At 45.4% G+C, this 57,671-nt stretch carries 50 protein-coding genes and 1 tRNA gene (1 of these 51 running past the window's edge); 12 read left to right on the top strand and 39 right to left on the bottom strand.

The features are described from left to right. Positions 1 to 419: 419 nt before the first annotated feature. The 8 genes from FC61_RS03300 to FC61_RS03335 all read right to left on the bottom strand — a co-directional run bounded on the left by FC61_RS03300 (position 420) and on the right by FC61_RS03335 (position 8,735). Entirely contained in the window at positions 420 to 2,477 is a 2,058-nt protein-coding gene (locus FC61_RS03300) for an LTA synthase family protein (protein WP_021742776.1), read from the bottom strand. Between the two features lie 136 nt (positions 2,478 to 2,613). Continuing rightward, complete coding sequence (locus FC61_RS03305) at positions 2,614 to 2,850, bottom strand: YkuJ family protein (protein WP_011668252.1); 237 nt, start codon at positions 2,848 to 2,850, stop codon at positions 2,614 to 2,616. 77 nt (positions 2,851 to 2,927) lie between these two features. After that, entirely contained in the window at positions 2,928 to 3,962 is a 1,035-nt protein-coding gene (locus FC61_RS03310; protein WP_024526641.1) for a lysylphosphatidylglycerol synthase transmembrane domain-containing protein, read from the bottom strand. Between the two features lie 4 nt (positions 3,963 to 3,966). Beyond that, positions 3,967 to 4,989 carry a glycosyltransferase family 4 protein gene (locus tag FC61_RS03315; RefSeq protein ID WP_021742774.1) on the bottom strand — a complete coding sequence of 341 codons (1,023 nt, stop codon included), beginning with the start codon at positions 4,987 to 4,989 and terminating at the stop codon, positions 3,967 to 3,969. Between the two features lie 12 nt (positions 4,990 to 5,001). Beyond that, positions 5,002 to 6,180 carry a glycosyltransferase family 4 protein gene (locus FC61_RS03320; RefSeq protein ID WP_011668255.1) on the bottom strand — a complete coding sequence of 393 codons (1,179 nt, stop codon included), beginning with the start codon at positions 6,178 to 6,180 and terminating at the stop codon, positions 5,002 to 5,004. Positions 6,181 to 6,364: 184 nt separating this feature from the next. Next, positions 6,365 to 8,101 carry a phosphoenolpyruvate--protein phosphotransferase gene (ptsP, locus tag FC61_RS03325; protein ID WP_021742773.1) on the bottom strand — a complete coding sequence of 579 codons (1,737 nt, stop codon included), beginning with the start codon at positions 8,099 to 8,101 and terminating at the stop codon, positions 6,365 to 6,367. After that, the gene (locus tag FC61_RS03330; RefSeq protein WP_011668257.1) at positions 8,101 to 8,367 is read right to left on the bottom strand and encodes a phosphocarrier protein HPr; all 267 of its coding nucleotides are present in this window, start codon (positions 8,365 to 8,367) and stop codon (positions 8,101 to 8,103) included. Before FC61_RS03330 ends, ptsP begins: the two co-directional genes overlap by 1 nt. A gap of 167 nt (positions 8,368 to 8,534) precedes the next feature. After that, positions 8,535 to 8,735: a hypothetical protein gene (locus FC61_RS03335; RefSeq protein WP_011668258.1), complete on the bottom strand. Its 201-nt coding sequence runs from the start codon at positions 8,733 to 8,735 to the stop codon at positions 8,535 to 8,537. 299 nt (positions 8,736 to 9,034) lie between these two features. Here FC61_RS03335 and FC61_RS03340 point away from each other — a divergent pair, with 299 nt between their 5' ends. Further along, positions 9,035 to 11,272, top strand: a complete 2,238-nt coding sequence (locus FC61_RS03340; protein ID WP_035465044.1) for an ATP-dependent Clp protease ATP-binding subunit — start codon at positions 9,035 to 9,037, stop codon at positions 11,270 to 11,272. Positions 11,273 to 11,416: 144 nt separating this feature from the next. Beyond that, on the top strand, positions 11,417 to 12,508 hold the full coding sequence (locus FC61_RS03345; RefSeq protein ID WP_021742771.1) for a MucBP domain-containing protein: 1,092 nt from the start codon (positions 11,417 to 11,419) through the stop codon (positions 12,506 to 12,508). A 49-nt stretch (positions 12,509 to 12,557) separates the two neighbouring features. Here FC61_RS03345 and FC61_RS03350 read toward each other — a convergent pair whose 3' ends face one another. Continuing rightward, positions 12,558 to 15,164: a cation-translocating P-type ATPase gene (locus tag FC61_RS03350; protein ID WP_021742770.1), complete on the bottom strand. Its 2,607-nt coding sequence runs from the start codon at positions 15,162 to 15,164 to the stop codon at positions 12,558 to 12,560. A 283-nt stretch (positions 15,165 to 15,447) separates the two neighbouring features. Beyond that, positions 15,448 to 16,881 (bottom strand): C69 family dipeptidase, encoded by a 1,434-nt coding sequence (locus FC61_RS03355; RefSeq protein WP_021742769.1) that lies wholly within the window; start codon positions 16,879 to 16,881, stop codon positions 15,448 to 15,450. 227 nt (positions 16,882 to 17,108) lie between these two features. On the opposite strand from FC61_RS03355, the gene FC61_RS03360 reads away from it, so the two are divergent. Then, positions 17,109 to 18,461 carry an FAD-dependent oxidoreductase gene (locus FC61_RS03360; RefSeq protein WP_035465043.1) on the top strand — a complete coding sequence of 451 codons (1,353 nt, stop codon included), beginning with the start codon at positions 17,109 to 17,111 and terminating at the stop codon, positions 18,459 to 18,461. Positions 18,462 to 18,590: 129 nt separating this feature from the next. On the opposite strand, the gene FC61_RS03365 is transcribed toward FC61_RS03360, so the two are convergent. Together FC61_RS03365 and FC61_RS03370 are read right to left on the bottom strand one after the other, a co-directional pair. Beyond that, positions 18,591 to 20,708, bottom strand: coding sequence for an L-type lectin family protein (locus FC61_RS03365; protein ID WP_021742767.1), 2,118 nt, complete (start codon positions 20,706 to 20,708; stop codon positions 18,591 to 18,593). Between the two features lie 231 nt (positions 20,709 to 20,939). Next, positions 20,940 to 22,517: a peptide chain release factor 3 gene (locus FC61_RS03370; protein ID WP_011668265.1), complete on the bottom strand. Its 1,578-nt coding sequence runs from the start codon at positions 22,515 to 22,517 to the stop codon at positions 20,940 to 20,942. A 180-nt stretch (positions 22,518 to 22,697) separates the two neighbouring features. Between FC61_RS03370 and FC61_RS03375 the strand changes: the two genes are divergently transcribed. Next, positions 22,698 to 23,246 carry a hypothetical protein gene (locus FC61_RS03375; protein WP_021742765.1) on the top strand — a complete coding sequence of 183 codons (549 nt, stop codon included), beginning with the start codon at positions 22,698 to 22,700 and terminating at the stop codon, positions 23,244 to 23,246. 52 nt (positions 23,247 to 23,298) lie between these two features. Here FC61_RS03375 and FC61_RS03380 read toward each other — a convergent pair whose 3' ends face one another. The 5 genes from FC61_RS03380 to ntdP form a co-directional block, all read right to left on the bottom strand. Further along, a complete protein-coding gene (locus tag FC61_RS03380; protein WP_021742764.1) occupies positions 23,299 to 25,323 on the bottom strand; it encodes a CDP-glycerol glycerophosphotransferase family protein in 2,025 nt (674 codons plus the stop codon). Positions 25,324 to 25,337: 14 nt separating this feature from the next. Beyond that, positions 25,338 to 26,222, bottom strand: coding sequence for a hypothetical protein (locus FC61_RS03385; protein WP_021742763.1), 885 nt, complete (start codon positions 26,220 to 26,222; stop codon positions 25,338 to 25,340). A 65-nt stretch (positions 26,223 to 26,287) separates the two neighbouring features. Next, complete coding sequence (gene tagD, locus FC61_RS03390; protein WP_011668269.1) at positions 26,288 to 26,704, bottom strand: glycerol-3-phosphate cytidylyltransferase; 417 nt, start codon at positions 26,702 to 26,704, stop codon at positions 26,288 to 26,290. Between the two features lie 117 nt (positions 26,705 to 26,821). Continuing rightward, a complete protein-coding gene (locus FC61_RS03395) occupies positions 26,822 to 27,964 on the bottom strand; it encodes an AI-2E family transporter (RefSeq protein WP_011668270.1) in 1,143 nt (380 codons plus the stop codon). 73 nt (positions 27,965 to 28,037) lie between these two features. Then, complete coding sequence (gene ntdP / locus FC61_RS03400; protein WP_011668271.1) at positions 28,038 to 28,595, bottom strand: nucleoside tri-diphosphate phosphatase; 558 nt, start codon at positions 28,593 to 28,595, stop codon at positions 28,038 to 28,040. A 163-nt stretch (positions 28,596 to 28,758) separates the two neighbouring features. Between ntdP and FC61_RS03405 the strand changes: the two genes are divergently transcribed. Next, complete coding sequence (locus FC61_RS03405) at positions 28,759 to 29,004, top strand: YdeI/OmpD-associated family protein (RefSeq protein ID WP_011668272.1); 246 nt, start codon at positions 28,759 to 28,761, stop codon at positions 29,002 to 29,004. A gap of 103 nt (positions 29,005 to 29,107) precedes the next feature. Here the strand turns inward: FC61_RS03405 and FC61_RS03410 are convergent, their stop codons facing one another. Then, on the bottom strand, positions 29,108 to 30,286 hold the full coding sequence (locus tag FC61_RS03410; protein WP_021742762.1) for a serine hydrolase domain-containing protein: 1,179 nt from the start codon (positions 30,284 to 30,286) through the stop codon (positions 29,108 to 29,110). 30 nt (positions 30,287 to 30,316) lie between these two features. Continuing rightward, on the bottom strand, positions 30,317 to 31,102 hold the full coding sequence (gene recX / locus FC61_RS03415) for a recombination regulator RecX (protein ID WP_021742761.1): 786 nt from the start codon (positions 31,100 to 31,102) through the stop codon (positions 30,317 to 30,319). A 229-nt stretch (positions 31,103 to 31,331) separates the two neighbouring features. On the opposite strand from recX, the gene FC61_RS03420 reads away from it, so the two are divergent. Next, positions 31,332 to 31,781, top strand: coding sequence for a flavodoxin (locus FC61_RS03420; RefSeq protein WP_011668275.1), 450 nt, complete (start codon positions 31,332 to 31,334; stop codon positions 31,779 to 31,781). 44 nt (positions 31,782 to 31,825) lie between these two features. Here the strand turns inward: FC61_RS03420 and FC61_RS03425 are convergent, their stop codons facing one another. Genes FC61_RS03425 through wecB form a run of 3 tightly spaced genes read right to left on the bottom strand, consistent with a single transcriptional unit; the run spans position 31,826 to position 34,727 of the window. After that, positions 31,826 to 32,737 (bottom strand): YihY/virulence factor BrkB family protein, encoded by a 912-nt coding sequence (locus tag FC61_RS03425; protein ID WP_011668276.1) that lies wholly within the window; start codon positions 32,735 to 32,737, stop codon positions 31,826 to 31,828. A gap of 15 nt (positions 32,738 to 32,752) precedes the next feature. Then, entirely contained in the window at positions 32,753 to 33,604 is an 852-nt protein-coding gene (locus FC61_RS03430; protein ID WP_021742760.1) for a nuclease-related domain-containing protein, read from the bottom strand. Next, complete coding sequence (gene wecB, locus FC61_RS03435; RefSeq protein WP_011668278.1) at positions 33,597 to 34,727, bottom strand: non-hydrolyzing UDP-N-acetylglucosamine 2-epimerase; 1,131 nt, start codon at positions 34,725 to 34,727, stop codon at positions 33,597 to 33,599. The genes FC61_RS03430 and wecB overlap by 8 nt, the downstream gene beginning before the upstream one ends. Positions 34,728 to 34,921: 194 nt before the next feature. On the opposite strand from wecB, the gene FC61_RS03440 reads away from it, so the two are divergent. Further along, a complete protein-coding gene (locus FC61_RS03440; protein WP_035465038.1) occupies positions 34,922 to 35,863 on the top strand; it encodes a glycosyltransferase family 2 protein in 942 nt (313 codons plus the stop codon). Positions 35,864 to 35,948: 85 nt separating this feature from the next. On the opposite strand, the gene FC61_RS03445 is transcribed toward FC61_RS03440, so the two are convergent. The 6 genes from FC61_RS03445 to FC61_RS03470 form a co-directional block, all read right to left on the bottom strand. Continuing rightward, positions 35,949 to 37,304, bottom strand: coding sequence for a gluconate:H+ symporter (locus FC61_RS03445; RefSeq protein WP_011668280.1), 1,356 nt, complete (start codon positions 37,302 to 37,304; stop codon positions 35,949 to 35,951). Between the two features lie 159 nt (positions 37,305 to 37,463). After that, a complete protein-coding gene (locus FC61_RS03450; RefSeq protein WP_024526622.1) occupies positions 37,464 to 37,907 on the bottom strand; it encodes a universal stress protein in 444 nt (147 codons plus the stop codon). A gap of 85 nt (positions 37,908 to 37,992) precedes the next feature. Beyond that, positions 37,993 to 38,181 carry a hypothetical protein gene (locus FC61_RS03455; RefSeq protein WP_021742758.1) on the bottom strand — a complete coding sequence of 63 codons (189 nt, stop codon included), beginning with the start codon at positions 38,179 to 38,181 and terminating at the stop codon, positions 37,993 to 37,995. 70 nt (positions 38,182 to 38,251) lie between these two features. Further along, positions 38,252 to 38,324 (bottom strand) — tRNA-Arg (locus FC61_RS03460). Between the two features lie 49 nt (positions 38,325 to 38,373). Continuing rightward, complete coding sequence (locus FC61_RS03465; RefSeq protein WP_021742757.1) at positions 38,374 to 39,699, bottom strand: DEAD/DEAH box helicase; 1,326 nt, start codon at positions 39,697 to 39,699, stop codon at positions 38,374 to 38,376. Between the two features lie 12 nt (positions 39,700 to 39,711). Continuing rightward, a complete protein-coding gene (locus FC61_RS03470; RefSeq protein ID WP_021742756.1) occupies positions 39,712 to 40,716 on the bottom strand; it encodes a Gfo/Idh/MocA family protein in 1,005 nt (334 codons plus the stop codon). Between the two features lie 162 nt (positions 40,717 to 40,878). On the opposite strand from FC61_RS03470, the gene FC61_RS03475 reads away from it, so the two are divergent. Continuing rightward, positions 40,879 to 41,241 (top strand): DUF4828 domain-containing protein, encoded by a 363-nt coding sequence (locus tag FC61_RS03475; protein ID WP_011668285.1) that lies wholly within the window; start codon positions 40,879 to 40,881, stop codon positions 41,239 to 41,241. 72 nt (positions 41,242 to 41,313) lie between these two features. Here the strand turns inward: FC61_RS03475 and FC61_RS03480 are convergent, their stop codons facing one another. Further along, a complete protein-coding gene (locus FC61_RS03480; protein WP_021742755.1) occupies positions 41,314 to 42,075 on the bottom strand; it encodes a GH25 family lysozyme in 762 nt (253 codons plus the stop codon). Positions 42,076 to 42,130: 55 nt separating this feature from the next. After that, positions 42,131 to 42,991, bottom strand: coding sequence for a MurR/RpiR family transcriptional regulator (locus tag FC61_RS03485; protein WP_011668287.1), 861 nt, complete (start codon positions 42,989 to 42,991; stop codon positions 42,131 to 42,133). 219 nt (positions 42,992 to 43,210) lie between these two features. On the opposite strand from FC61_RS03485, the gene gntK reads away from it, so the two are divergent. The 3 genes from gntK to FC61_RS03500 all read left to right on the top strand — a co-directional run bounded on the left by gntK (position 43,211) and on the right by FC61_RS03500 (position 47,744). Further along, positions 43,211 to 44,758 (top strand): gluconokinase, encoded by a 1,548-nt coding sequence (gntK, locus tag FC61_RS03490; protein ID WP_021742754.1) that lies wholly within the window; start codon positions 43,211 to 43,213, stop codon positions 44,756 to 44,758. Between the two features lie 170 nt (positions 44,759 to 44,928). Beyond that, complete coding sequence (locus FC61_RS03495) at positions 44,929 to 46,287, top strand: gluconate:H+ symporter (RefSeq protein WP_015473960.1); 1,359 nt, start codon at positions 44,929 to 44,931, stop codon at positions 46,285 to 46,287. 191 nt (positions 46,288 to 46,478) lie between these two features. Further along, positions 46,479 to 47,744 carry an APC family permease gene (locus FC61_RS03500; protein WP_042254846.1) on the top strand — a complete coding sequence of 422 codons (1,266 nt, stop codon included), beginning with the start codon at positions 46,479 to 46,481 and terminating at the stop codon, positions 47,742 to 47,744. 48 nt (positions 47,745 to 47,792) lie between these two features. Here FC61_RS03500 and fucP read toward each other — a convergent pair whose 3' ends face one another. The 9 genes from fucP to FC61_RS03545 all read right to left on the bottom strand — a co-directional run bounded on the left by fucP (position 47,793) and on the right by FC61_RS03545 (position 57,163). Then, positions 47,793 to 49,142 carry an L-fucose:H+ symporter permease gene (gene fucP, locus FC61_RS03505; RefSeq protein WP_021742753.1) on the bottom strand — a complete coding sequence of 450 codons (1,350 nt, stop codon included), beginning with the start codon at positions 49,140 to 49,142 and terminating at the stop codon, positions 47,793 to 47,795. A gap of 51 nt (positions 49,143 to 49,193) precedes the next feature. Further along, complete coding sequence (gene rbsD / locus FC61_RS03510; RefSeq protein ID WP_011668292.1) at positions 49,194 to 49,589, bottom strand: D-ribose pyranase; 396 nt, start codon at positions 49,587 to 49,589, stop codon at positions 49,194 to 49,196. A gap of 334 nt (positions 49,590 to 49,923) precedes the next feature. Then, positions 49,924 to 51,441, bottom strand: coding sequence for a gamma-glutamylcysteine synthetase (locus FC61_RS03515; RefSeq protein WP_035465036.1), 1,518 nt, complete (start codon positions 51,439 to 51,441; stop codon positions 49,924 to 49,926). 160 nt (positions 51,442 to 51,601) lie between these two features. Continuing rightward, on the bottom strand, positions 51,602 to 52,900 hold the full coding sequence (locus FC61_RS03520) for a pyrimidine-nucleoside phosphorylase (RefSeq protein ID WP_011668294.1): 1,299 nt from the start codon (positions 52,898 to 52,900) through the stop codon (positions 51,602 to 51,604). A gap of 36 nt (positions 52,901 to 52,936) precedes the next feature. After that, the gene (locus FC61_RS03525; protein WP_035465035.1) at positions 52,937 to 53,896 is read right to left on the bottom strand and encodes a sugar-binding transcriptional regulator; all 960 of its coding nucleotides are present in this window, start codon (positions 53,894 to 53,896) and stop codon (positions 52,937 to 52,939) included. A 65-nt stretch (positions 53,897 to 53,961) separates the two neighbouring features. After that, positions 53,962 to 54,669 carry a purine-nucleoside phosphorylase gene (gene deoD / locus FC61_RS03530; RefSeq protein ID WP_021742749.1) on the bottom strand — a complete coding sequence of 236 codons (708 nt, stop codon included), beginning with the start codon at positions 54,667 to 54,669 and terminating at the stop codon, positions 53,962 to 53,964. Between the two features lie 30 nt (positions 54,670 to 54,699). Beyond that, a complete protein-coding gene (locus FC61_RS03535) occupies positions 54,700 to 55,887 on the bottom strand; it encodes a phosphopentomutase (protein WP_035465033.1) in 1,188 nt (395 codons plus the stop codon). Between the two features lie 31 nt (positions 55,888 to 55,918). After that, positions 55,919 to 56,608, bottom strand: a complete 690-nt coding sequence (gene deoC, locus FC61_RS03540) for a deoxyribose-phosphate aldolase (RefSeq protein WP_011668298.1) — start codon at positions 56,606 to 56,608, stop codon at positions 55,919 to 55,921. Positions 56,609 to 56,923: 315 nt separating this feature from the next. Beyond that, positions 56,924 to 57,163, bottom strand: coding sequence for a helix-turn-helix domain-containing protein (locus FC61_RS03545; protein ID WP_021742746.1), 240 nt, complete (start codon positions 57,161 to 57,163; stop codon positions 56,924 to 56,926). 155 nt (positions 57,164 to 57,318) lie between these two features. Between FC61_RS03545 and FC61_RS03550 the strand changes: the two genes are divergently transcribed. Continuing rightward, positions 57,319 to 57,671: the 5' portion of a helix-turn-helix domain-containing protein gene (locus FC61_RS03550; RefSeq protein WP_015473968.1), read on the top strand. It continues 4 nt past the right edge of the window; 353 of the gene's 357 nt are visible here — the first part of the coding sequence; its start codon is at positions 57,319 to 57,321; its stop codon lies off the right edge, out of view.

Below are 57,671 nucleotides of genomic sequence, written 5' to 3' on the forward strand. Positions count from 1 at the left end.
GGTTTGTCGAAACAATGTTCAGTTTTCAAAGGTCTACCAAGCTATCAGAAGCAAGTGCTCCGTGACAACTTTTAAAGTATATCATGCTGATAAAATCATGTCAACTTCTTTTTAAACATCTTTTTGAATAAATATAGATGTTTTGGTGAAGAAGTGAATAAATATTCTCAACAACGTTTACTACTATATCAAGAATCTCACAGACCGTCAAGCCTTTTTTTCAATTACTTGATTTGCAATCAATTGCCGGGCAAACCATGTTTGTTTCCGTTAATTGACAACAGAAAATAGTTTACCAATTTCTATTGTCAGGGTCAAGGGAAAAATGAATATTTACTGAAATTATTTGCGTACGCATCACCTTAACTACAAAAAAGGTAATGCAACAGCAAAGTTACCGCCATTACATTACCTTTTTCCTACTTTAATTCTGGTGCATCCGTCTTATATGTGGTTTCTTTCCCCTTGTTCTTCACTAAAGCACTCGTCTTTTCCTTCTTTTCCGCCTCAGCTAGTTTCTCCATAGCCGGCTTGTACTTGTAGGTAAAGGATGACTTATCAACTTTGGTAAAGTCCTTGGGCGTATAGAATCGTAACAAGTCTCCATAAATCACTCGATCAGAAAGTGACAATTCCGTTGTGACATGGTTTTGCATTTTATCCACTGTCTTCTTCTGTGCTGTCGTTAACGACAGTGCCTTGCCAGTCCTGGTATCATAAACTGTCCCCCCAATTTTCGCATAGGTTGGTGAGATAAAGTTCCCATTCCGGAACGCAACGGTTTGATTGCGGTTCTTCGCTAGCAAGTCCTGTCCGAACTGAATTGTGTCCGTATTCTTCACGCCCAACAGATCCAATAACGTTGGTAAGACATCAATTTCACCACCATACGTATGATTGATGCCCCCCTTGAGACCTGCCGCATGAATCATGAACGGAACCTTCTGGAATTGAGCCAAATCAAAGTTCGTGACTTTGCTCTTCCCCAACAGTTGGGCAATTGCTGGTCGGTGATTATTTGAAATACCATAATGGTCCCCATATGCAACAATCATACTATTCTTGTAGAGACCCGCTTTTTTGAGATACGTCATAAACTCCCCAAAAGCCTGATCCAAATAGTGTGCCGTCTGTACATAAGGATCAACGGTCTTATCACCAGTCTTAGTTGCCGGAAAGTCAGTATTCTTCTTATCTAATTCATAAGGATAGTGATTGGTTAACGTAATCAACTTAGCATAGAACGGTTGAGGTAACTGCTCAATATACTTGGCTGATTGTTTGAAGAAAATCTTATCTTTAAGGCCATAGCCAACTGAATAACCGGATTTTTCGGTGTAGTAACTGGAGCTAAAGAAGTATTGATAGCCCCATGACTTATACGTGTTATCACGGTTCCAGAAACTAGGCACATCCCCATGAAACGCCGCTGTTGTATAACCTGCTTGCTGACTCAAAATAGCTGGTGCCGCTTGGAACGTGTTTTGTGTCCCGTAAGTCGTCATTGCTGACCCTTGGGGTAACCCAAAGAGTGAGTTCTCTAACATCATTTCGGCATCTGACGTCTTCCCTTGGGCTACTTGATTATAAAAGTTATCAAATGACAAGGTATTCTGATTATGATAAAACTTATTCAGATTAGGGGTTACCTCTTTGCCATTAACCTTATAGTCAATTAGAAACTGCTGGAAGCTCTCCAAATGAATGACAAAGACGTTTTTTCCTTTTTCTTTTCCATAATAAGAAACATTTGGGCTAACACGGTTCTGTTTGAGGTACTTCAACACACTCTTCATATCACTAGCATTAGCACTTGCCCGTGTGGCGCTTTCCTTTTGCGTCTGATAAGCATTAAACGCGGCATACTCATTCAAGCCTAAGTATTTAACGATATAGTTATTATCAAACGTCCGGGTCAACAAGCCAGACCGATCGGCATTAGCCATCCCAAATTCGGCAAACATCAAGCCAAACGATAGTACCGTGATTGAAAAGGCGTACCGTCGCTTAAACGGCCGGGCATCAATCCGGATAACGTGTGTCACCAACAGAATAATTAAAACAATAATATCTACATACACAAAGAAATCATAAGCATGCGTAATCTGCGCTAAACTCTTACCTAAGTTATTCCCCACATCGCTGGAACCTTTCATAATCCCAAACGACAAGAAATCTGAAAATTCACGATAATATAGGACGTTGGCAAAGATCCAGGTTGATTCCAACACATTGATGATCATCATCAACCAATAGGCCAATCGACCACGGAAGTATAACGCAATCCCAAATACCAGTAACGCAGCCGGTAACGGATTTATCAGCAGCAAGAATTGCTGCACACTGCCCTTCGCTCCTAATGTAAATTCGGTTTGATAGGCAATATACGTTTTTACCCAGAATAAACCAATCGTTAACAGGAAAAAGCCCATTCGGGTATTTACCCAACTCATCCTTCGCTTAAAAAAGTTCGCCATGCGACTGCCTCCACAAAATAATTAACATCCCTAAAGTATAGCTGATATCAGCTGGTAATCAATCTGATTACTGAACCTTTGAAAAAATTCAATCTTTCGTCGAAAAAAAAACAAAACTATGTCACCCATAGTTTTGTTAGTTATCCGTCAGTAAATCAAACAATTCGATTGCCACTAAGTCGATGTTATCAAACTCAAATGTCGTTTCCGGATTATGTTCAGTTAGCGTGTACGTATGTGTTGCTTGGTTGAAGACAACCAATGCTTGTTCCACGCCTTCTTTTTCAAAACGACGGGGTTGTGGCTCGTCAGTTGCATCTTCTTGCATCGCCTTTAAGCGATTGATGATGCCAATCAATTGAGATTCTTCCATGGTTGGTCCCCTTTCTAGCTTTCAACTATGATTTTACCAAACTTGTGCGCTGTTGGCACGCCTTAATCCAGAAAATCTTATTCATTTCCTGAATTAGGCTCTTCAACTACCTTATCTGGACGAATGACCATCGCCACTAGGCCAGCCAACATCCCCAGGTAATACGTTAAGAGTCGCCAGAGTATCATGGCCAACACTAACTTACTGTTTGAGGAAATGTAGCTCTTAAAGATCATCTCAAAACTGTATTCTGCACCACCAGAGCCCCCCGGAATTGGGAACAGTGAGATGACCATCACAATCAGAATGTGTAAACAGGTGACCATCACAATGTTCGCTGTGGTGTACCCCAGTGCCAGCATAATAAAATACGGAATTAAGTAATAAAACATCAGCTGAAAAAACGTGATGACAAAAACCCGTAGCATTAGCTTCCACTGACCACTAATCCGGACACTCTCTGCATAAAACGAGTCAATTTTTTCGTTAATGTTGGCTTCCATTCGATCAAAGCGCTCAGCCTTTATGAACCACCGTACTGGCTTCAAAATAACGGCCACAGCTTTTTTGGTAAAGGCGTGCCAAAACATTACCATCAACAGGCCGACAATCACGGCCAAATGGATGCTAAATCCAAACACAACTAACCAGACTAATGCGTGTAATTTATCTTGAATCTGATTGAAACCAATCACTAACGCAAACAAAAAATTGATAACAATCATTGATTGATACACAACAAATTTCATCAGTAAGACCGAACTGGCTTTACCAGCATCAACCCCCGTTTGCATCAAGGCAATTAACTGTGCCGGTTGACCGCCAGAAGAAAACGGCGTAATACCATTGAACAATTGTTCTACCATTGGAATTCGGATAGCATCTTTAAATGTAAACCCCTGAATTCGATCTGAGATAAACACTTTAACAATCCACGCTTCTAATCCCAAATACATCACCATACATAAGATGGCAACGCCAAACCACCAAAAGTTAATGTGTACAAAATCACTGACCAAGACGGAAAACTTGATGTCTCGCAGCGAGTAGGTAAAAATCGCAATGCCTAAAAGAAACATTAACGCCAATACCCATTTATTTCGTCGTGACATGCAGTTACCCCTCTTTTGCCTGTTGCGTATAAAATTCTCGCCAAATCTGCGTCAGATGTTCCTCCGAGTACCGATCCGCCGCTGCCAAGCTTTGCTGCCGCCAGTGAGCCAGTGCCTGTGGATCCACCGCTAAATGATGCAGCTGTTCATCCATCTCAGCATAATCCTTAGCGGGTTGATAATCTCCCGCAATAATGGCTTGGTACAAGTCGAGATCCCGCAACAAAACGGGGGTCCCTGTACTAAAGGCCTCAAGCACTGACATCGGGAACAATTCGTTGAACGACGGCAATAGAAATAGATCAGCCAAATTATAGTAATCAACTAGCTTATCCCGATCAACGATCCCGGGAAAGCTCAAGTTAGCTGGCGGATCATCAACGACCTTCTTAAGTTCAGCATAGCCGTCCGTCATCCGGCCAAATGAAAAGCCACCAGCCCAAATGAATTGATAGCTGGGATTATTTCGGGCTAATTTAATGAAATCAAACAATCCCTTGCGCTCTTGAATCTGTCCGATACCTAGAATCGTAAATCGATCAGTCGCATACCCATATTGTTGCCGTAAGGCCTGCTTTTGCTCAGCAGTTACTGGATAAAATTCGTCTCGACTCACAAAATTAGGAATATACGTCACCCGTTCGGCCGGGATTCCTGCAGCAACAAGCTTCGGAATAAACGTCGGGTTCACCACAACAATGTGGTCCATCCGCCGATAGAAAGCCAACACATAGCCGTAAAAAATTGACCGGAATGGCTGAGGAATTTTAAGACTTCCCTCAAGGGTCTCCGGTAGAAAGTGAACATACCCAATCTTACGACCGCGGTGCGGCAGAAAAGTAGATAAGTAATAAGAAAAGTTAATCGTATGGTAGTGCGTGATGTCTACTCGCCGGTATCGATTGACCGACACATCAAACTCTTGGTTCAAGTGAGTCTTCAGCAAATTCATCAGTTCATTGTACGCACTCCCCACGCCCTGACCCTTAACAGAATCAGCTGCAGAAAACATGTTGATTTTTAACATTCAATAACTCCCTTAATCCGTAAAGTCTGGGGTGTCTTCGTGCGACTCTTCATAGCTGACCTGCGCATCTTGATAGAATTCAATAATGTGCTGACCAAATGTATCCGCGGAAATTTCCGCCAATTTCTGTGCTAAAAGGTCTGGATCTTGCTCGTCATCCCCATGAAGCAAGTAATCCACCACGTTTTCAACCAATTCATCTTGTGTCGTGAAAGTCACACCTAACGTGCGGCTAGATAATAATTCATCTGTATATGGACTAGTCATGACCACAATTTTGGTCCCCGCAGCCATCGCTTCGATGTAGGTCAACCCTTGTGATTCAGAATCTGACGATGACAGAAAAACATTGGCCATGTGATAGTAGCGAAAGACCTCATCATTATCAATCTCACCCGTAAAAGTGATATGGTCCATTAACTGCGCATCTTTTGCCTGTTGCTCCAAATCTTCTCGCGCCGGGCCATCCCCCACAATTAACAATTGTGCGGTCGGTACCTGCGCTAGAATCCGGGGCAAAGCTGCAATACTTGCCTTAATATTCTTCTCATAGGCTAAACGACTTAACGACAAAATCACCGGCGTATCCGGTTGATAACCCAATTTTTTGCGTAAGTCTGCCGTATCTGGTTGCTCATACTGATGCAAATTAACCCCGGTTGGAATCACTCGAATCGGTGTCTTAACCCCATAATCCGTCAGGGTGGTTAAAACCCGATCACTAGGGGCAACCACCCCGCTCAGATGATAGCAAAAGGCTAATGTCCCCTGTTTAACGTGAACCGGCTTCAAAATTTTCCCATTAGCCACATAATGTAGATAGTCTTCATACATTGTATGGTACGTATGTAGACAGGGAATTTCCAGGTTACGCGCAACGAACTTACCAATCCACCCCATTGAAAACTCAGTTTGGGTATGAACCACGTCCAAATTTAATTCTTTGGCAATCTGATAAGCCTGAAATAATCCCCGAACGGCGATCCGCCGATCCGTAAAGGACACAAACGGAATGCTGGAGAATCGAAAGACATTCCGTTCATACACGTTGCGTTCCACGTGAGGATCCGTTGTGGTAAAAATATAAACTTGGTGTCCTTGCTTTTCCAGCTGATCCCGTAGCGTTTTAATCGATGTCGCTACCCCACTTACTTGAGGGAAATAGGTATCTGTAAATATGCCAATGTTCATTGCCAATCCCCCTTGCGTCTTGTGTTTGGCTAAAATAGTTTGGCGTTTCGCTTTGTACAATCATCACAATTATATGGGTTTGCCTAAGTGATTGCAAACCACAACCAAAAACCCTGATTATAAAAAAAGACGTTTGACATGCCCTTAGTCATCAGGTCATGCAAACGTCCCATCATCATTTCAACTACCGTACGTCCAGAATCCCTGGTACAGTAGCCTGAACCATTGTAATCACTTCTTGGCTTGTACTCGTTGAATTGAGCACTGTATCCGCCAATGACTGTAGTTCATGAACATTTAAAGTTCCCATAAGTTGCCGGGTTTTTAAAATCGATCCGGCTCCCATTGAAAACTCATCTAACCCTATTCCCAATAAGATTGGTACCGCAATTGGATCTCCAGCCATCTCGCCACACATTGCCACCGGAATTCCAGCAGCATGGCCCGCGCGAACGATGCGATCCACCAGCCTTAAGACAGCCGGATGGTACGGCTGATAGAGATAGGCAACATCTTGGTTGGTGCGGTCAGCAGCCATGGCATATCCGATTAAGTCATTGGTACCAATGCTCATGAAGTCTACCTCCTGAGCGAACCGATCGGCTAACATCGCCGCGGCTGGTACCTCAACCATCATCCCAACGTCAATCTTTCCCATCGGAACCTGAGCGGTTGTCAATTTCGATCGTTCATCATCATAGATGGCTTTGGCCTGACGAAATTCATCTAAGGTGGCAATCATCGGAAACATAATTCGCAAATGACCATACGCCGACGCTCGAATTAACGCGCGCAACTGACTCCGAAATAATGGTTGATGGGCTAAACTCTGACGAATAGCCCGTTCACCCATAAATGGATTTGCTTCTAGTGCCTGGTGCAAGTAAGGTAGCGGCTTATCACCGCCAATATCCAACGTCCGAATCACAACTGGCCGTGGTGCTAACGCCGACACAACCTGACGATAGATGGCGAATTGCTCATCTTCTGTAGGGACACGCTCCGCGTCCATATACAGAAATTCCGTACGCATCAGCCCGACTGCCTCTGCACCATTATCAAGTACACTAGGAATATCATTAGCGGTACCCATGTTGGCAGCCAACGTCACACCTATCCCATCCTTAGTGACCGTTTGATGGTGACGTAGCTTGGCCAGCCGCACACGATTAGCTTGCCGATCTGCCATGGCTTGCTTGGCCGTTGCGATTTCCGTAGCAGTGGGTTCACTAATGACACTCCCTGTTGTCCCATTAATAATAACCATCTCATCGGTCGCTAAATCAGCCGTGGCCGTCTGGGTGCCAACAACCGCTGGAATATTCAGTGAGCGGGCCAGAATTGATGAATGTGACGTCCGCCCACCAAGATCCGTGACAAAACCGAGGATGTACTTGGCATCAACCGAAACTGTATCACTCGGAATTAAATCATGGGTTACCACAATCACTGGCCGATCTAGCAATGCCAGATCGGGTAACTTGATGCCCAATAAGTGGGCCGTTACTCGTTTACTAATGTCATGCAAGTCAGTGATCCGCTCTTGCATATATGGATTATCCGTTAATTTCGCCAATGAGGCACCATAATCGGTGACCACCGTTGCTAGCGCTGCCTCGGCGTTACACCGCTGCCGAGCTATCTCATCTTCAACTGATTTAATGAATTCCGGGTCCTGGAGCATGGCAATATGGGCACTAAAAACCTGGGCACTATCAGCGCCCAGGTTTTTAGTTGCACGAGTTTTAATCGTCTCAACTTCGGAGACGGCTGCTTCAAGGGCCTGATGGAATCGATTTAATTCGTGATCAAGATTAGTGACTGACCGTTTGGTGATAGATAGATCCGGTTCGCTGTAGCGAAATACATGACCGCAAACAACCCCATCACTAGCGGCAATTCCCTTGAGCATCGCTCTCATTAGTCAGATAAACCCTCTTTTTTCAATGTTTCAGCTACAGCATTCATAGCGTCGGCTTCGTCATCACCATCAGTTGTGATCGTGATTTCAGCATTTTGGCCAACACCTAATGACATAACGCCCATGATAGACTTCAAGTTCACGGACTTGTCTTGGTATTGCAAGCTAACTTCTGAGTTAAACTTGCTAGCAGCCTGTACTAATAACGTAGCGGGACGTGCATGGATACCTGTTTCTGCAGTAACATGAAATTCGCGTTTTTCCATAATTGATCGATCTCCTTTAAGCTTAGGTTGACTTCTTTTTGAGCATCACTCGCGTTGACCTTGCGCATTGGTCAAACAACCATTCCACGAGCAACGCCTACTCTCTAAGAATATCAATCTCGCCACTAAATTACAAGCATTCATGAACCGCTTACATCAAAAAAACACTATTCACCATCATTTCCCGTATCTTGATCGTAGTGGTAAATCAATGTTCCCCCTTTTTCAGCCTGACCAATCACGCGTTTACGCGTGTCGAAAGCCATGAATGCTTTTTGAAAGGCTGGAAACTCTTCCGGTGTGACTTCAAACTGCTCAATTTTCTGATCTTTAAGCTGGTTCATCAATGCCGTAAAATCTTTTGTCACAATGTCATCTCCTTTTTTCAGTTCTTCCATATTTTACGGGGAAACACACCAAGCGTCAAAATATTTGAAAATTTAATGAAATCTAACAATGATTTTAGCATTCTATTGACGAGAGTGCTAGAATGAAGGCGTTCGCTGGAAATGCCCCAGTTGACGGCGTTTTTCGTGCAAGCTAAATACTTGCACCCAGAAATCAACGCGGTATAATGTGGTCAATGGTCAAGAAAGGTCAAGCCTTTCATCGACAGACCTGCGTGGGGTAACCCACGATAATTCCAGGCATGAAAGGAGACGACAAAATGCTATGTCAAAATTGCCACCGCAATGAAGCAACCATTCACCTTTACATGAGCGTGAACGGACAGCGGCAACAAGTTGACCTATGCCAAAATTGTTATCAATTGCTAAAACAGCAGCAAAACAACTCTGGAAATGGAGGTGGCCGTATGGCACAAGATCCATTTGGTTTCGGTAACTTAGATGATATCTTCCGCGCAATGCAAAACGGAAGCCACGATCAAGCTGACTACCGACAACCTAATGCACAACCAGGCCAGCCAACCCAACCAACGGGTAACCAAGGTGGTAATGGCAACGGCCTGCTTAGTCAATACGGGTTGAACCTAACCCAGTTGGCTAAAGACGGTAAAATTGATCCGGTTATCGGCCGGGACAAGGAAACAGCACAAGTCATTGAAATTTTGAACCGACGCACCAAGAACAATCCGGTTTTGATCGGTGAAGCCGGGGTTGGTAAAACGGCGGTCGTCGAAGGCTTAGCAGAACGGATCGTTGAAGGTAACGTTCCCGAAAAGCTAACCAACAAGCAAATTATTCGGCTAGATGTCGTATCCTTGGTTCAAGGAACCGGGATTCGGGGTCAGTTCGAGCAACGCATGCAACAATTAATGAAAGAAGTCCAGTCCAATCCGGATATCATCCTCTTTATTGATGAAATTCATGAGATTATGGGTGCTGGTAACGCTGAAGGCGGCATGGACGCCGGTAACGTTTTGAAGCCAGCGCTGGCTCGTGGCGACTTCCAATTAATTGGGGCAACGACTTTAAATGAATACAGAGATATTGAAAAGGATCAAGCCCTTGCTCGGCGATTCCAACCGGTAACGGTGGATGAACCTAGTGCCGATGAAGCCATCAAGATTTTACAAGGCATTCAAAAGAAGTACGAAGATTACCATCACGTTCATTACACTGATGACGCCATTGAGGCTGCCGTTCGGTTATCTGATCGGTATATCCAGGATCGTTATCTTCCTGATAAGGCCATTGATCTCTTGGATGAAGCCGGTTCTCGTAAGAACTTAACCATTAACGTGGCCGATCCCAAAGCGATTGATGAAAAGATTCAAGCCGCTGAACAGCAAAAGCAAGCCGCTTTGAAGCAGGAAGACTACGAGAAGGCCGCTTACTACCGCGACCAAGTCTCCAAGTTGGAAAAGTCCAAAGAATCCGCTGCTAATGCTGACCAGAACCAATCAGCTGAAGTCACTGTCAAAGACATGCAAGACATTGTTGAAGAAAAGACAGCGATCCCAGTTGGTGAGTTGCAGGCCAAGGAACAACATCAGCTGAAGAGTTTAGCAAGTGACCTCGAAAAACACGTCATTGGCCAAAACGAAGCTGTTGATAAGGTTGCTCGGGCAATCCGGCGAAATCGAATTGGTTTAAATGGTACTGGACGTCCGATCGGGTCTTTCCTATTTGTCGGCCCAACCGGTGTTGGTAAGACCGAGTTAGCTAAGCAGTTAGCCAATGAGCTCTTTGGCTCTCAAGAAGCCATGATTCGGTTTGACATGTCCGAATATATGGAACCACATTCAATTTCTAAATTGATTGGTTCACCGCCTGGCTACGTTGGGTATGAAGAAGCCGGTCAATTGACTGAACAAGTTCGTCGGCATCCGTATACGTTAGTCCTTCTCGATGAAATCGAAAAGGCGCATCCAGACGTGATGAACATGTTCTTGCAAATCCTAGATGATGGTCGTCTAACCGACTCACAAGGTCGAACCGTATCCTTCAAAGATACACTAATCATTATGACCAGTAATGCCGGTACCGGTGACGCTGAAGCTAATGTTGGCTTCGGGGCTGCCGCTGAGGGAACCACCCACTCCGTCTTGGGTAACTTGACCAATTACTTTAAGCCAGAATTCTTAAACCGTTTCGACGATATCATCGAATTCAACGCTTTGAGTAAGGAAAACCTCATGCATATTGTTGATTTAATGATTGACGATGTGAATACCATGTTGGCAGGACAAGGTCTGCATATCCACGTCACAGAACCTGTTGAAGATCAATTGGTTACTAAGGGCTATAATCCAGCAATGGGTGCTCGACCACTTCGACGTGTCATTCAAGAGGAAATCGAAGATCGTATTGCCGACTTCTACTTGGATCATGCCGATGTCAAGAACCTCGTCGCTAAGATTGAAGATGGCAAGATTGTTTTAGCTGCTGATACGGCAACTAATAAATCAACTTCTGAAAAATCAGATTCTTCTCAAGCGTAATTAAATTGATAAAAACACGATGATCGTCACTGATCATCGTGTTTTTGTGTCTTGTCGCTATCGCCTGACTTAAAAAGAGTCTGCCGCTGATTCTTAGAATGCGGTATACTAGGTTTTAAAGGAAACTTCAGGAGGTGACACGGAATGGCTTTTTTTGACTGGTTACGACGCATGATTGAACCCACACGGCAGACTCGCCCGCAACACAATCGTCGGCGAGCAACGCCCCCTACAAAACCAGCATCACCAGCCCCCATTCCTGCCCCATCGGATCCATCCCCTGAGCCATCGGTCCGTCTGATAGCTCAACCAACACCCACTAAACAGATCGATACTAGTCAGCTACCAACCGCGACTTTAGTTGTCCGGCTAGTGGACGAACGTGATCGGCCCTTGCAACCGGCACTGGTTCTGACGGGACCACTACACGGTCCCGTCCACTTACGCTTTCCTGAAATTCCAGGATATGCACTTCAAGACATTCACGGATTTACTCAGGAATATTTAAGTCGCTACAGTCTGACTTCTTTAGTCTACGTTCGTCAATGGGGCCAACCCATTATTGCTTATTTGGTTGACTACGATACTAACCGCTTATTGACGTTGCCACAAATTCACCGTGGCCGATTGGGTCAGGCCTTCAACCTCACACCACCAGCCATGGCCAATTACCACATTTTTCAAGCGCAGGGCAGCCAACGAGGGGCTTTTTCTGACCAAACTGGTCAGATTGTTTATTATTATCGCCGAAATTCCTGGCAGACCGTTCAACGCGTCAACCAATATGTCCTTTTAGATACCGACCATGCCGTTTTTGATGAACCCAACGGCCGCAAATACGGGTACCAATTTCCAGCCCACTCGCTTTGGCGCCTCTTCATCGTTATTACCCTCACTAATGGTGATGTTTGGTACAATTTGGGTGGAGAACAGTGGTTAATCGCGCAAGAGACCACACGTCGTGAACATCCACTGGCCAATCTTGCTTTACCACAACCGCCGACTTGGCACCCACAGTCATTTGACCGCTTAGGTAGCGTCGATTATGTTCCAGGAAAAGCCGTCACTTGCTACCAAGCACCTTATGGTGAAGTAGCTGGGACGCTTGAGCATGGTGCCCCACTAGACATTCGTGGTCGTATCGTGGACGATCAACACCTGGTTTGGTATCAAATCGGGCCGAAAATGTATATTAACGCTCGCTATGTCCGCTTGGTTAAAACTGATACACTTTAAACAGGCAAAAGCTCCCACTAGACAGTCTAGTAGGAGCTTTTTTAATGGATTAATCGATTTCAGTCGTTAAAGGTTGGGCACTTCGTCGTTGCCAACGCTTAGCAATTTCTAAAATAATCGTTGGGATAAACATCGCAGGGATGACAATGAGCCAAGCAATGGCGGGCATTGTCACCAGCCCAAACATTCCTTGAAGACCCGGAATCGTGGCGATTGCGATTACCACCGCAATCGCAATGAGCATCGCCCCATTTAGTACCGGGTTACGCTTGAGACTCGCTAAGGTGAGCGGTTGTCGGTCTTTAATCGCATAGATATCGATCATCGAGCCGACTGCCAATACTAGGAAGACCATGGTCATACCCAACGTGGTCTGTCCAGCTGTCAGTCCGAAACGGCCAATGGCATAGATTCCCAGCGTTAAGATCGTAAAGGTCACTGCTCGTATTGCCAATCGGCCGCCCAGGCCCCGGGCAAACAAACTTTCATCATTGGATACTGGTGGTTGGGCCATCGCTTCTTTTTCTCCTGGTTCCCGGCTAATGTAGAAGCCTGGAATACCATCAGCAAGAACGTTAATTAGTAGTAGTTGTTCTGCAAGCAATGGTGCCCCCCATCCCATCAGGACAGCTCCAACCATTAAGAAAATTTGGGCAAAGTTAACGCCGACCAAGAATTCAACGGCTTTCAAGATATTTTGATAAACGGTCCGGCCTTCACGTACCGCCGCGATGATTGTGGCAAAATTATCATCTGTCAACACCATGTCGGCCGCACCTTTGGACACTTCCGTTCCCGTAATCCCCATGGCAATCCCGACATCTGCGGCTTTCAGAGCGGGAGCATCATTCACCCCATCTCCGGTCATGGCGACCGTTTTCCCTGCTTGTTGCCAAGCCTGTACAATTCGAATCTTATCAGTCGGTGACACACGGGCATAAACGGCAATATCTTCAATTTGGGCTGCCAATTCAGCATCGGACAACGTTCGAAGTTCATCACCAGACATCACTAGTTGCCCCGGTGTTAATAGCCCAATTTCCTTCGCAATCGCTGAAGCCGTGACCATGTGATCACCCGTAATCATGACCGGCTTAATCCCAGCACGTTTAGCCTCTCTAATTGCCGGAATCACTTCTGGCCGCGGTGGATCAATGATTCCCACCAAACCAGCAAATGTGAGATCCTTCGTCAAATCAGTCCAGTCCTGTGTAGCCGCCGTCGGTAGTACCTTATAGCCCACCGACAATACCCGCAGTGCTTGGCGACCAAATTCATCATGAACGCGTTTAGCCGCAGCTGCCTGATCACTCGTCCAGCTAATTGGTAATCGATCAAAGGCCCCTTTCACAATCACCAGTTGTTGGCCATCTGCTAATTGATGAATTGTTGCCATCGTCTTTTTGGTCGAGTCAAACGGATCTTCCGCAACTCGGGGAGCCGTTTTTTCAAACTGTTGTCGACTAAAACCATGGGCATCTAGCCAGCGCACAATAGCCAACTCTGTCGGATCACCATGCGTTTCCTCTTGACCATTCACCAGCTGAATCTCAGCGTTTGTCGCCAAACCTAAATACCGCATCAAGTCTTTACCAGCCGAATCTAGTTGATCGGCCGGCATTGCTTGCTTGGCAGTTGGCGTCCAATAGTGGGTGATCGTCATTTGATTTTGTGTTAATGTTCCCGTCTTATCGGAGGCAATCACATCAACGCCACCAATGGTTTCCACGGCATTTACCCGGCGCATAATTGCGTTGCGTTTTGCCATTCGCTTAACACCGTGTGCTAGACTAATGGTCACAATAATGGGAAGCGTTTCTGGTACGGCCGCCACGGCTAATGAGATTCCAATCATCAGGCTATCTGCTAAGCCTTGATTTTGCATCCAAATACTGAGGCCAAAGATCACGAGCCCTCCCAATACGGCAAAGGTGGTTAACCAACCCGACAGGCGATTGAGCCGGCCTTGTAATGGGGTGGCCCGCTTCTTTGTCTTGTTCAGCAATCCGGCAATTTGCCCCAATTCCGTTGCCATTCCGGTGGTGGTCACTTGGACGACCGCGGTCCCAGCTGTCACTGCCGTTCCAGAAAAAACCTGTTGTTCGGTTGCCACGGCCGACTGATCACTCAACTTAGTCTTGGCGACTGGTACACTTTCACCAGTCAAAACGGCTTCATCAATAGCTAAGTTGGTGCTCTCAAGGACGACACCATCGGCCGGAACCTGGTCACCAGCCTTTAGTAAGACCAAATCACCAGGAACCACTTCTTTAGCCGCCAGTGTTTGGGCCACTCCATCTTGGCGGACAGTGGTTGTTGGCAAGCTCATCGATTGTAAGGCAGCTAAAGCTTTCTCTGCTGAGGCTTCCTGATACAACCCAATGATTACGTTGATCACCAGAATCGCCCCAATAACTACTGGCTTCGTCCAGCCACCCCCCTGAGCAAGCGCCATATAGCTGGCCAAGCCCACGGCAAATAACAAGACCATCGATGAAACATCACTCAAATGGCGGATAACTTGCCGCCATAAAGCTGGCTTTTTAGCGGCGACTAATTCATTAGCGCCTACCTGTTCTAATTGCTGCTTCGCTTGTTGTGCTGTTAAACCTGCTTGGTCTGTCAGCACAATCTTCGTCATCTCTTTTCTCTTCATGATAGCGTCCTCCGTTATCGCGTAAATAAATAATTCCGTCTATTACTATATTCTTATTATTACGAAAAGTTTTGTATAGACTACGGCCAAAGTGTGAAGATTTTTTGAAAATTAAATATCCCATTTATCATAAACAGTCCTAACCACTAGTCCCTCAAAACGAGAGTGGGATAAAAGGCGGTTAGCTGGCGCCCGTTTTGGCACCCAATATTTGGTAACGCAAAACGAGCCCGAGACTTCTGTCCCCGGCTCGTTGTAAGACGATAAAGCTGCCAGCTAATCCTTATAAATTTTTATCCATGTTGAACGTTAGCTTAGAGAGGGTTAGCCCTTTTTCAATCAACTCATTCGTAAATTGCGTTGTCGACTGCCGCATTGCAGCAACAATTTGGTGATTTTGGGTCGTCAAATAGGCGGTCAGCTCATCTCCCGTCAACGCCGCAGCATCGGCTAAGGTTTTAGCCACGTGCGTCCGCAGTTGTTGTTTGGTGGCGGTTAAGTAATCAGTGTCTTGTTCGATAAAATGACTGTAATGTGATTCAACAATCATTGACAACTTCCGGTACATCCAGTAAGCGCTCTGATCATCCAAGCGAACGGGTGTATCACTGTAAGTTGGGTCAGTATCCGTTACATTTGCAAAGAATGGGACGTATGGACTGAATGCTGGTACCCCAAAACACAACCAAAAGATTGCCGAACGGTCAGCCGGAACATCATTGCGCAACTGTAAGACATGGGAGTTTTGTGTCCGGTTCATTGAGATTGGTCGGAACTTCAATCGATCTGCTTCAGCACCCTGACCAAAGGGATCATACTTCGTTTCATTGTAGTGTGAGCTTAAAATATACTCAACGTCTTCGACACTAATCTTATGACTAGTCCGACAGATAAACGGTAAATCACTAGATTGCGGATCTTGTTCGATCTCTGGATTCAAATAACGTTGCCCAAACCAAACTCGTGGCGTGTTATAGTGTCGATCCTTTTCGGTATCCGTTCCAAAAATATGCCGGAAGTTCCAGCCAGCTTGGTCCGGATTCAAGTGATTCTCAGTAACGAAGTCTTGAATCCCATCAGAAAACATAAAGTTATCGGGATCATCAAAACTCACCTGTTGAATAGCAACTTGATTAGCTGTAATGGCATAGGCATCATCGGGAATTCGTTGGGCAACCCAATGGTGTCCGGTGACAATCTCCATATACCACACTTCATCATGATCGGAGAATAACACACCATTGCCTTCTGGCGATCCGTATTGCTTAATCAACTGTCCCAGATAACGGACACCATCACGAGCAGAGTTGATGTATGGCAAGACCATCGTCTGCAATGAGTCTTCCGCCAGCCCATTTTGAACTAGTGGATCAATCGCTAAAGCAGCTGGATTGCCATAGACACTCTCGGTCGCGCTCATCGCCACGTTCTTTTCATTAAAGCCACTTTCCGCGTAGACCCCTTCTTTATCAACTTCAACGTTAGGAGTTGCTAAATACCGATACCCGTCGCTCGGAATTGGCGCTGTAAATCCATTTTGATTAGACACCCACGTCCGCTTAGGCTGATTTTTTTCGGCTGGATGCACGTAAAATCGCTGTGGCGTTAAGGGTAAAAACGTGTCATCATTACGGGCAATCATCGTTGACCCATCAACTGACGCCTGCTTACCTACTAATACCGACGTACAAGCCGACAGATGCTTGGCTACTTTCATACATTGACCACTCCTTATTATAAGTACATCCCACAGTGTACCGCTTTTCTTCGGGTAAAACTAGCCGATCCAATTTTAACGGTTCTAGCAAAAATGTGACACTTTTTCAAAAGTGTTGACTTTTTCGCTGAATTGTTTAAAATAAAGTTGTAATCAATTGAAATGTTTTTTATTTGCAGTGCTTTGTGAAAATCATCTCAATAAAATTTGTTTTGGGAGGCAACATTATGAAAGTCACAGTTGTTGGTTGTACACATGCCGGAACCTTTGCGATTAAACAAATCTTGGCCGAACACCCTGATGCCGAAGTGACCGTCTACGAACGTAACGATGTCATTTCATTTCTCTCTTGTGGAATCGCCCTTTACCTGGGGGGAAAAGTCGCTGATCCGCAAGGCCTCTTTTATTCAAGTCCTGAAGAACTCCAAAAATTAGGCGCTAATGTCCAAATGAATCACAATGTTTTAGCGATCGATCCTGATCAAAAGACAGTGACCGTTGAGGACTTAACCAGTCATGCACAAACGACTGAGTCATACGATAAACTAGTCATGACGTCTGGTTCTTGGCCAATTGTCCCCAAGATTCCGGGCATCGATAGCGATCGCGTTAAGCTCTGCAAAAACTGGGCACATGCGCAAGCTCTAATCGAAGATGCTAAGGAAGCCAAGCGGATTACCGTTATTGGTGCCGGCTATATTGGTGCTGAACTAGCAGAAGCCTACTCCACTACTGGTCATGACGTAACCTTAATTGATGCGATGGACCGGGTTATGCCCAAGTACTTTGATGCTGATTTTACGGATGTCATTGAACAAGATTATCGGGATCACGGTGTCCAACTTGCCTTAAGTGAAACGGTTGAAAGCTTTACTGATAGTGCAACTGGGTTGACCATTAAGACTGATAAGAACAGCTATGAAACGGATCTCGCTATTTTATGCATTGGCTTTAGACCAAATACCGACCTGCTGAAAGGCAAAGTCGATATGGCACCAAACGGCGCGATTATTACGGATGACTACATGCGTTCTTCTAACCCTGATATTTTCGCCGCTGGTGACAGTGCTGCTGTGCACTACAACCCAACCCATCAGAATGCTTACATTCCCTTAGCAACTAACGCGGTGCGTCAAGGTATCCTAGTCGGTAAAAACCTAGTTAAGCCGACCGTCAAGTATATGGGAACACAATCATCTTCTGGTTTGGCACTCTATGATCGGACGATCGTCTCAACTGGTTTAACGCTAGCAGCTGCAAAACAACAAGGGGTGAACGCTGAACAAGTGATTGTTGAAGATAATTATCGCCCAGAGTTTATGCCGTCAACTGAACCCGTTTTGATGTCATTAGTCTTTGACCCCGACACACACCGGATCTTAGGTGGTGCGTTAATGAGTAAATACGATGTTTCACAATCGGCCAACACCCTTTCTGTTTGCATCCAAAACGAAAATACAATTGATGACTTAGCGATGGTTGATATGCTCTTCCAGCCTAACTTTGATCGACCATTCAACTACCTAAACATCTTAGCGCAAGCTGCTCAGGCAAAGGTTGCCCAATCAGTTAACGCTTAACTTGAGTTACAACTACTTCTATAATTAAGCAATTTGAATCGCAATTAAAGAGGTCTTCCCACGAAATTCAACGTTCGTGAGAAGGCCTCTTATTTTTTTCTATACGCGGTCGTCTAGTAGGATTTGCCGCTATGGCGTATCGTTTAGTGTCCAAGTCAACTGACTTTGATATTGACCGCTCACACTGGCACTGCCGACGTCCAACAATAAACCAGTCTCGTCTTGCCAATCACTCACAATATCTTTTTCATCATCGTTACTCGTTGATTGTCCACTGGCAATATTCATCGGGGTTGTCGTCACCGCCGTTTTTCCTGTGTCATCGTGGAAGTACAGGCCACCGGCCAATTGTCGCCCATCTTTGGTTGTAAACGCGGTCGCACTGACTTGTAAGGTCCAAGTTGCCCCAGCCGTTCGCGTGTCCAAGACGTTAACTTGCCAATCATTCCCCCGCTTCACCTGTTGTTGGCTTCCCGTTAAGGTTGTGCTTTGAAATGAACTGGCTTCAGCCACACCATTGAAGAGCACTTGCCCCGTTAACGTAATCGTCACCTTCAATGGGTTAGACTCATTACCGTACGGATCAGCCACCGTAATGATCAACGTATTGTCTCCTGCCGTTAATTGATTCGGCTTAACGGTGTAATCAAACCGACCGCTTTCGTTGTCATCACTCTCTGGTATCTTAAAGTCTGCTTGGGCCCGTCCATTTAGCGTTGATTTAACCGTGATATCTGTATTCTTCAAGTTGGTACTGTCTGGCACAACGACACTTCCCTTAACTGTCACATCTCCATCATCGGCAGAAAATGTGGTCCCATTCAAAGAAGCTAATAAAACTTCTTGGGTTGGATTAAGGGTAAAATCGACTGTCGAGGCGGTTTCAACCCCATTAACCGCGGTAAATGTACTCGTTAAACCCGTTACAGAAGCTGGTTCCGTGACTTCATCCGCTGTCCCCGTAAAAGAAATTGTTGCTGTCTGATTACTACTAGAAAGGGCCTTAGCTAGCTTTACGGTTAATTGTCGCTCGCTATCAAGACCACTCAGATCCACCGCCGTGCTCGTCCCGTCAGCATACGTAATGGTACCCTTAGTAAAGCTCAACTTGCTGGGAAGCTTTAATTGCGCAACAACATCCTTCCATTCCTGTTTACCGCCCTCATAAGATAATCGATAGTCTAGTCGGACCTTGTCTCCGCCCTTAACGGTGCCATCATTATCCACCACTTTATTCTGCGTAATGTCAGTCAAAGTCGCATTAGCATCCACATCAACCAGTCCGGGAACCTCCTCAAAGATCACCAGATTGTTTTCGTAGCTATCGCCCGTGGCGCCAGTGAACCCCCATCGAACTTGTCCCGTATTATTTGGATCAATCTTGGTTGTATCTAACGTCACATGCGCACTCTTCCCAGTTTGCTTTTTACCCGTGATTGGGTCTTTGTCATCAAACGTATACGTCATCTGTTTGGTACTAGCCTGCCAGTCGATTGTCAGGTGATGCCAAGCACCGTTTGACAACATGGTGTAATCACCCGCGATGGTTCCGGCATGGATCTGTGTCGCATAGTACCCGGTGTTTAACAATGTCGATGTTCGTACCATCTCATAGGTACTCACCTCACCCGGATAGTTACTGGCAATGTGGGGCCCATTAATGCCTACATCAAACGAATCGGCATTTCCTGTATTGCTGTAACTAGTCGACGTATTTAAATGCGTGTCGAATTCTAACGCCCAGCTATTTTGAATCGCCGTACTGGCTAGCTTATCCGGTGTTGTTTGCTTCTTATCAGTATCCACACCCCAAACGCCTAACGTTTCCCCCGCAACCGTCTTACCATAGGTCGGCGTTGCCGCTAGTCCCCGTGTATCATTTTGGAAAACCAGTGCCATGCCATCGGCTGCTTTCTTTCCCGTATTGCCAAAGTACATCCACATAGAACTCTTCATATTCTTGGTCAGATCAAAATGATTGTCGGTTGTTGACCACAATGCACCAAATTGTTTTTTGCCATTATTAACCTTAGCTGCTTGCGTGCCTGTAATATTAGGATTAGTCGTATTCACAATCGATGCTTGGTTATTACTAGTTGTGCCTGGAACAAAGATATTATCCAGCGAAATACCTTGAGGAGCGTTTTTTAATGCCTGATCATAATCCGCATCCGCACTAGCAACCATCCCCGTCGCTAAAACAGTTCCCAGTCCGAGAACCGTTAGCACCCACTTCAAATATGTCATATTTTTCCGCTCCTCTCGCTCTATTTAACGGATTAATCAATTAGTTACAAATCCATTAAACTGGTTAGTCCCCAACTGTCGACACCATTTTAACATGCGGCCGTCCAGCAAGTCGTGAATAATCATTTTCGGAAGCAATCGCTTCGTAATTTGAAACTTTTCTCCTATAAACAACATGAAAAAAAATACCCCGGATCTGCTTGCAATCCGGGGTAGTACTTATTTAAACTTTTAAAGTTTAGCGGTCAGTTCAACGTCAGGATATTTATCCTGGAACCAACGTTCGGCAAAGCGATTTTCGAAAAGGAATAGGGGTGCTCCTTGGCTATCCTTCACCAACAAGTTTCGTGATGAGGACATTCGTTCGTCTAATTGATCCGGGTTAATCCACCGGGCTGTCTTTTTGCCCATTGGTTCCATAATAACCTCTGAGTTGTATTCATTTTGCATCCGGAACTGGAAGACTTCAAATTGAAGTTGTCCAACTGCGCCTAAGATATAATCACCAGTCGAGTACGAGGTATACAGTTGCACAGCCCCCTCTTGAACCAGTTGATTAATCCCCTTGTGGAAGGATTTTTGCTTCATCACATTTTTAGCCGCTACCCGCACAAAGAGTTCTGGCGTAAATTGTGGTAATTTTTCAAACTTGATCTTCGTTTTGCCCGTGTAAATGGCATCGCCAATCTGGAAATTCCCAGTATCATATAATCCAATAATGTCACCTGCAACAGCTGTTTCAACGTTTTCGCGCGTATCCGCCATAAATTCTGTCACATTAGACAATCGCATCTTTTTACCAGTCCGTTCCTGAATCACGTCCATACCACGTTCAAACTCGCCTGAACAAATTCGGACGAAAGCGATCCGGTCCCGGTGATTGGGGTTCATATTTGCCTGAATCTTAAAGACAAAACCAGAGAACTCAGGGTCGGTAGGTGCTACCGTTGCCCCATCGGGCGTTTGGTGACTAGCCGGTTGTGGCGCGTACTCCAAGTAAGTTTCCAGGAAGGTCTTCACGCCAAAGTTAGCCAAAGCCGATCCAAAGAAGACGGGGGTTTGGTCCCCACTGGCAATCTTAGCTGCATCAAATTGGTTACCCGCTTCTTCGATTAATAACATATTGTCGCGAGCTTCTTGGTACAGGCCATCTTCTTCCAACTCATTAGCAGTCGCTAGGTCGCCATCTGCGTTCAATGGTAAATACTGATGGGCGTCATCTTCTGGGCGGAATAAGGCAACCCGCTGATGATACCGGTCATACAAACCTTTAAGCTCCTTACCCATCCCAATTGGCCAATTCATGGGGTAACCTTCAATTCCCAAAACATCTTCCAATTCAGCGATCAAGTCTAAGGGCTCACGACCATCCCGATCTAATTTGTTCATAAAGGTAAAGATCGGAATGCCCCGCATCTTACAGATCTGAAACAATTTTTTAGTTTGGGGCTCAATCCCCTTGGCCGAGTCGATAACCATGACGGCCGAATCGACAGCCATTAACGTCCGATACGTATCTTCAGAGAAATCTTCGTGTCCCGGTGTATCCAAGATATTAATTCGTTTGCCCTGATAATCAAACTGCATCACAGAACTCGTAACTGAGATTCCCCGCTTTTGTTCAATTTCCATCCAATCGGACTTGGCAAAGTTCCCACTCTTACGGGCCTTTACCGTTCCTGCTTCACGAACCACACCCCCAAATAACAAGAGCTGTTCGGTAATCGTCGTTTTCCCGGCATCGGGGTGGGAGATAATGGCAAACGTTCGCCGCTTATCGACCGCTGTCGCTAAAGTCTTTTCGCTCATATTTTTTCCTCACAAATTCTATTTTCGTCTGACACCTGATCGTGACATTCTTAAATGACACAGCGCTTTAATTCTAACACGTTTAGGCGGACAATTCACGGTTGTTGCGGTTATTCTCTTGACTTCCCTCATTTCGTGGTATGATAGAAGAATGAAACTTAATTAGAAACGGGTGACAACATGTCGGCATCTACGGAGACCATCTTAATCGATCTCATTTTTGGACTAGGCGCTCTAATTGTGATTGCTGGTCTAATCGGCTTACTTTCTTCTCGTCGCCATAAACGCTCACTGCGGCCAATGATGTCCGTGATTCTTTGTGGCGTTGGCATTGCCGTGATCGCACTACTACTCAACAATCTCTTATTTAAAACCTACGCCCAACTACGGGTCAAGAAAACCCAGTATTATGAAATCACGAGTTTAACCACGAATATGCATCAATCGCTAGCTAGTAGTCGAACGCCCCATCAACCGATTAGCCCGCAGGCTAAGAAAGCGAGTCGTAACGTAACTTATTTGGTCAAACACACCAATCAGACGACTAAAACCATCCAATTGGCACAGCAGGCTCAGCATTCACTCGCTAGTCAGCATCCACAAGTAACCCTCGTTCGCCACAATTACCGGTTAATCTTAAACCGTCAATTCGCCACCCTGACCACCGATAAATCTGCGGCTAAACGAGCTAGCCACCACGCTTATCAACAAGTCATTCATTACAATTAAGGTCAAAGCCGCATCGCCTCGGGAAGACTCCCGTAGCAATGCGGCTTTTGTGTTAATTACCCTTTTCAATTTGTTGCATCACGTAGTTCACAATTTTAAGTGAACTTAACCCGTCGTCAATCGCACAGAAGCGACGATAGAAGTCCATGAATTTCTGATTACCGCTCATATCAGGCGTTTGTAATTTTTCACCCACTAATTGCAGCAATTGCTTTTCATCATGCGCAATTTCGCCAGGCAGATCTGCCTCATAATCCAAGTAAAAGCCCCGTAGTTCATCCTTATACATGTGATAATCGTATGGATAGAATAGAATTGGCCGCTTGAGATAGGCAAAGTCAAAGAAGACGGATGAATAATCCGTGATCAGCATGTCACTAATCAAGTATAGATCAGAAATATTCGGATGATTAGAGAAGTCAAAAACAACGCCCTCATAACCACTAATGTCCAAGGCATTAGAGATCAAGTAATGCATCCGTAAAACCAATACGGCATCTTGACCGTATTTCGCCCGGAAATCATCCAGCGAGAACGGTAACTCAAACGTATACTTTCCCTTTTCCGCAAACTGATTGTCCCGGTAAGTTGGCGCGTAGAGAACCACTTTTTTATCCAATGGAATTCCCATAGATTCTTTTAAAGCCACAACGTCTTCCGGCGTGCTATTGATGAGTTCATCATTCCGGGGATAGCCCACCTTTAAGATCTGATTGTTAAAACCAAAGGCTGACCGGAAAATCCGAGTAGAATAATCGTTAGGCGATACCAATGCATCCCAACGATTCGCTTCTTTCACAAAATTAGCATGATACTTAGTGGTCGTCGTTCCAGGCATTGACACGTTCTCAATATCTAGTCCCAGCTTTTTCAGCGGTGTTCCGTGCCACGTCTGAATATAGGTCACGTAATTGGGCTTACGGACCCAGGATGGGAACCGCGCATTACTAATCCAAAATGTGGCTTTCTCTAACGTCCGTACCCACTTAGCGGTCCGGCGCACGACAAACGGAATGCCATTTTCCTTACAGAAGGCTTTTTGGGACCGATCAATCGACCAGATACACGTAAAGCCCGGATACAATTGACGGAACAACTGATAAATCGCGTAGGGCGAGTCGCTTACTTGCCGACCACCAAAGCTCTCAAAGATTAGCGTTGGTTGATCATAGGGACGATGCCCACGCTTGAACAGCCGCCGCATATAGAACAGGTTGGCCTTATCCATTAGCATTGACAATAACCGGGTTACACCACCAACTTTACCAGGAACGCTAGCTAGTCGTTCCCCCATTGTCGGTGCCGCCATTTCCTGCACGCGAATGCCATTATCAAAGCGCTTCTCAATCATCACTAACCGGTGATTAGCCGTAATCGTTTGTGTAACCTGCCCTGCTAATGATTTGGCTAAGACGACTCGCTGTTCTAAGTCTTGACCGGCGACAGTCGAGCGGATGAACAGTTGCTGCGTACTATCAGCTGCCAAATCAGATAAAGGAATCGCCGCCGTAAAGAGGCCATGTAAACTCATCTGCGTAATTGGCCATTCAGCCGAACTCGCCTCATTAACATTTTTCAGCACCAACCGTTGATTTTGAATGGGTTGATGATTGATTTGACTCTGACCAATTACCTGTAATTGGTCATCTTGCAAGTTGATTGCACTAATCGTGAACTCGGATTCAGCCTGTTGTGTATGCATATTAAACAGTGCCATCCCGTTCGCATCACTATTTACTTGATAGTAACTAGTTAACGACAATTGATGCCGATCACTTAAGTACTCACTTTCAACCTGAATTAGGCCTCGTGTATTTTGCTGACGTAAGTTCAGGTAAAGTTCCCAACTGAACTCGCTTTGTCCGGCATCCGTAAACTGTAAAGCATTAGGATCCAGCCGCAAACGAACTACCTCGGCACTGACGACCTCACTGACTGGCAACGTTAACGATGCCTTGGTCTGTTTTTCCAAGAAGGTCACGGCCAGATCGTCAAATGGTTCGGGGACATCGATTAGTTCCAGTTCGAGTTCCTGTAAATTCTTTTTATGATGTAATCCAGATAAAATCGCACGCACGATGGAAAAACTCCTTAGTAGTTAAAAATCAATTGATCAGGCATCTGAGGGGCCAACGCCGCATTATTAGCCAGATCCACATACAATCGGGTTGTTGGGGTCATTAACCGCGATAACAGTGATTCGTAGAACGCATACACTTGACCAAAACGCTGATAGTTAGAATATGCGAGAACCCCGTAGTAAGTTTCCGTTGTTTTAATAATCGAGGTCTGATCGGCCACCTCGGCCGCTGCTCGATCTCGTTCACGCTTACTCATATTCGTCATCGCCGCTGCCTGCTTTGCTTCGGCAAATTGTGTTGCCAGCATTGCGGACGTTGCACTGAGGTTATAGACCTTTTCTATCGGTCGTTCGTGCCGTACAAACCGTAATACTGCCTCACCCTTTTGATTCAAGACATAGCTGGTCTGAGCAACCTCATCTACTATCTTTTCAATGCCGACAACCCGTCCGGACAGATCATAAGTGTCAATTTGTACCAACTGATCAGTCTGATACTGGCGTAAAACCATCGGGGTTTCATCATCCAACTGCCGCCGTTCAGCAACCAAATGTCCCGCGTTTAAGTACCGTTTAACTTGCTCTTGATCATCAACAAACAACCGTTCATCAAAAGCCACTAAGTCAGGCATATTTCGTTCGTCACTAGTCAATGTCAATCCCGATTCATCTTTAAATAAATCAGCTAATGTCAGCAACTCGATTTGCCTAACTTGCGGCTCAGCCTGTGCTAACCGATTTAAAAACGCACGCACTGTCCAGGTTGCTTCAAAGTCAATCAACGCTGCCAAGATAACAACCCGTTGTCCTTGTTGCAGTGCCTGTAATAATTGTTTCGTGAAGTTGGGTTTATGCATCCCATTTAAGGACGTCACTAAAAAGATTACTCGCTGCATTCGTTTGCCTCCATAGTTAACTCACTAAGAAAAAATCCCTAGTCATCGACTAAGGATTTTTACGGTTACTCTTTTTCCTTCCAGTCGTCTTCGTCTGTCAGGCCTAAGTCATGCTTAATTTTTGTCGTTGAGATGCCTTCCGTTCGTGGTAAATAAACCACTTCACAGTAATCTTTCAGGAAGTCAAACTTACCTTTCCAATCATCACCCATAACAAAGATGTCAATATCGTTCTCCTGAACATCACGAATCTTTTGATCCCACGTGGTTTCTGGAATAACGTGATCCACATACTTAATTGCTTCTAAGATATACTTCCGGTCTTCGTACGACGTATAAGCCCGCTTGCCCTTCTCCGCGTTAAACTCATCGGAAGAGACACAAACCGTTAAATCATCGCCTAAGGCCTTTGCGCGTTTTAATAAACGGATATGGCCTTTGTGAATCAGGTCAAACGTTCCGTACGTAATTACTTTTTTCATGTAGACTCTCCTACTTTATCTGGTTAATCTCCCTGGTCTTGACCACGGGGCACAAAATTCAATAACACTCTAAATAGTAGCATATTCAGCGGTCACGTCAACTTCAAACCACAAACGTTAGTCTTTTCTTGATAACTTTGGTGTCTTTTCGGCCGGTTCCGGCTCTGAATGATCTAATTGCCAGATATTGTAAAGATACTGTACCACCGTTTTAACAACCGCATATAGTGGAATGGCTAAAATCATTCCCATCAACCCAGCAATATTTCCAGCAGCCAATAAGATGATAATAATCGTCAATGGATGAATCTGTAATGACCGACCAATAATATTGGGGTAGACTAAATTACCATCTACCTGTTGAACCACAACAACCACAATCACGACGTATAAAACCATGTTGGTACTAATCGTAAAGGCCACAATTAGTGCTGGTAAAATACCAATATAGGGACCTACATAAGGTATTAAATTACACAACCCGCTGAAAACACCTAACAGCAACGCATATTTCAGGCCAAAAAGCATATATCCAATTGCCGTAAACGTCCCGACAAACAGGCACTCGACAATCTGACCACCCACATAACGGGCAATCGTTTGATTCATCCGACTAAGCAATTCCACGGTCTGATCGGCATGCTTAGCGGGCAACCAGCGCTGAACCGCTGGCATGAATCGTTCGCCATCCTTCAGCATGTAAAACAACATCACCGGAACTGTAATTGCCGTCACCGTAACGGTTGTTACTGTCCCAATAACCGCGCCAATTCCCGTTGTTAGCCCACTCATGAAGCCTTCCGCATACTTGGCAAACGCGCTTTGAATCTGATTCAAATATTTTGAAAAATCAACATTCTGTAATAAGGGATGTTTCATCAGCTTGGCCAAAACCGCTTCGCTAGATTTGGCAAAATCCGGAATGCTCCCCACCAGGGTTGAAACTTGGTTGACCAACCGAGGAATCAACCAGACACCACCGGCCACTAGGATACCAATTAACAGTAAAAAGACAATGGCAACTGCTCCCGTCCGATTAACGTGAAACTTTTTCCACCGAATCTTTTCCAGCAGCTTAACCACCGGATTCAATAGATAGAACAACACACCGGATAATAACAGTGGAATGAAGATGGTCGATAAAAAGACGCCAATTGGTGAGAATAAAAAGCTAATCTGGGTACACACCCAAATCAATGCTGCGACAATAAGTAATTCAACGGACCAAAACATTAGTCGGGAATTCGCCGCTTTTTTCATGAACAGTCCCCTTTCTTTAAAAAAAGGAGCTAGCCACGAATGGACTTGCTCCTGGTGGTACGGAAGACAACTCTTACTGATCGGTTGATCGTCGCAATAATTCCTGGTAACGCTGATACCAAAGGTCAACGTAGGCTTGGGAAAAAGGTCCCTTATGATGATTAATCCAATCGACTAGCGTTAACACATTCGCCTTTAAAATCCGATCAGTCTCCTCACCATAATGCCATCGCTGGCTAAAGTCCTCGTACTCGTCGACATCTAATAACCGCTTCTCACCATCCGGAAAAACTTTTACGTCGAGATCATAATCAATGTACTTCAACGCTTCTTTATCCAAAACGTATGGGGACGCCAAATTACAATAATAAGACACCCCGTTGTCTCGAATCATTGCCACAATGTTAAACCAATAATGCTTGTGAAAATAAACGATAGCGGGTTCACGAGTCACCCACCGCCGCCCATCATCTTCGGTGACCAATGTATGGTCATTCACGCCAATGAGGGCATTTTCGCTTGTTTTGAGTACCATGGTATCGCGCCAAGTTCGATGCAAACTTCCGTCGTGCTTGTAGCTTTTGATCGTAATGAAGTCGCCTTCCTTAGGTCCTCTAGCTTCGCGCGTCATGTCTAAACCCTACTTTCTAAAGTAACGGGTAATTATAAAAATTCACTCAACATTATACCAGATTCAGGGCTTTTTGGATAGGTTCAGACCGATTCTGGTCAATAAAAGCTAGAGAACCTTCCCGATTTACGGTAAACTTAGAATGTTAAAGAGGTGAAGACCGATGCCCCAACCTGCACTAAGTACCTTTGAACCCATGATTCCACAAGTTGCTGAGTTGTTAGCTGATGATCCCCAACTACTCGCGTTTTTTAATCATCTAACACTTGGCTATCAACGTGAATGGGCGCGTTACATCTTCGGCGCCAAAGCTGAAGCAACCAAGCAACGGCACATTGCCGACATGCGCCAAATTTTGGCAGCCGGTTATAAGTCTAAACGAGCCTATGGCAGTCGTCCGAAACCGTAAATAACCACCAAAAAGCCCAGCACCCGCAGAAAGTATTATCTGTGGATGCTGGGTTTGCTATTATAACGACATATGACTTCCTAACCGGCTACAACTCAGACTTCTATGACTTGAGTTGTCCAGCCGATAGTAAATTCCAAATTTGCATTGCGGGCGTTTGCGATAGCTGATTAGCCCGGTAGTAGTTGCTGAGTAGTACGACGCCATCTTGTCCCGTCTTGCTAACCAATGCCGTTGCTTCATAGCCATAAGCCAAGCCGTGCACTCGGATGTAGTTAGGATAAACGTACGCACCGCCCCCATACATAGACGATGAACCCGGCGTTAATAAGGTATTAACGTCACTAGCTGGATACAACTTTCCTTGCAGCATATTGCGCTCCGCAACAAACAAATCATGGACCGACATGTATACCTGTCCCGTTCCAAACTGATAGAACATTGACGCCCGTGATTCCGGATAGCGTGAATTATAAGTAGCCGCTACGTCAGCCATATCACTGTTTTGATAGCCTTGTGAGTAGGCCCTACGATGGGCCATATTGAAGACAAATCCAGTGTGATTTAAATGCCATGGCCGGATAATATTATCCGTAAAGTACTGACGATAGCTCTCACCACTTACCTGTTGGATAATTCCCGCTAATAACATAAAATTAACCGGTGAATAATCCCATTTACCAATATTTCGGGGTTGGCTGATCACATTTCTCTGAACAAATCTGAGCATGCCATTTTCGGAGTTCAGCTTATCAGGAAAGGCAACTAAGCGTAACCCGCTCTTCATATCCAGCATATCTCGTAAAGTAATTCGGCGCGCCCCTTTAATTCGGGGATAGTATTTAGCCAGCGGGTCCGTCAATGCCAACTTGTTTTCAGCAGCTAACTTCATTACCAACCCTGCGGTTAACGATTTTTGGACGGACGCTAATTGATAAACACTATTGACGCCATTAGTTTTGTGACGGGTGGCATCGGCATATCCCATGCCTTGTTCATAGATGATTTTACCCGAGCGAACTACCAGTGCCGTACCCACAAACCGATTAGCCCGCAAAATAGCATCAACCTCTCGCGTTGCCGCTGTTGCCTTTATGGTCGATTTAGGTCGCAGCTTAGCTTTCTTTTTTGGCTGTGGCTTCACAGGCTTCACCACGGTTTGACGATTAGCCGTTGTATCTGGCTTCATTTGCGCTTGGCCATTAAACCACCAAGCTAGTCCACCACCAACCCCTAAAACTAGTCCAACAACTACCAAAATCCCCAGAGTTCTCCGTTGCATAGTTTTCACCCCTACTCTTTAATTGTGGCTTTACTGCGCTGATTCCCCTAAATCAGCTAACCAACGGCTAATATCATCTAAATTAAACCCCTTACGATATAACGCCTGTTTTGTCTTATACTGACGTTCTCGCATACTTAATGTGCGATACCGATGCCACAACTTTTCTCCTTGCTTGACTAGTAAGGCCCATTGCTCATCTTCATCAGGTGTTAAGTCTAATGTTGCTAGCATCTTGGTAGCTAAATCATTATCAAAGCCCCGTGTCAACAGTCCCTGACGAATCTTTTGCTGCTGCGTCCCAAATGGTTGACGCTGGTATCGCTTAGCCAACTTAGCCGCCACTGCTGTCCCCACAGTCAGTTGCTCCTCAGTTGTATATAGCGTTAACGCTTCATCAATCGGTTGTTCTAAAACCCCTTTGTGTCGTAAGTTTTGCCGAATAACGCGCGGACCCTTATCTCCCGTATGCATCATCGTCCGAACGTAACTCGCCGCGTAGTGGGCATCATCAACGAGGGCTAACGATCGTAATCTCTGTAGCGTCGCCGCAATGGTCTCCGCGGGAATTTCCAGATCAGCCAGCTTATCTCGTACTTCTTTTTCCGTCCGTAACTGCTGTGACAGGTAATCTAACGCGCGATTATACGCTTTCGCCACATTATCAGCATCGATTAGCTGTGCAGTCAACGCTTTGTCAACTTCCATTCCCTTAGCTAAGCGAAAGTCCACCAAAACACTTTCACTCACCGGAAATGCGTAAGCGCCGTCTAAGTAAACATTATAACGGCCGCTACGTTTTTGTGCCTCAATCATGGTAATGACGGCCACTAAAGTCACCCCTTCTTAGTCAAAACGTCTTGCTTAAACGTTCTTGGCCCCATTTTAACAGGTTGGCCCTATCGATGAAAAGGGGGGTGTCCGCTTAGTTAGTCAATCATCTTTTCAGGCGCACGATCATCTACCCGCACGACCGTTGCTGGTCAGCAATCTAACGACCTGCTATAATCAATACTAAAGAATACTTTAAAAAAGGAGTGACTTTATGCCAACTGCTCATGTCGTTTTTGCAACTATTACCGGAAACAACGAAGACGTGGCCGACATCGTGACTGAAAAGCTAAGCGCCTTGGGCTGTCAAGTGACTGAGACCGAAATTTCGCAAACCGACGCGGCCGAATTTGAACAGGCTGATATTTGCGTCGTTTGTGCTTATACATACGATGAAGGGTCTTTGCCAGATGAAGGCTTAGACTTTTACGAAGATCTTCAAACACTTAAGCTTCCGGGAAAAATCTACGGTGTTGCCGGTTCCGGTGATACGTTTTATGGTGAATATTACAATACGACCGTTGATCACTTTGAAGCGGCCTTTCAACAAACTGGGGCAACTCGTGGTGCCACTAGTGTCAAGATTAACTTAGCGCCCGATCAAGCAGCTATCGATGAATTAGATCACTTTGCCGAACAACTAGTAGCAGCTGTTCAAGCCTAACCCAAAACGAGCTCAAGACATTTTTGTCTCGAGCTCGTTTTAGGTTAATCTTTATTTTTCTTCAACCGATACTTTAATAGCTTGGGGATTCCCATTGCTTCTTGCTCCTCGATTCTCCCTAGGATCATATCTTGAATTGCCGCATTTAAAACCGCACCAAACATTAAGATCAACCCTGTGAAATCAAGCCAAAACATCAACACGATAAATGTCCCAATCGTGCGGTAGCTATCCATGTTATGCACAAAATACTTCACATACAGTGAAAACGCTTGAGATAGCAATAACCAGCCGACCGTAGCAGTTAAGGCCCCCGGCCACACAAAGCGCCACTTTAATTTAGCACTCGGAACAAAATACAACAGAATCATTAGAACCAACAGAACCACCAAAAATGTGACTGGCCACTTAGCGGCATTAATATAACCGATAATTTCATGAGGCACGTGTAGGTATGGGGCCAGTTGTTCCAAAATAATCTGGCCAAAACTAAAGAACAACATCAAAACAAACAGAAACGCAATCAACGCAACCATCCAAAAGAAAGCGACGATACGGTTCACTAAAGCATTTTGATTCTTAGCCACACCGTAGGCCCCATTAACCGTTCGCTGAAAAGCTGCTACTGCTCGGGACGACGACCATAAGGCCACAATCACCCCAATTGAAAGTACCCCGCCACTTCGAGTATTCAAGAATGAATGAATAATTGGTTTTAACATCGAGAAGATACTTTCGGGGACCATTGGTTCAATACTCTCTAAAACAGTTTCCGTTTGGATATTAAGGTAAGGTAGCAGACTAGCAATAACCAATAACGCCGGAAATAAGGATAATAACGTGTAGTAGGCCAATACGACAGCCGAATCTGACACGTTGGCCATTTGATAGTGTTTGCTAATGGTTTGAATCACGTGTTTAATCTGACTCGCGCGCTTGCGCCATTGAATGCTCACCGTGTCTAATCCCCCTTAAAATGTGCCGTACTCTTCGGCAAATTTGAGTGTGCCCACCATTTTATCTAAAGTCTTACGACTAAACCGAACCCGCTTGGCCTGACGGAACGTTTCAATAAAAGTTGCCAGATCCTGATAGTTAGCCACTGCCGTGCAGTTATAAGCATCGCGCGGATTGAGCTTGGTTTTATTACCAATTACCAACGAATTACTGTGTTCATACCGGTCATAGTAATTGTAATAAACCAGTGGTTTAACGAAATCAATGATCCGATCGTTCTTATTTTCCAATTGCTTATGCATGGTGATTTCACTATTAATATACCGCACCAACAATTTCGATGAGAGTTCTGCTTGCGTTGCCGGATTACTAATCCCGGTGTGTAACGTAATCGAACGTTGTCCACGTCCCTCCTGCTCCAAGCTCATGGTGTATCCTTGCGTTAAGGATTCATTTTCCTCTGACAAATTGGGCAAAAAGAACCGATCTAACCGATTAGTCAACGCGCTCGCGGGTGTTTTTTCGTGAATCGATAAATTAACCGCTGAAAAATCATCCAAGCTCGACGAAAACAATTCTTCAGCAAGATCATGGAAAATCATTCCCCGCCAATACTTACTTTCGACGTTAATGACCCCAAACGACGTGACCAGTAAATTATCAATCTGCATCACACGCCAAGAATCTCCATCGTTCATTTCTTGGGTCACAGGATTTTTAACCTTATTGGCAAAGTGCACATTACGCAAGATTTTATAATCAAACCGCTCATGATTCTTTTCCGCGGCCAAGTGGATGTCTCGCATGATTTCCGACAACTGTTCCGTTGTTTTAATCTCTGCCCGATCATAAGCTGTTTCAGCCATTCTTCTGACCTCCATCAAACGTCGCCTGAATCGCCGCTAAAATCCGTTCTGAGGCCCGGCCATCCCCATAAGGGTTCTTGGCTTGGGCCATCCGTTGATAGGCGTTCTCGTCAGTTAATAGGCTTTCCATGGCAGTCGTTACGCGTAACGGATCTGTGCCAACTAACTTTAACGTGCCATTTGTAACCCCTTCTGGCCGCTCCGTCGTATCGCGTAGCACTAAGACGGGTTTATTCAACGACGGCGCCTCCTCTTGGACACCACCGGAGTCTGTCATGATGAAGTAACTACGCGCCGCTAAGTTATGAAAATCAACCACGTCCAACGGATCAATCAGGTGAATCCGCGCCATACCATCCAATTCTTCATGGGCCACTGCTTGCACGGCCGGACTTAGATGTACCGGATAGATGACTTCAACATCATCATGGGCCTCAACAACTTGACGCACAGCTTTGAAGACCGCGTGCATGGGAGCACCCTGATTTTCTCGTCGGTGCATCGTTAATAAGATTAAGCGGTGACCCGCTTGAACTTGGTCCAACACGTGATGATGATACTGCTCACTCACGGTTTGTTTTAACGCATCAATTGCCGTATTTCCCGTCACATAGATTTGATTGGCTGGGTGCGCTTGCTTTAATAAATTGTCTCGTGACAACGTCGTTGGCGCAAAGTAAAGGTCACTTAAAATATCCGTCAATTGTCGATTCATTTCCTCTGGGTAAGGCGAGTACTTATTCCACGTGCGCAGTCCTGCTTCAACGTGTCCTAACTTCGTTTGGTGATAAAAGGCACTGACACTGGCTGCAAAGGTTGTAGTCGTATCACCATGAACGAGTACGATATCCGGCTGGGCATCATCTAAGACTTCATCAAGCTGGGTCAAGACCCGCGTTGTAATGCCACTCAACGTTTGCTTAGGCCGCATAATGTTTAGATCATAATCTGGTTGAATATGGAAAATATTTAAAACCTGATCCAACATTTCCCGATGTTGGGCCGTAACCACCGTAATGGGGGTGAATTCATTCGGCCGTTGTTGCATGGCTAAAATAATAGGTGCCATTTTAATCGCTTCTGGACGGGTCCCAAAGACCGTCATGACTTTTATGGGTTTCATTCAAATCTTCCTCCAACGTCACGTTAGTTAGGTCAATTATAGCAGAAGCCCGGCCGTCTTGTTATCAATTCCCATTTTTCTTCAATAACCCATTATCAGCCATTAAACTGATGTCAGACTTTAAGCGAATTGTAATGGTAAGCCTCCCAAATTTGAGGTAAGATGGTATCGTTGTGTGAAAGGAATGTCTTATGATGAAAAAAATCAGTTTGGTCGTTCCTTGCTATAACGAGGAGGAGTCCATACCTTTATTTTACCAAACCGTTAGCAAGGTGATCACGTCCATGAACACCCCCACTCCGACGGTTGAGCCGGAGTATATCTTCGTCGATGATGGGTCTTCCGACCACACCTTAGACGAGATGAAGCAATTACACCAACGTTATCCTGAAACGGTCCATTATCGGTCGTTTTCGCGAAACTTTGGTAAAGAATCGGCCCTCGCTGCGGGATTACAAGCCACGACTGGGGATCTGGTGGCAGTGATGGATGTCGATTTACAAGATCCACCCGAGTTACTACCAAAAATGTTCGCACTCGTCGAAAATGATGGCTACGATTGTGTTGGTACGGTTCAAAAAGAACGCCGCGGTCAAAGCAAATTACGTGCGTTTTTATCATCGAGCTTTTACCGGGTTATCAATTGGCTATCCGATGTGCATATTGAACCCAACGCCCGTGATTATCGCTTAATGACACGACAATATGTTGATACTGTTTTGTCACTACCAGAATTCAACCGATTTTCTAAGGGTATCTTTAGTTGGGTGGGCTTCAAGACCACTTACTTGGCTTATGAAAGTCAACCACGGGCGGCCGGGACGACCCATTGGAATTTACGACAACTGTTTGCCTATTCTATTGAGGGAATCATTGACTTTTCCGATGCGCCGCTGCGATTAGCCACTTGGGTTGGGAGCCTTTCATTTCTGCTATCAATTGTTGGCCTAATTTTCGTCATTGTCCGTGCATTGACCGTCGGTGGTGCCGTTGCTGGCTGGCCATCTCTAGTCGTCATTATGCTCCTGGTTGGTGGTATTCAGTTGTTTTGCTTGGGAATTCTTGGTCAATATATCAGTAAAATCTACTTAGAAACTAAGCATCGTCCTAAATACATTATTCGAGAAGAACAATAATCATTCGACACCGGCCAGAAGTGGTCGGTGTTTTTTTGCCATACAAAAAAGGCTCATGTCCGAAGACACAAGCCACAATTATTATTTAATTGATAATAACATTCATCAAGAGCACCATGAGTAACCCAACTACAGAAATCACGGTTTCCAAGGCTGTCCACACTTGGAAAGTTTGCTTAACGCTTAAATCAAAGTATTCTGAGAACATCCAGAAACCAGCATCGTTAACGTGAGACGCCGCTAAGGACCCGGCACCGATAGCCAGAGCGATCATAACTGGATCAGCTCCCATTGAATGCATGAGTGGTAAGACTAAACCAGAAGCCGTCATCCCAGAAACCGTTGCAGATCCCAAAGAAATCCGTAAGATAACCGTAATTAACCAGGCTAAGACGATTGGTGAGAACTTGGAGTGCATCATTAATTCCTGCACAGCCTTACCAACACCACCATCGATCAGGACTTGCTTGAAGGCTGAACCTCCAGCAATAACCATCAAAAGCATAGCCGTAGACTTAACAGATTCTTCCAGTGTGGCACTGATTTGCTTCATGCTCCGTTGACGATGATACCCCATAGACCAGATGGCAAAGAGTAACGCAATCACCATGGCCACCACAGGGTTGCCTAACATCGAAACAACCGCATTTAGCCCTTGCGGATTTGTCGGCGTTTTCCCACCTTCAACCGTCAGTTCATAGATGGTTGCTAGGATCATGAAGATCACGGGGAATAATGACGTTAAGATCGATAAGCCAAATCCAGGAGTTTCTTCAAGCTTGAACTGCTTGATTTCACCAAAGGCTGGCAAAGACTTCTTAACAACAAACAGGTCTGGATTGAATTTGCGAACCACTCGCGTCCAGATTGGACCAGCCACAATCACACAAGGAATCGCTACAATAATCCCAACAATCAGCATTTCACCAATGTTAGCACCTAAGGCCGTTGCCACAGCAGTTGGTGATGGTTGTGGCGGTAAAAATCCTTGCGTTGCAGATAGGGCTGCCGCCATAGAGATCCCGAGATACAGGAATGGCACGTCGGCTTCCAATGCAACCGCAAACACGATTGGCGTCACTAAGACCAGGCCCACTTCAAACAGTAGGGAAATCCCAATCAGAAATGAGGCAATCACAACAGCGACTTGTAATCGCTTTTTACCAAAGACGTTAATCAATGTCCGGGCAATTCGGTAAGCCCCACCAGCATCGGACACTAACCGCCCAATCATGGCTCCGAATCCAAAGACAATGACCAACTCGCCCATTGAACTGCCGATCCCATTCTTAATTGCATCCGCAATGTTAGCAGGGTTCATACCCAAGCCTAAGGCGACTAGGATTGACGTCACAATGAGGGAAACAAACGTATTTAACTTTACTCGAATGATTAAGAAGAGTAACAGTAAAATACCTAATAATAGAACTACGAACTGCATTTTTTTCTCTCTTTTCCTATGCTCGATTCTGATGGATTAACCTACCGCAGCTAATTCGACCACTTCGCATAAGAACTATTGTATGAAAAATATTTTCAAGTTTCAAGGGGCAAATTGAATGTTATTTTCAAATCAGTGTCGTTAATCGGCGTGAAACCGCTATCTCACAATCATTACAGAGATTGGAGAATATTTTGCCATATAGGCCGCCTGGCTCCCAAAATATTTCCGTACACCAGATTTGGACAACGAACCAACCACTAATAAATCCGGTTTGACCTCAGGAATAATCTTTTTTACGATTGTTTCCCCCGGATCGCCTTCGCCAATGATCACTTTCACGCGTTGAATGCCAAAACGTTCGGCCAGTTGCTGATAGCTCTGCAAGTGTTGTTGCAAATCACTCCGTTGACCATGGACGTAATCTTTACTTAAAGCTTGGTAGATATTCATGTTGTCGGACTCCAAAACGGAACAAATCACCAGTTCTGCCTGATCCGTTTTGGCCCGATTCATCGCATACCGGAAAGCTAATTGCGCATCAGGTGAATCATCAACCCCGACCAAAATTCGCTTAACCTGTTTCGGATTCATTGATTTCATATTATCCATCCAAAACGCCTCCTCACTCATTTGTTACTCTCATTATAAATGATATTTAGCCATTAGGGGTAACCATCCATCTTAACTAGTTGCGCCGATGGAATAAGCCGATCACAAATGTGACGTAATAAAACAGCGCGGCAACTATCCCGATTCCCACAAAAATATCTTGCATAACCCCAACTAAGCCACTGGTATGTAACGCATTGAAATACCAAAAGTAACCTGCCAGCACGGTCCAAAATACACCCCGTAATAATCGTTTTGTTTGCATCCTTCTTTGAAACCCCTTTCAAATGTCGTTTTTAAAAAAGTCATCACGTTCATCGTGATGACCACTTAACTGTCCCCACCCGGGCTCGAACCGGGATCATTCGCTTAGGAGGCGAGTGCCCTATCCAGTTGTGCTATGGGGACATGATGACCCGTCATCAATTCTGACACGGATCATTTTAATTGTAAAGCGTTACTTCTGCGTATCACGATCCCGCCACTTTTTACGCATCCCTTTATTTTTGGAATGTCGATTTTTATGCTTCTTCTTTTTCGTTGGCGTTGGTACAGGAGCGGCGTTGCCCCCCGTCCGTGACTGCCGCTGCTGTGGCTTGGCTACTGGCGTTTCTATTGGCGCTTGCGCCGTTGTCCGATTGGCCACCGGCGTTGCTACAGACGTTGTTTTTGCGGCCACCGGTCGTTCCGTACTCAAGGCGCGACCATTAAAATACAACGGCACTAGCTCATAATCGGTTTCTTTCAATAATTTTTTCAAATCCCGTAGATCGTGATCGTCACCTAAACTGATCACTTGCCCTGGTTCACCCATTCGTCCGGTTCGCCCGACACGATGAACATACTCGTTCACCTGCGTTGGTAAATCATAATTGATAACCGCTGGCAATTTAGGAATATCCAACCCCCGAGCTGCCACATCTGTTGTTAGCAACAAGCGAATCCGTCCTTGGCGAAAATCCTGGAGCGCCTTCTCACGTTGAACCTGCCGCAAATCACTCGTCAGACTAGCTGCTGAGACGTGTTCATGGTAGAACTTCGTCGCGGTATGCCGCAAAGTGCTAGCTTGTTTGAAGAAGACCAATGCCCGAAAGTTAGGTAATGCCAACAATCGTTTCAGCATTTGATCACGCTTACCCATGCCCACTTGCAGCAAGCCATGACGGACAACGCCCTGCGTTTGGTCCTGCTCCCGAACGTCAATTCGTTCGACGGTTTGCCCAAACCATTGGTCAAGTTCGTGCAAAATCGGCGTATCCGTTGCCGAGAAGAAGCCTAATTGGACATCTGCTGGCGCGGCCTGCGCAATCGAACGCACCGTATCCAACGTTTCACCGGTTAACAAGTCATCAGCCTCATCCACGATCAATAAGGATACCAAGTGTAGTTTAAGCTTGCGATCTGTCACCAAGTTCAAAACACGACCTGGCGTCCCCACGATGACTTCCGGCCGTTTTTTCAGGCGTTCCGTTTGTCGTTTGACATTGGCCCCACCAGTTAAGGCCAAGACTTGTAGATCCAATAATTTCGCCCAGTCTCGCATCACACGGCTCGTCTGAATCGCCAATTCCTGTGATGGTTCAAGCACAATCAATTGTGTCCCATCGCCTGGCAGTAAATTAGCCAAGGCTGGTAACGTAAAGGCCACCGTCTTACCAGAACCCGTGGGGGCTAAGCCCAAGACATTGTGGTCACTGACTAACGGCTCGTATACGGCCGTTTGAATGGCTGTAGGTTCCCGGTAGCCCAGTGTTTTAAAATGGGTCTCAAATTGTTTTAACATTAAAAATCCTTCCTAATCGTTATCATCAGCTGGAAAGCGTAAATTAGCACTTACACGCAATTGATAAAGCACCCGGTTGGCCGTTAAGCTCCATGCCATCCATCGGTGGTAATCGGCTTGATTTTGCGCATCATCAGGTGCAGTCAATACGCGCGCAAAGTCAACAACTTCTGGTAACATTGGATTAGCCAAATCCGGCTGACTTAAATTTTGTACGGTCCCCGTCTCGTCGTACTGTTCTACATGAGTTAATTCTCCGGCACTATCCAATGCGATCGTTTCCTTTAGGCCGTAAATTTCGGAAATCGCATAGGAGTTACTGGTTTTTCCAAAGGAAACGGAAACGTCAAAATCTCCATATCGTAAGACTGCTAAGCCCTTCCCATCGGCTCCAGTAGCAATTAATGTCGGATAATAAGCCACATCTACCGGCTCACCAAACAGTGCAATTGCCAGGTAAATCGGATAAACGCCTAAGTCCTGCAATGCACCGCCAGAAAACTCTGGTGTAAAGACATTCGGTGTCCCACCGGCTAAAACATCATCATACCGTGAAGAATACTTCATGTAAGTCAAAGCCGCACCTTGAACCGTTGTCAAACCAGCAAGTGCCTTTTCAATCGCATGAAAGTTCGGCGTGTGTACGTGACGCGCGGCCTCAAAAAATTTGACTTGCGGGTGTTGAGCTAAAGCCGCCTGTACCGCGATCATTTCTTGTCGGTTACTAAAAGCCGGCTTCTCAACAATTACCGAAATATCGTGGGCGATTGCTTGCATAGCTTGTTCAAAGTGAACACTGTTTGGCGATGCTAGATAGACGACATCCAAATCAGCTTGTTGCAACATGTCGCGATAGTCTGTGTAACTAGCTTGTGCGTGATTTTTAGCGGCGAATGCCGTTGCCGTATCTTCATGCCGAGAATAAACAGCGGCTAGTTCATAACGTTTACTCAACGCTAACGCCTCAACCAATTGCTGTGTAATCCAATTCGTCCCAACTGTTCCGATGCGAATCATACAAATCCCTCCAGTATTTATGACTATTCCTATTTTAACAGTCACCGCGGCTAGGCGATAGCATTAGAATTAAATTTCCCAAAATCAAGGGGAATTGTTGGAGCATTCTCCCCCAAAAATGTTATATTTAAGGAGTACTTAAATGCAAGGGAGGGATTACCGGTGAAAGGGCGCGAAATCGCATTATTTGGTGTTTCACTGGTGGCCGGACTAACAGGTGGCTTCTCATTACGTAAAAAGAAACAAGAGCAGCCTAGCGAATCGCCATTGTTTTACGTGGGATCATGGCAATTTGTTGACCCCCACAACCAACGACGACACCGGTTAGAAATTAGTCCTAATCTTGACGTGCAAATCGATGACCACCAGTTGCAAGTCCGTGTACAAGATCTCAACGAACAGCACCTGACTTTTCAGGATAAATTTGGCTATCATCTAACGGTTCACGCCAATGAACAGCAACCAATTTCGTTTTTTGATGAAGCCGATGACTGTACTTATCAAATCAAGCCCCTTAATGATTGAATCATCACGGTCAACTAAAGGGAACCTAATTAAAAGAGCTGACCGATGATCTAATCGTTGGTCAGCTCTCTTTTAGTGAATAAAATTTTGCCAAGTGCGTCGATCACCATTAAAGACCGCCCGTTCAACGACATGACTTTGCGCGTTTTGTGTCATTGTTCCATTCGCATCATACTCGATAAACTTCACTTGTGCCCCTTGGCCCGTTAACCGGCCGTCAGCCACCCAGTAGTGCAATGCTGGTAAAACGGGATGGACAAACTGATCCAGCACCTGATGCGTCGCCAAGATGATGACCCCTTGCGAATAGTGCTGAGTTAATTTTTGGACGAGCATTTTAAGCTTCTGCCCTTGCGTGGCCATCTGGTGATTATCGTTATTGTATTTGCCGTAATAAGCAACGGCGACCATAATGGGCAGAGTTCCTGAGTCTTCCTTCACAGTCGCTCGAAAATGGCGATACTGTTGTTCAGCCGAACTGGTAAAACTAAAGGTGTGCACGACCCCCACGGCAATGTCTGCTCCTTGAGACCGCGAAAAGTTATCGCCATAGGCATCATCCGTGTAAGTGGCACCTGACGTAGCCTGCAAGTAAACAAACTTTTCACGATTGGCTAACTGCTGAAAGTCCAAGTACCCACTGTCTTGGTTAATCATCACACCCTGAATAGGATAATTCGAGAGCTGCCGCCGTTGATAAGCTTGCCACTGCCACCAGCCTAGGCCACCGACAATTACACAGATCAGAAATAGACCCACGACCCACCAAAAGTGACGTCGTTGTCGCTGATAGGTATTGTCATAGATTGGTTGATAATCCCGTCGTTTCGCCATTCCGCCCCAGTTCTCCTTTTAGCCCAATAAAGTTGTTACTTATTATACCATGGCTTTAAGAATCATGACGGGTCTGTTCAATCACATCGTGGACCTTAGTCATCACGTTCCCGGTTCGTGAAGAAACGCGCAAAACAGTCATCATAAAAAGCGTGTCCAAGATCGCCAATTGTGAAATCAGGGAATACATCCCCTCTGAACGATAATTAACTTCGTCCGTCAACGATAAAAAGGTTACATCGGCAGCCTGTGCCAACGGTGAACCACTGTAGCTCGTTATTGCAATAATTGAAACGTCGTTGCGTTGCAGTTCCTCCACCACTTGTAGGGTCTCCGAGTTACGTCCCGAATGGGAAATCACCACCGCACAGTCCTGATCGCTTAACCGCGCTGCCTGCATTAATTGAATATCAAAATCGGGATAGTAAGTCACCGATAAAGCAGTGCGTAAAAACTTATGATAGCCATCAAGGGCTGCAATTGAAGAGCCCCCCAGCCCGAAGAAGGTCACCTTCTCCGCATTAATGAGCTTCAAAACTGCACGAGCTAAGTCCTTCTCGCTCAATGCCTCATTTGTTGCCTCTAACGAGCTAATGGTGTAATGGAAAGTTTTATTGGCAATGGTTGCCAATGAATCACCCTCAGCTAGCTCTGGGAAAGAACTTTGGTGCTCGCCACCATCTTCAATTGCTAAGTGCGCCAACGCCATAGTGAATTCCCGATAATTGGCATAATCCATTCGTTTCACAAAGCGTGAAATGGTCGCCGTTGATACCCCGGTTGCACTAGCTAGTTCCTTAATTGTCATCTCGCTGACGACTGCGGGCGTGTTTAAGGCCATCTGGGCAACCTTTTTTTCCGTTCGTGACAGTTGGTCATATGTTCCCCGAATCTTTCCAATTGTTGAGCGGGTCACATGCCCCACCTCTCTTTCCAATAAATGAAGCGTACAAACACATTTTTGTAAACATTTTACAACAAAAGCCTTGAAAAGTGAAACTTTTTTACATATAATAGCGATGTTGTCAAAATCGCGCGTTTTTAAAGCGCTTCATTCATTATGTTGAATTCACCCGTTCGATCACCAACGATCGAGCGGGTTTACAAACTCTAGCGACACGAAAGGAAGAGCACTATGGACTACATGATTGGGGTCGATATTGGAACCACCAGTGTCAAGACTGTCTTATATGACACCGATGGCAAGATGCAGGGGTATTCAAATAACCTATACCCCCTCTACCAAGATGAACCAGATATGGCCGAAGAAGATCCAGAAGAAATTTTCTCCGCGATCATTGATGGATTAACCACTGTTTTACGCAAGGCAGACTTGAAGAATGGCACCCTTCACGGTGTTTCATTCTCCGCAGCCATGCACAGCTTAATCTTGTTAGACGAAGATCACCAACCCCTAACGCGAGCAATTACTTGGGCCGATAATCGTGCCGTTAAGTATGCCGATGAACTCCGGGAAAATGGTGTGGGTAAGCAACTTTACGAAAAGACGGGAACGCCAATTCACCCAATGACACCACTCAGCAAGCTAATTTGGTTGCGCAATGACCAACCCGACCTGTTCAAACAAGCTCGTTGGTTCGTCGGCATCAAAGAATACGTTATTTATAAATTATTCGGCGTTTTACAGGAAGATTATTCCATTGCTAACGCCACCGGTTTATTTAACATCTTCAACATGGATTGGGACGACCAAGCCCTTGAAGTTGCCGGAATTACCCGTGACCAACTGCCTAAGCTGGTTGACACGACTGATCAAATTACCGGTATGAAGGCTGATTACGCTGGCGTGATTGGCATGGACCCACAAACACCATTTATCATGGGCGCATCTGATGGTCCATTGGCTAACCTGGGCGTCAACGCGATCAAGCCAGGTGTGGTTGCGGTTACCATTGGAACATCTGGTGCCGTTCGGGTTGTCACCGATAAGCCTAAGATTGATCCTAAGGGTCGGGTCTTCTGTTACTACCTGTCCAAAGATCATTGGGTTGTCGGCGGTCCCGTTAACAACGGGGGGATCGTCTTCCGTTGGGTTCGTGACCAACTCTTTGCCCCAGAAAAGATCACCGCTGAACAGATGCAAGTGGATTCTTACGACCTCTTGACTGAAATCGCTGCTAAGGTTCCAGCCGGTTCCGATGGTTTAATCTTCCACCCATTCTTAGGTGGTGAACGGGCCCCTATCTGGGATGCTAACGCTCGGGGGTCTTTCTTCGGCTTAACGCGGACCCATTCACGAGCTCACATGGTCCGCGCAGCTCTAGAAGGTATCGTCTACAACCTCTACACCGTTATGTTGGCGTTGGAAGAAGTTGTTGGCAAACCTTCCAGTATTCAAGCAACTGGTGGCTTTGCGCGTTCAGAACTTTGGCGTCAAATGCTCGCTGATATTTTCGAACAAGATGTCACCATTCCAGAAAGTCCTGAAGGAACTGCCTTGGGTGCCGCTACTTTAGGGATGTACGCTTTAGGGATGATTGATGACTTGTCTGCCGTCAAGAACTTTATCGGGGTTGCTAACGTGCACCATCCAAATCCAGAAACTTATGACGCTTACCGGGCACTTGTCCCAATTTATATTCGTCTAAGTCGTCAATTACAATCAGAATATAAGAACATCGCCGAATACCAACGGACGCACGTTCACCATATTAACAAGTAAAACGACTTCGTTTGGTTGTTTCAGAAAACTAAACGAATAAATTAAACTTTTTTGAAACAAATTGTGTACAAACCAAAAACTTTCAAGTACAATATGTGTACTTCTTATTGGAGAGCCAACGTTCTCACGTTGGCTTTTCAAAATTCATCATATGAAAGGGCTTACTTCTTATGGAACTTATTGCTTTATTAATTGGGGTCATCTTCCTCTTGGTCCTCATTATTCGATTCAAAATCAATACCTTTGTCTCCCTGATTTTAACATCTGTCTTAACGGCGATGCTATTGGGGATGAACCTCACTAAGATTGCGGCTACGATCGAAGCCGGAATTGGGAGTCAACTTGGCGAGCTGTCCCTAGTCTTTGGTTTCGGGGCTATGTTAGGTCGGTTAGTCGCCGACGCCGGCGGGGCCTATGTCATTGCCACAACGTTAATTGACAAGTTCGGGAAAAAGCGGCTCCAATTAGCTATTATGCTTGCTTCCTTTATTCTGGGGATCGCGCTATTCTTCGAAGTTGGGATGGTTCTGTTAATCCCCATCGTCTTCGCCATTGCAGTTGAAGCTGAAGTCCCAATTCTGTACCTTGGAATCTCTATGGCAGCAGCATTGTCCGTTACTCATGGGTTCTTACCCCCTCACCCGGCACCTGTTGCCATCGCCCAAGTTCTGGGCGCCAATGACGGTAAAGTTTTACTGTTCGGGTTAGTGGTTGCAATTCCATCAGCTATTGTGGCTGGACCGCTTTTTACCAAGATGGCCCAGAAGTTTGCGCCCAGCGCCTTTCAACAAAAAGGTAACTTATCTTCTCTAGGAACAATTAAGACGTTTAAGCCTTCTGAGGCCCCTAGCTTTGGCCTTTCCGTTTTAACGTCACTCTTCCCCGTTATCTTAATGGCCATTACGACCATTTACAAAATGACGGTCGATGGTGGCGCCACACCAACTAAGAATGCCACGATGTTAGATCAAATCGTAGCCTTGATCGGTGACCCGGCCATTGCTATGTTAATTTCCCTGTTAGTTGCCATGTTCACGATGGGTTGGGGCCGGAAACGTAAAACCTCTGCTATCATGGAAACGCTGGAAAATGCCGTCAAATCCATTGCCATGCTTCTCTTAGTTATTGGTGGTGGAGGTGCCTTCAAGCAAGTCTTAATTGACGGTGGTGTTGGTAAAGAAGTTGCTAAGCTCTTTATCAACTCCAACATGTCCCCCCTCATCTTGGGTTGGTTAGTTGCTGTTGTTCTACGGGTTGCCTTGGGTTCTGCCACGGTATCTGCATTAACCGCTGCCGGGATTGTCGCACCATTGATGGCTCAATCCGGTGTTGATCCAGCGTTAATGGTTCTGGCTATCGGTGCTGGTTCCCTAGCAGCCTCTCACGTCAACGATGCTGGATTCTGGATGTTCCGCGAATACTTCGATTTAACGGTTAAACAAACTCTAAGTATTTGGACCGTCTTGGAAACCATTATTTCGGTAGTCGGTCTGTTGATCGTCTTATTATTAAATGTTGCTTTCCACTAAGCTACAAAGATCAGGTTGTTCGCCATAACGCGGACAACCTTTTTTCTTGGAAAAAACTCTCTACGTCACCGTTCATTCGTAATTTTCCGTGCTATAATAATTAAATTAGTCTTTACATGTAGAGAGGAGCCAAGCTTTTGGCAAAAGAATTACGCCGCGAAATCGGCACGTTTACGGCCCTGGCTACCGTTATGGGAACGGTTATCGGTGGTGGGGTCTTCTTCAAAACGGCAAGCGTGGTCGCCGCTAATCACTCCGCAAACATGACATTAGCGGCTTGGATCTTAGGGGGGATTTTAACCATCTGCGCTGGACTGACCAGTGCCGAGTTGGCAGCAGCAATCCCCCGCACCGGTGGCGCCATGCGTTACTTAGAATACGCTTATGGCAAGCCGGTGGGTTTTTTAATGGGCTGGGCCCAAATTTTGGTCTACTACCCCGCTAACATCGCGGCATTATCTATTATCTTTGGGACACAATGGGTGGCCCTCTTTCATTTAAGTGCCGCGTGGCAATTGCCAATCGCCATTATGTGCGGTTTGAGCATTACCGGATTGAATTTTCTCGGCGCTAAGGTCGGTGGATCAGTTCAGTCGATTGCCTTAATTTTTAAGCTAATCCCAATCGCTGTAATCGTTATTTTTGGTCTCCTAGCGCCAACTCATACGGTCATTCATCTGTGGCCGATCACCACTGGGAACCATCTAAACTGGGGGAGCGCCTTTAGCTCCAGTTTACTGGCAACTATGTTTGCTTATGACGGCTGGATTAGCATTGGGAATATTGCCGGGGAAATGAAGCATCCTGAACGAGACCTGCCACGCGCAATCATCATTGGTTTAGCACTCATCACCGTTGTCTATACCTTAATTAATCTCGTTTTTCTAAAAACATTGCCAATTGATCTAATCGCGGGTAATCAAAATGCTGCAGCGGATGCTTCAATGAAGCTTTTTGGACAGTTCGGTGGCAAATTGGTCACTATTGGGATTCTTATTTCCGTTTACGGTGCGATCAATGGGTATACCTTAACGGGAATGCGCGTCCCCTTTGCCATGGCCGAGGAAGACAGTCTCCCCTTTTCACACCATTTCCGCCGGTTGTCCCCGCACACCTTTGTCCCGTACTTTGCTGGGAGCGTGCAGTTCGTGATTGCCTTTATTATGATGTTAATGGGTAGTTTCGATCTCTTAACCGACATGCTGGTCTTCGTTATGTGGGTCTTCAACTGTCTCATCTTCTTGGCAGTCTTTCGTCTGCGTAAAACTGAACCAAAGCTAGCACGGCCTTATCGTGTGCCTGGCTACCCCATCATTCCCCTGATTGCCTTAGTTGGTGGTCTCTTCATTATTGTGACGACACTACTAACTGAAACTGGTTTGGCGATTACCGGATTGGGTCTCACACTAATCGGGTTACCGATTTACTTCTGGCACCAACGACATCGTCAGGCTTAACTACCTAAAAAAGGCTCAGACCATAAATAAATGGTTTGAGCCTTTTTATTAATGTTCTTGAACTTCGTTAGGGTGAGCCTTCTCAAAACGATGTTCGAAGAAGAAGTACCCTGTAATTAAAGCGTAGCAGAGCATTGGTACAACGAATGAGAACTGCATTGAACCGGTCGCATCAGAAACCAGGCCTTGAATGGCTGGAATGACTGCACCACCGATCAGGGCCATCACGATAATTGCCCCAGCCGTTTCAGTGTATTTCTTCTCCGTAACGGCATCCAACGTGTGCGCATAAATTGTTGGCCATTCTGGACCAAAGAAGAAACTCGTTAAGATGGCTGCGTAGACCGCAATCATATTCGGAACCGTAAAGGTCACAACTAATGCTAATGTCCCCAATAAGGAGTACCACGTCAGCACCTTCGTAATTGAGAAGCGACTCATAAAGGTATTGGCAACCAGCTTACCAACGAACCACGCCACATAACTATAAATCATAAAGGTTGATGCACCGCTGTCGGTAATTTGATGGTTCAAGTTTAATACCAAACGAATCGTAAAGGACCAGACGGTTGTTTGCAGACCCGCATAAAAGAACTGGGTTACTACCCCTTTAATATAGTGCTTGTTGTGTGATAGATACTTCAGAGTTTCCCCAAGACTAGGACGTTCTTCTTGTTGTTCCCCACCAATTTCCTTCGTCGCCTTAGCCCGTGGCATAGGCGTTACGGCAAAGATAATCAGCATCACGAGTAACACGATTAAGATATATTTGTAAGGCCGTAACGTCAATTGTAACATCTGTTCGCCGTAAGCAATGCGTGCTGCGCCGTGCATATGGCTCATCTTTTCAGATAAATTACCTACAGAACCAAAAATTAAGTACTTCCCTAAAACAATTCCCATGATGTCGCCTAACGGAATTAATGTCTGGGAAAAGTTCAAGCGCATCGTGGCGTGTTGCTTCGGTCCCAGCATTGAACTATACGTATCACATGATGTTTCCAAGAAGCTCAGACCAATGGCAATGGCAAAGATGGCCACCAGGAACATACTGTAAGTTGCGAGATGTGAGGCCGGGAAAAACAGCCCACACCCGATGATATAAAAGATCAACCCGGTCATGATGGCAAATTTATAACTGTTCTTCTTAATAATCAAGGATGCCGGAATGGCAATTAAGAAATACCCACCATAGAAGGCACTTTGAACAAAGGCCGTCGCGGCATCGTTAAGTTGAAAGACTGTCTTGAACTGCGTAATCAAAATATCATTTAAACTTGCCGCAGTTCCCCACAGTGGAAAAATCAATGAAACTAAAATAAATTGAAATAATGGCGTTTTGCTGAGGTAGCCGTCCGCTAATTGGGTCCAGCCGTGCTTGGTTTCAGTTGCTTGCATATCAAACTCTCCTTTATTGTCTAATTCAAAGCGTAAAACGTTTTACATCGCCTAAAAAGTCACGCCAGATTCTAGGATAATATTCGAAAATGGGGTCATTTCGCCAGTCCGGACAAAGGCATGCGTTTTTGCCAAATCCTGCTTCAATTGGCTATGTGGGACAAAAGCAACTTCGACATCTGGAAGTAAAGCCTGAATGGCCGCCAATTGTTCTGGGTTCTGAGTCTTAATTTCTTCGGCTAAATAAATCTTTTGAACCGCCAATTCACTTAAAACATTCTTCAAAACATCCTGAAAACTAGGCAATTGCTTAGTTAGAGCCAAATCAATCTTTTGGGTACCCATTGGGACTGGCATACCAGCATCACCAATACTTAACCAATCCATGTGTCCCATACCAGCGATAACCGTGGATAATTCTGAATTGATAACCGTCGTTTTTTTCATCTCAATCTTCTCCTTTATCTTTCTTTGATCACTAACGAGCGTGTAATCCCTTTCAATAAACACCACTAAACAAGTAGATACTTTATCTTAAGCGTCACTCGAAAATGCGTAAATCGATTTACTTACTGTAATACAACCCTTAAATCAGGATCATTTCAACAACAGAAATTACTTTATCACAAAATTAAAGGGCTTACAATATTTTTTTGAGATTTGTGAAAATGATCATTTAAATGCCCCTCTGAATGACTGACACGACTTGTTTTCATCTTATTTTTCAATTTAAGCCAAAAAAAGTGAACCCGTTAAGGTTCACCTTTCATCTCTAACACGGTCACACGATAGCCCCCTGGTCACCACTTGGTAAATCAGGAAATAACTCATGAAGACGTTGATTGGGATCACCAACTTGCATATCCCGCTCTTGCAACACTTGGGTTACCCCAGCAAACGTAAACATCAGCAGGTCGGCGCCATCTTCATCCCTAACCTGGTAAAATCGTACACCGGCTTGTAATGCTGCCATGACAAACCGCTGAGTCGCCGCGGTAACTTGAGTTAACCGGGGCAGTAAGGTTGGCGCACTAATCCGCTCATGATACCATTGGCGTGCTACCGCCTGACCGAACTTCATAAGACTCCCCTCATGCATCTTGGCCACTAGCTTGGCTGCTGGCGTTAATTCCGGATGCATCAAAACTTCCTCTAAGTCATCAATATTTTCCCACTGTTCCGTATGAGCATTGAGTTGCTTTGCCATCTCACGCATCGCTGCAAAGATTTGCTCACCCTCTGCCTGATACTGTGTGGCCTGCAACGGACCTTCTAACGCGACCGTTTGGTTTTTAAGCCGGGCCGTTGCCAACGCCGATGCGATATTCTCTGGCAAAGACTGTGTTAACAGGTAGATCATGAAGAATTTCAAGAAATACAATGCATGACGACTCACACCATTCGGGGTAAACGGCGTGTTATCAAAATCACGCAGTTCCAAATAACGAATACCCCCCGTTAGAAAATTCTGCGCCGAGGTCTGGCCCTTTAGTCGAACTGGACCATAAAATTCGTGGGCGGAAAAGTACGTTCCCGCATCAATCATCGCTTGGAGTTGTGCCAAATGTCCCGGCAGTGACTCATACCCCACCTGTTCTTGTGGCAAATTAACGAAGCCAAATCGACTATTTCGAATACTACGGACGGGATGTTGTAACTCCGCTGGTACCGGATCGAAGAACCCCGCCTCAGCAATAGGACTTGCGCCAAACAAATAGGTCAATAACCACTGATAACGCACAAAGTTTTGGGCCAGTCGAAAATATAAAGCATTCTTAAATGCGACTAATGTTGGAAATTCTTGTGTGTAATGGCTGTAAAGCCGATGAATCACGGGATCTGGTAAACTATAATTTACGTGAACGCCAGTCATACACCCATGCTTGAGTCCATATTTATGAATCAAATGTTCCCGATAGGGCTTGATTGCCGGTCGTTCAAAATGATTCCGAACAAATTGCAAATCTGTCTCATCTAATTTAGGCGGCATGCTCAGTGGCCAGATTCGATCATCCCCAGCCAACGAGCGATAAGCCACTGTTTGTAATGTGTCTAATTGATCTAATGTCCCCCCGATATTGGGGTTGGGATCAGTAATCACCTCTAACTGGCTTTCTGTAAAGTCCGTTTGTAAGTACGGATGAATCGTCCGTGATCCCAATTGGCGCGGGTGCGGGCGTCGGCTCAATCGCCCATGCTGATCAATTCGGTGCTCCTCAATTTCTAAGCCAACAAGACTGTGATACAGTTGTTCCGCTAAATGTTCTTCGCGAATAACCGTTAATAAGTGATCTAACATGGCGGTAACCTCCCCCTGAGTCTCAATCAAACTAAGTTTACTTTAAAGTGTAAACAAGATTACTAGAATTGTCACTGATATTGTCCGCCTTTTTTTACGATGGGGAAATACCAAAAGGCATGCCGGACTTTTACAGTCTGGGCATGCCCTTATTGAAACATTACCGAATCGTTTCGTGAATTAACGTAAATGGTTCCGCCGTGTCACGCACTTCAATATTGTCATAGAGTCGTTGTTTAATATCAGCAACATCCTCACGATTACTGTAGATGGTCAACAGAGATTCGCCCGCCTTAACCGGGTCGCCAACCTTCTTGTTCATCATGATACCAACTGCGTAATCCAATTGGTCATCAGCTTTTTGCCGACCACCACCGAGCAACATGCTAGCAATTCCCATTTCATCAGCTTCAACCTTGCTAACGACACCACTCGTCTTCGCTGGCAGTTCAATCTTGAATTTCGCTTGTGGCATGATTTCAGGATGATCGATCACGTTCCGGTCACCGCCCTGTGCTGCGACCATATCACCAAACTTCTGTAAGGCAGAACCGTCAGTGATGGTCTTTTCACACATCGCACGGGCCGTCTCCAAGTCATCAGCCTTGCCGGACATGACAACCATGTGGGCACCTAAGGTCATCACTAATTCAGTGATATCAGCAGGGGCTTGGCCCTTTAGTAAGTCAATGGATTCTTTAATTTCCAGAGCATTGCCAATCGCGTTACCTAGTGGTTGGTTCATATCGGAGATGATGGCCATGCAATCCATTCCAACGCCCTTACCAATCCCCACTAACGCTTTAGCTAACTTCCGTGAATCGTCCAGTGTCTTCATGAACGCACCGGCACCAGTCTTCACATCAATCACTAACGCATCGGTGCCTGAGGCAATCTTCTTACTCATAATTGAGCTGGCAATCAATGGAATTGAATCAACGGTGTCCGTCACATCCCGTAAGGCATAAATCTTCTTATCAGCGGGGGCAATATTTCCGGTTGCCCCAACGATTGCCAAACCTTGATCGCGAACTTGTTTTAAGAAGTCACTCTCACTGATTTCAACTTGATAGCCTGGAATCGCTTCCAATTTGTCCAACGTTCCACCAGTATGCCCCAATCCCCGACCAGAGATCATCGGCACTGGAATTCCTAAGGCCGCAACGATTGGTGCTAATGGAATACTGGTTTTGTCTCCAACACCACCGGTTGAATGCTTATCAACTTTCAATCCGGGAATGCTCGATAAATCTAAATGATCGCCCGACTTCATCATTGCCATGGTCAACTCGGAGCGTTCAGCATCCGTCATGTCTTTAAAATAGGTGGCCATTAAGAACGCACTCGTTTGGTAATCTGGAATTTCTCCTGAAACGACGCCATCCACAAACGTCTGAATTTCTTCTTGGGTTAGCTCGCCACCATTACGTTTCTTATCAATAATATCAACCATTCTCATCGTTAGATCGCTCCATTTCTTAAACCGCTCTATTGCCTATTGGTCTGGCGTTGTGAGCTTTAGTAGTTGTGCCGCTGCATGTTGATCGATAATGAGACAATTAGGGTAACCGCCAAGCAACGCTGCTCTAACAGCCGGCACCTTGGCATCACCAGCCGCCACTAAAATCGAATGCTCTTTTTGCTTTAGACTATCCAGGTCAATGCCAATCGTCCGTTCGTTCAATTCTGGATTAACAATTTGGCCCTGCTCGTCAATATAGCGAGAAAAGATATCTCCGACAGCCTGCTGTTGCAACGCTTCTTTTTCTGCTTCCTGTAAATACCCCAACTGAAAAACCAGTGCATTACTGCGGACCGTTCCCACAGAGTAAATCGCAATGTTGGCTTTCTCGCCAAGTGCTAGCAAATACTGAATATGTCGTTCCGCTTCCACCAATTCCTTAGTTTGTTGGTGGTCAAAGATCACGGGTAACGGCAAATACTGTGGCACCGCATGAAAGGCATTGGCAAAGGCGTCAATGCTTTCATACGCATAGGTCTGTTCCGTCGAGTAGCTCACACTCCCCTTCAGTTGGATGACTTCTACCCCGGTTAACGTATCTGGTTGTAGGCTCGAACCAATCGCATAGATTGTTTTCCCCCAACCGATACCAATCACATCATGCTCATGAACAATCTGTTCCAAGTAGTGTGCGGCGTATTCACCCACCATCGTTAGTACATCATTGACGGGCGTCAATTGCGTCGCCACAACATGAACCTCAACATCATAGGCCCGCGTCAATGCCCGCTCCAAGGTTTGAACGTCTTGTACGGGATCAACAATTTGGATACGAACCAACCCTTGTTCTCGGGCAAACTGTAGCAACCGAGATACCGTTGGCCGTGAAATTCCCATTCGTTGAGCAATCTGGCTTTGACTTTGGTCAGCCTGATAGTACATCTTTGCCACGGTCAGGGCTTGTCCCAACCGTTCAGCCGTGGTCTCCGCCATTATCATCTCTCCTTAAACATCTCATTAAAAAACGCGGTCGCGGGGTCCCCGTTCCCGCGTTTTCATTACGCTTTAGCAGCCGTATCTAAGGCAACCTTAATCATATCGTTAAATGACTTTTCCCGTTCTTCTGGCGTTGTTGATTCGCCTGTCATCAGGTGGTTACTAATCGTCAACACCGATAATGCCCGAACATGGTACTTCGCTGCTAACATAAAGAGGGCTGTTGATTCCATTTCTGTCGCAATAACCCCGTAATCGACCAGCTTTTGACGATCCATTTCATCGTTATAGAACCGGTCTTCGGCCAGCACATTCCCAACTCGAACTGGAATCTTCAGATCCTGTGCAACATGATAGGCTGTATCTAACAAACCAAAATCACTAATAGCTGCGTAGTAGATACCACCACCGAACGTGTTATGAATAATTGAGGAGTCGGTTGAGGCTGCTTGCGCTAGGACAACGTCACGAACATGAACATCGGGACTCATCCCACCGGAGGTTCCCACCCGGAATAAGGTCTTAACACCATATTCACTAATCAACTCATTGGTATAAATTGAAATCGATGGAATCCCCATCCCGGTTCCTTGAACCGAGATTCGTTTGCCCTTGTACGTTCCGGTATACCCAAAGGCATTTCGAACCGTGTTGTAGCAAACTGGATTTTCTAAGAAGGTTTCTGCAATATACTTAGCCCGCAGTGGATCACCTGGCAATAAGACCGTGTCTGCAATATCGCCCATTTTGGCTTCCAAATGATTACTCATAATTTGTTCCTCCTAAAGTGGTTGTCTCGACTACTTCAATTCTGCTAAGAAACTGTGTCCTTCATGGTTACCGGCAACACCGAAATTATCCAAAACGGTCGCACCAAAGTCAGCAAATGGTGAACGAACACCTAAGCTACCACCTTGCTTGAAGCTTGGTGAGTACACTAATAATGGCACTTGTTCTCTGGTGTGATCCGTCCCCGTATAAGTTGGATCGTTCCCGTGATCGGCAGTAATCATTAACAAGTCATCATCATGCATGTTCGCCAATACCGTTCCCAAGCGTTGGTCAAAGTCCATCAATGCTTGACCAAACCCATCGGGATTCCGCCGATGACCATACATCGCATCAAAGTCAACTAAGTTAATGAAACAAAAACCGGTAAAGTCTTCAGTCATGACGTGATCAACGTGATCCATACCATCCATGTTACTTTCATTGTGGTAAGCTTCATCAATCCCATGACCAGAGAAGATGTCGTTGGTCTTACCAACAGCAACTACCCGAACACCGGCTGCTTGTAACCGATCCAAATCAGTCTCACCAGTTGGTTCCAACGTGAAATCACGCCGGTTTGCTGTTCGCGTAAAGTGGTCTGCATCTGGCCCAACGTATGGCCGAGCAATGATCCGGCCAACCAAGTATTCCGGTCCATTGACTAATGAACGCGCATATTCACAGATCTTATAGAGTTCCGCCAATGGAATCACGTCTTCGTGTGCCGCAATCTGTAACACAGAATCTCCGGACGTGTAGACAATCAAGTCGCCGGTCTTCATCTGTTGTTCGCCTAGCTCAGCAATGATTTTGGTCCCTGATTCTGGTCGGTTACCGATCACTTTACGTCCAGAAAACGTTTCCAATTTTGTGATGATGTCAGCGGGGAAGCCGTTAGGGAATGTACTCAATGCCTTACGAACAGGTAACCCCATCATTTCCCAGTGACCATCCATTGAATCCTTACCAGCCGAAATCTCCCGCATCTTGCCATAATAGGCATGAGGATCATCAGCCACCGGTACACCCTCGATTGGTGTTTCCCGCAAGTTAGATAAACCGATTTTGGCTAGATTAGGTAATGCCAGTTTTCCAGCAAAATGGTGACCAACGTGCCCTAAAGTATCAGCACCCTCATCGCCAAACTTATCTGCATCCGGTGCTGCTCCTGCACCAACTGAATCCATAACTAAACCAAAAACACGCTTGAACTTCATATCCGTATTCCCCGCTTTCACAAATTAGATTCTAGTAACCAGCTTTAGCATGACTGTCGTCACCCGTTAAGATGGCTACGGTTGCACTGACACCCATCCGACTGGCACCAGCATCGATCATAGCTAAGGCTTCTTCACGACTGTGGATACCACCGGAAGCCTTGACGCCTAAGCGATCGCCAACTGTTTCACGCATCAACTTAACGTCTTCAACCTTAGCACCTGATGTTGAGAACCCAGTGGACGTCTTAACAAAGTCAGCACCTGCTTTTTCACTCAACTGACAAGCCCGGACAATTTCATCCTTCGTTAACAACGCATTTTCCAAGATAACTTTTAGAATTTTACCCTTAGCGTGGACTGCATCAGCTAGACCTTGAATGTCTGCCAAGACCTTCTCATCATTACCGCCTTTTAATTCACCTACGTTCAAGACCATATCGATTTCTTCGGCCCCTTGATCGATGGCTGTCGTGGCTTCAAAGATTTCACTTTCCGTTGCCATGGCCCCTAGTGGAAAACCAACGACAGCGATTGGGTTAACGTCAGTTCCCTTTAATTGCTCAGTAACAAACGGAATCCAATAGGAGTTTACGCAGACCGAAGCCGTATTAAATTTCTTAGCTTCGTCACAAGTTTGCTTGATATCTGCTTCAGTTGCATCTGCCTTTAAATTAGTGTGATCAATGTACTTCGCTAATTGTTCTGTGGTTAATGTCATAATATGAAACCCCTTTCATTTATCAACATCAGCATACCGAATCTTCGCACAAATGTAAAGCGTTATTATGAATTTTTGTTCAACTGATTGTTTTTTCACAAGCAAATATCCGTAAGTCCCCGGTCATCTTTCCCTAAAACTATTCATTCTTTTCCCGTCAATAATAGGTTAGTTCAATATCAGCTTAATGTCTATCACCAATGATTAACCCGCTAATTTTTATTTTATTCACAAAAAAAGATATGAGTCGATCCCCATATCTTCCGTAGTTTACCGAAGTCCCGCCGCTTTCTTGCGGTAAATCGTTGCCACTAATCAATTAGCCTGTTGCCGCAAAGAACGAATAAATTCGTTTTTATTACCAAAAAAAAGGTAATCTTTCGGGATTTGATAAAGCTGCGATAGTCGCTCGATGGTTTTAATGCCCACATTCGAACTGTCTCGCTCCCAAGCAGCCAGCGTCTGGTAGTGGATTCCCAGATGTGCAGCAGCCTGTTTCTGTGAGTAGCCCGCATTATGGCGTGCGGCCTCCAGTGTAATTTGCACCTTATCCATCACAAACGCCTCCTTACAAACACTTTTATATCATAAACGAGTTTATTCGTTTTGTCAATGATTTACTGTACATCTAATTTGCTTGTCTGACTGTGATTCGTTATAATGACGATATTGAGCTTTTACACTATTTCAATAAAAAGGAGTGAACCATTGTGCCCCGCCATGAATTATCAGCATTTGAAAAACATATCCGCCGCATCATCGCTCAGAATTTAAAGTCCGCAAGTTGGGGCATGACACAAGCTGAGTTAGGGGCCAAATCAGGAATTCCAACCTCCACCATTTCGGGGTATTTTGCGCAACGTTCAACACCAAGCCCGGGAAACGTCCAACGCCTAGCCGACGCCTTGAACATGCCCAAGTCCGCGATTGATCCCCGATTTGATGATCATCTGTTTGAAAAACAGCCTGGCATTGAGGATTTATACAAACAGTTATCCCCTAACCGACAACAGATTGTCTTACACGTGGCGCAAGAACAATTAACCGAACAACGACGACAGTC

This window comes from Levilactobacillus brevis ATCC 14869 = DSM 20054 (assembly GCF_001433855.1).
GTDB classification, from domain to species: Bacteria; Bacillota; Bacilli; order Lactobacillales; family Lactobacillaceae; genus Levilactobacillus; species Levilactobacillus brevis.

Excerpts from the sequence above, each read along its gene's own strand:
- FC61_RS03500 (WP_042254846.1), top strand. The coding sequence starts at position 46,479 with ATGGGAACGGTTATCGGTGGTGGGGTCTTCTTCAAAACGGCAAGCGTG.
- deoD (WP_021742749.1), bottom strand. The coding sequence starts at position 54,669 with ATGAGTAATCATTTGGAAGCCAAAATGGGCGATATTGCAGACACGGTC.
- deoC (WP_011668298.1), bottom strand. The coding sequence starts at position 56,608 with ATGACATTAACCACAGAACAATTAGCGAAGTACATTGATCACACTAAT.
- recX (WP_021742761.1), bottom strand. The coding sequence starts at position 31,102 with ATGATTGAGGCACAAAAACGTAGCGGCCGTTATAATGTTTACTTAGAC.
- FC61_RS03455 (WP_021742758.1), bottom strand. The coding sequence starts at position 38,181 with ATGCAAACAAAACGATTATTACGGGGTGTATTTTGGACCGTGCTGGCA.
- FC61_RS03480 (WP_021742755.1), bottom strand. The coding sequence starts at position 42,075 with ATGGCGAAACGACGGGATTATCAACCAATCTATGACAATACCTATCAG.
- rbsD (WP_011668292.1), bottom strand. The coding sequence starts at position 49,589 with ATGAAAAAAACGACGGTTATCAATTCAGAATTATCCACGGTTATCGCT.
- FC61_RS03350 (WP_021742770.1), bottom strand. The coding sequence starts at position 15,164 with ATGAAGAGAAAAGAGATGACGAAGATTGTGCTGACAGACCAAGCAGGT.
- FC61_RS03395 (WP_011668270.1), bottom strand. The coding sequence starts at position 27,964 with ATGAAAAAAGCGGCGAATTCCCGACTAATGTTTTGGTCCGTTGAATTA.
- FC61_RS03340 (WP_035465044.1), top strand. The coding sequence starts at position 9,035 with ATGCTATGTCAAAATTGCCACCGCAATGAAGCAACCATTCACCTTTAC.
- FC61_RS03450 (WP_024526622.1), bottom strand. The coding sequence starts at position 37,907 with ATGAAATCAATGAATCCGAAACAGGTTAAGCGAATTTTGGTCGGGGTT.
- FC61_RS03535 (WP_035465033.1), bottom strand. The coding sequence starts at position 55,887 with ATGAAGTTCAAGCGTGTTTTTGGTTTAGTTATGGATTCAGTTGGTGCA.
- FC61_RS03495 (WP_015473960.1), top strand. The coding sequence starts at position 44,929 with ATGGAACTTATTGCTTTATTAATTGGGGTCATCTTCCTCTTGGTCCTC.
- FC61_RS03445 (WP_011668280.1), bottom strand. The coding sequence starts at position 37,304 with ATGCAGTTCGTAGTTCTATTATTAGGTATTTTACTGTTACTCTTCTTA.
- FC61_RS03410 (WP_021742762.1), bottom strand. The coding sequence starts at position 30,286 with ATGCAACGGAGAACTCTGGGGATTTTGGTAGTTGTTGGACTAGTTTTA.
- tagD (WP_011668269.1), bottom strand. The coding sequence starts at position 26,704 with ATGAAAAAAGTAATTACGTACGGAACGTTTGACCTGATTCACAAAGGC.
- gntK (WP_021742754.1), top strand. The coding sequence starts at position 43,211 with ATGGACTACATGATTGGGGTCGATATTGGAACCACCAGTGTCAAGACT.
- FC61_RS03525 (WP_035465035.1), bottom strand. The coding sequence starts at position 53,896 with ATGGCGGAGACCACGGCTGAACGGTTGGGACAAGCCCTGACCGTGGCA.
- fucP (WP_021742753.1), bottom strand. The coding sequence starts at position 49,142 with ATGCAAGCAACTGAAACCAAGCACGGCTGGACCCAATTAGCGGACGGC.
- FC61_RS03345 (WP_021742771.1), top strand. The coding sequence starts at position 11,417 with ATGGCTTTTTTTGACTGGTTACGACGCATGATTGAACCCACACGGCAG.
- FC61_RS03315 (WP_021742774.1), bottom strand. The coding sequence starts at position 4,989 with ATGTTAAAAATCAACATGTTTTCTGCAGCTGATTCTGTTAAGGGTCAG.
- FC61_RS03430 (WP_021742760.1), bottom strand. The coding sequence starts at position 33,604 with ATGGCTGAAACAGCTTATGATCGGGCAGAGATTAAAACAACGGAACAG.
- FC61_RS03330 (WP_011668257.1), bottom strand. The coding sequence starts at position 8,367 with ATGGAAAAACGCGAATTTCATGTTACTGCAGAAACAGGTATCCATGCA.
- FC61_RS03360 (WP_035465043.1), top strand. The coding sequence starts at position 17,109 with ATGAAAGTCACAGTTGTTGGTTGTACACATGCCGGAACCTTTGCGATT.
- FC61_RS03375 (WP_021742765.1), top strand. The coding sequence starts at position 22,698 with ATGTCGGCATCTACGGAGACCATCTTAATCGATCTCATTTTTGGACTA.
- FC61_RS03470 (WP_021742756.1), bottom strand. The coding sequence starts at position 40,716 with ATGATTCGCATCGGAACAGTTGGGACGAATTGGATTACACAGCAATTG.
- FC61_RS03465 (WP_021742757.1), bottom strand. The coding sequence starts at position 39,699 with ATGTTAAAACAATTTGAGACCCATTTTAAAACACTGGGCTACCGGGAA.
- FC61_RS03320 (WP_011668255.1), bottom strand. The coding sequence starts at position 6,180 with ATGAACATTGGCATATTTACAGATACCTATTTCCCTCAAGTAAGTGGG.
- FC61_RS03545 (WP_021742746.1), bottom strand. The coding sequence starts at position 57,163 with ATGGATAAGGTGCAAATTACACTGGAGGCCGCACGCCATAATGCGGGC.
- ntdP (WP_011668271.1), bottom strand. The coding sequence starts at position 28,595 with ATGACGCGCGAAGCTAGAGGACCTAAGGAAGGCGACTTCATTACGATC.
- FC61_RS03515 (WP_035465036.1), bottom strand. The coding sequence starts at position 51,441 with ATGTTAGATCACTTATTAACGGTTATTCGCGAAGAACATTTAGCGGAA.
- FC61_RS03385 (WP_021742763.1), bottom strand. The coding sequence starts at position 26,222 with ATGCAGCGAGTAATCTTTTTAGTGACGTCCTTAAATGGGATGCATAAA.
- FC61_RS03440 (WP_035465038.1), top strand. The coding sequence starts at position 34,922 with ATGAAAAAAATCAGTTTGGTCGTTCCTTGCTATAACGAGGAGGAGTCC.
- ptsP (WP_021742773.1), bottom strand. The coding sequence starts at position 8,101 with ATGAGAGCGATGCTCAAGGGAATTGCCGCTAGTGATGGGGTTGTTTGC.
- FC61_RS03305 (WP_011668252.1), bottom strand. The coding sequence starts at position 2,850 with ATGGAAGAATCTCAATTGATTGGCATCATCAATCGCTTAAAGGCGATG.
- wecB (WP_011668278.1), bottom strand. The coding sequence starts at position 34,727 with ATGAAACCCATAAAAGTCATGACGGTCTTTGGGACCCGTCCAGAAGCG.
- FC61_RS03300 (WP_021742776.1), bottom strand. The coding sequence starts at position 2,477 with ATGGCGAACTTTTTTAAGCGAAGGATGAGTTGGGTAAATACCCGAATG.
- FC61_RS03355 (WP_021742769.1), bottom strand. The coding sequence starts at position 16,881 with ATGAAAGTAGCCAAGCATCTGTCGGCTTGTACGTCGGTATTAGTAGGT.
- FC61_RS03420 (WP_011668275.1), top strand. The coding sequence starts at position 31,332 with ATGCCAACTGCTCATGTCGTTTTTGCAACTATTACCGGAAACAACGAA.
- FC61_RS03365 (WP_021742767.1), bottom strand. The coding sequence starts at position 20,708 with ATGACATATTTGAAGTGGGTGCTAACGGTTCTCGGACTGGGAACTGTT.
- FC61_RS03370 (WP_011668265.1), bottom strand. The coding sequence starts at position 22,517 with ATGAGCGAAAAGACTTTAGCGACAGCGGTCGATAAGCGGCGAACGTTT.
- FC61_RS03310 (WP_024526641.1), bottom strand. The coding sequence starts at position 3,962 with ATGTCACGACGAAATAAATGGGTATTGGCGTTAATGTTTCTTTTAGGC.
- FC61_RS03405 (WP_011668272.1), top strand. The coding sequence starts at position 28,759 with ATGCCCCAACCTGCACTAAGTACCTTTGAACCCATGATTCCACAAGTT.
- FC61_RS03520 (WP_011668294.1), bottom strand. The coding sequence starts at position 52,900 with ATGAGAATGGTTGATATTATTGATAAGAAACGTAATGGTGGCGAGCTA.